At 63.1% G+C, this 52,966-nt stretch carries 56 protein-coding genes; 24 read left to right on the forward strand and 32 right to left on the reverse strand.

What is annotated here, in order from left to right; all coding sequences use genetic code 11:
* Nucleotides 1–138: 138 nt before the first annotated feature.
* On the forward strand, nucleotides 139–789 hold the full coding sequence (locus C7I87_RS25260; RefSeq protein WP_149906776.1) for a dihydrofolate reductase family protein: 651 nt from the start codon (nucleotides 139–141) through the stop codon (nucleotides 787–789).
* Nucleotides 790–1,031: 242 nt separating this feature from the next.
* On the opposite strand, the gene C7I87_RS25265 is transcribed toward C7I87_RS25260, so the two are convergent.
* Entirely contained in the window at nucleotides 1,032–1,940 is a 909-nt protein-coding gene (locus C7I87_RS25265) for a LysR family transcriptional regulator (RefSeq protein WP_188393991.1), read from the reverse strand.
* A gap of 56 nt (nucleotides 1,941–1,996) precedes the next feature.
* Between C7I87_RS25265 and C7I87_RS25270 the strand changes: the two genes are divergently transcribed.
* A complete protein-coding gene (locus C7I87_RS25270; RefSeq protein WP_149906777.1) occupies nucleotides 1,997–2,596 on the forward strand; it encodes a LysE family translocator in 600 nt (199 codons plus the stop codon).
* A gap of 392 nt (nucleotides 2,597–2,988) precedes the next feature.
* On the opposite strand, the gene C7I87_RS25275 is transcribed toward C7I87_RS25270, so the two are convergent.
* On the reverse strand, nucleotides 2,989–3,783 hold the full coding sequence (locus C7I87_RS25275; protein WP_149906778.1) for an SDR family NAD(P)-dependent oxidoreductase: 795 nt from the start codon (nucleotides 3,781–3,783) through the stop codon (nucleotides 2,989–2,991).
* Nucleotides 3,784–3,997: 214 nt separating this feature from the next.
* Here C7I87_RS25275 and C7I87_RS25280 point away from each other — a divergent pair, with 214 nt between their 5' ends.
* Nucleotides 3,998–4,453, forward strand: a complete 456-nt coding sequence (locus C7I87_RS25280; protein ID WP_149906779.1) for a MarR family winged helix-turn-helix transcriptional regulator — start codon at nucleotides 3,998–4,000, stop codon at nucleotides 4,451–4,453.
* A 24-nt stretch (nucleotides 4,454–4,477) separates the two neighbouring features.
* On the opposite strand, the gene C7I87_RS25285 is transcribed toward C7I87_RS25280, so the two are convergent.
* On the reverse strand, nucleotides 4,478–5,656 hold the full coding sequence (locus C7I87_RS25285) for an MFS transporter (RefSeq protein WP_149906780.1): 1,179 nt from the start codon (nucleotides 5,654–5,656) through the stop codon (nucleotides 4,478–4,480).
* 195 nt (nucleotides 5,657–5,851) lie between these two features.
* On the opposite strand from C7I87_RS25285, the gene C7I87_RS25290 reads away from it, so the two are divergent.
* The 3 genes from C7I87_RS25290 to carB all read left to right on the forward strand — a co-directional run bounded on the left by C7I87_RS25290 (nucleotide 5,852) and on the right by carB (nucleotide 11,033).
* Entirely contained in the window at nucleotides 5,852–6,208 is a 357-nt protein-coding gene (locus tag C7I87_RS25290; protein ID WP_149906781.1) for an ArsR/SmtB family transcription factor, read from the forward strand.
* Nucleotides 6,209–6,383: 175 nt separating this feature from the next.
* A complete protein-coding gene (locus tag C7I87_RS25295) occupies nucleotides 6,384–7,166 on the forward strand; it encodes an SH3 domain-containing protein (RefSeq protein WP_149906782.1) in 783 nt (260 codons plus the stop codon).
* 363 nt (nucleotides 7,167–7,529) lie between these two features.
* Nucleotides 7,530–11,033, forward strand: a complete 3,504-nt coding sequence (carB, locus tag C7I87_RS25305; protein ID WP_149906783.1) for a carbamoyl-phosphate synthase large subunit — start codon at nucleotides 7,530–7,532, stop codon at nucleotides 11,031–11,033.
* A gap of 84 nt (nucleotides 11,034–11,117) precedes the next feature.
* Here carB and C7I87_RS25310 read toward each other — a convergent pair whose 3' ends face one another.
* From C7I87_RS25310 to C7I87_RS25370, 12 genes are all read right to left on the reverse strand, one after another.
* Nucleotides 11,118–12,041: a hypothetical protein gene (locus C7I87_RS25310; protein WP_149906784.1), complete on the reverse strand. Its 924-nt coding sequence runs from the start codon at nucleotides 12,039–12,041 to the stop codon at nucleotides 11,118–11,120.
* A 34-nt stretch (nucleotides 12,042–12,075) separates the two neighbouring features.
* Nucleotides 12,076–12,789: an ATP-binding protein gene (locus tag C7I87_RS25315; protein ID WP_149906785.1), complete on the reverse strand. Its 714-nt coding sequence runs from the start codon at nucleotides 12,787–12,789 to the stop codon at nucleotides 12,076–12,078.
* Nucleotides 12,790–12,999: 210 nt separating this feature from the next.
* The gene (locus tag C7I87_RS25320) at nucleotides 13,000–13,392 is read right to left on the reverse strand and encodes a RidA family protein (RefSeq protein ID WP_149906786.1); all 393 of its coding nucleotides are present in this window, start codon (nucleotides 13,390–13,392) and stop codon (nucleotides 13,000–13,002) included.
* A 296-nt stretch (nucleotides 13,393–13,688) separates the two neighbouring features.
* The gene (locus C7I87_RS25325; protein ID WP_149906787.1) at nucleotides 13,689–14,153 is read right to left on the reverse strand and encodes a cupin domain-containing protein; all 465 of its coding nucleotides are present in this window, start codon (nucleotides 14,151–14,153) and stop codon (nucleotides 13,689–13,691) included.
* 299 nt (nucleotides 14,154–14,452) lie between these two features.
* Nucleotides 14,453–15,001 (reverse strand): DUF4142 domain-containing protein, encoded by a 549-nt coding sequence (locus C7I87_RS25335; RefSeq protein WP_149906788.1) that lies wholly within the window; start codon nucleotides 14,999–15,001, stop codon nucleotides 14,453–14,455.
* Nucleotides 15,002–15,121: 120 nt separating this feature from the next.
* Nucleotides 15,122–16,075: a YihY/virulence factor BrkB family protein gene (locus tag C7I87_RS25340; protein WP_246696405.1), complete on the reverse strand. Its 954-nt coding sequence runs from the start codon at nucleotides 16,073–16,075 to the stop codon at nucleotides 15,122–15,124.
* A 147-nt stretch (nucleotides 16,076–16,222) separates the two neighbouring features.
* Nucleotides 16,223–16,966 carry a DUF899 family protein gene (locus C7I87_RS25345; protein WP_149906790.1) on the reverse strand — a complete coding sequence of 248 codons (744 nt, stop codon included), beginning with the start codon at nucleotides 16,964–16,966 and terminating at the stop codon, nucleotides 16,223–16,225.
* A gap of 147 nt (nucleotides 16,967–17,113) precedes the next feature.
* The gene (locus C7I87_RS25350) at nucleotides 17,114–17,938 is read right to left on the reverse strand and encodes a carbohydrate ABC transporter permease (protein ID WP_149906791.1); all 825 of its coding nucleotides are present in this window, start codon (nucleotides 17,936–17,938) and stop codon (nucleotides 17,114–17,116) included.
* 1 nt (nucleotide 17,939) lies between these two features.
* Nucleotides 17,940–18,854 (reverse strand): carbohydrate ABC transporter permease, encoded by a 915-nt coding sequence (locus C7I87_RS25355; RefSeq protein WP_149906825.1) that lies wholly within the window; start codon nucleotides 18,852–18,854, stop codon nucleotides 17,940–17,942.
* 47 nt (nucleotides 18,855–18,901) lie between these two features.
* Nucleotides 18,902–20,170: an ABC transporter substrate-binding protein gene (locus tag C7I87_RS25360; protein WP_149906792.1), complete on the reverse strand. Its 1,269-nt coding sequence runs from the start codon at nucleotides 20,168–20,170 to the stop codon at nucleotides 18,902–18,904.
* Between the two features lie 114 nt (nucleotides 20,171–20,284).
* Entirely contained in the window at nucleotides 20,285–20,773 is a 489-nt protein-coding gene (locus C7I87_RS25365) for a GNAT family N-acetyltransferase (protein WP_149906793.1), read from the reverse strand.
* A gap of 5 nt (nucleotides 20,774–20,778) precedes the next feature.
* Entirely contained in the window at nucleotides 20,779–21,711 is a 933-nt protein-coding gene (locus tag C7I87_RS25370) for a lytic transglycosylase domain-containing protein (protein WP_149906794.1), read from the reverse strand.
* Between the two features lie 182 nt (nucleotides 21,712–21,893).
* Between C7I87_RS25370 and C7I87_RS25375 the strand changes: the two genes are divergently transcribed.
* Entirely contained in the window at nucleotides 21,894–22,463 is a 570-nt protein-coding gene (locus tag C7I87_RS25375; RefSeq protein WP_149906795.1) for a methylated-DNA--[protein]-cysteine S-methyltransferase, read from the forward strand.
* A gap of 163 nt (nucleotides 22,464–22,626) precedes the next feature.
* On the opposite strand, the gene C7I87_RS25380 is transcribed toward C7I87_RS25375, so the two are convergent.
* Nucleotides 22,627–22,953 carry a hypothetical protein gene (locus C7I87_RS25380; protein WP_149906796.1) on the reverse strand — a complete coding sequence of 109 codons (327 nt, stop codon included), beginning with the start codon at nucleotides 22,951–22,953 and terminating at the stop codon, nucleotides 22,627–22,629.
* A 274-nt stretch (nucleotides 22,954–23,227) separates the two neighbouring features.
* Here C7I87_RS25380 and C7I87_RS25385 point away from each other — a divergent pair, with 274 nt between their 5' ends.
* The 3 genes from C7I87_RS25385 to C7I87_RS25395 all read left to right on the forward strand — a co-directional run bounded on the left by C7I87_RS25385 (nucleotide 23,228) and on the right by C7I87_RS25395 (nucleotide 24,163).
* On the forward strand, nucleotides 23,228–23,440 hold the full coding sequence (locus C7I87_RS25385; RefSeq protein ID WP_015316174.1) for a cold-shock protein: 213 nt from the start codon (nucleotides 23,228–23,230) through the stop codon (nucleotides 23,438–23,440).
* A gap of 271 nt (nucleotides 23,441–23,711) precedes the next feature.
* The gene (locus tag C7I87_RS25390; protein WP_149906797.1) at nucleotides 23,712–23,912 is read left to right on the forward strand and encodes a hypothetical protein; all 201 of its coding nucleotides are present in this window, start codon (nucleotides 23,712–23,714) and stop codon (nucleotides 23,910–23,912) included.
* Entirely contained in the window at nucleotides 23,909–24,163 is a 255-nt protein-coding gene (locus C7I87_RS25395) for a ParE family toxin-like protein (RefSeq protein WP_149906798.1), read from the forward strand. The genes C7I87_RS25390 and C7I87_RS25395 overlap by 4 nt, the downstream gene beginning before the upstream one ends.
* A gap of 75 nt (nucleotides 24,164–24,238) precedes the next feature.
* Here C7I87_RS25395 and C7I87_RS25400 read toward each other — a convergent pair whose 3' ends face one another.
* The 3 genes from C7I87_RS25400 to C7I87_RS25410 form a co-directional block, all read right to left on the reverse strand.
* Nucleotides 24,239–24,847 (reverse strand): glutathione S-transferase family protein, encoded by a 609-nt coding sequence (locus C7I87_RS25400; RefSeq protein ID WP_149906799.1) that lies wholly within the window; start codon nucleotides 24,845–24,847, stop codon nucleotides 24,239–24,241.
* Between the two features lie 84 nt (nucleotides 24,848–24,931).
* Nucleotides 24,932–25,786, reverse strand: coding sequence for an EAL domain-containing protein (locus tag C7I87_RS25405; RefSeq protein ID WP_149906800.1), 855 nt, complete (start codon nucleotides 25,784–25,786; stop codon nucleotides 24,932–24,934).
* Nucleotides 25,783–26,679, reverse strand: coding sequence for an EAL domain-containing protein (locus tag C7I87_RS25410; RefSeq protein WP_149906801.1), 897 nt, complete (start codon nucleotides 26,677–26,679; stop codon nucleotides 25,783–25,785). The genes C7I87_RS25405 and C7I87_RS25410 overlap by 4 nt, the downstream gene beginning before the upstream one ends.
* 216 nt (nucleotides 26,680–26,895) lie before the next feature.
* Here C7I87_RS25410 and C7I87_RS25415 point away from each other — a divergent pair, with 216 nt between their 5' ends.
* Nucleotides 26,896–28,098 carry a pyridoxal phosphate-dependent aminotransferase gene (locus C7I87_RS25415; protein ID WP_149906802.1) on the forward strand — a complete coding sequence of 401 codons (1,203 nt, stop codon included), beginning with the start codon at nucleotides 26,896–26,898 and terminating at the stop codon, nucleotides 28,096–28,098.
* Nucleotides 28,099–28,278: 180 nt separating this feature from the next.
* Here the strand turns inward: C7I87_RS25415 and C7I87_RS25420 are convergent, their stop codons facing one another.
* On the reverse strand, nucleotides 28,279–28,674 hold the full coding sequence (locus tag C7I87_RS25420; protein ID WP_149906803.1) for a (R)-mandelonitrile lyase: 396 nt from the start codon (nucleotides 28,672–28,674) through the stop codon (nucleotides 28,279–28,281).
* A 238-nt stretch (nucleotides 28,675–28,912) separates the two neighbouring features.
* Here C7I87_RS25420 and C7I87_RS25425 point away from each other — a divergent pair, with 238 nt between their 5' ends.
* From C7I87_RS25425 to C7I87_RS25435, 3 genes are all read left to right on the forward strand, one after another.
* Nucleotides 28,913–30,442 carry a putative bifunctional diguanylate cyclase/phosphodiesterase gene (locus C7I87_RS25425; RefSeq protein WP_149906804.1) on the forward strand — a complete coding sequence of 510 codons (1,530 nt, stop codon included), beginning with the start codon at nucleotides 28,913–28,915 and terminating at the stop codon, nucleotides 30,440–30,442.
* Nucleotides 30,443–30,633: 191 nt separating this feature from the next.
* Nucleotides 30,634–32,685, forward strand: coding sequence for an elongation factor G (locus C7I87_RS25430; RefSeq protein WP_149906805.1), 2,052 nt, complete (start codon nucleotides 30,634–30,636; stop codon nucleotides 32,683–32,685).
* A gap of 725 nt (nucleotides 32,686–33,410) precedes the next feature.
* Nucleotides 33,411–33,908: a methyltransferase family protein gene (locus tag C7I87_RS25435; protein WP_149906806.1), complete on the forward strand. Its 498-nt coding sequence runs from the start codon at nucleotides 33,411–33,413 to the stop codon at nucleotides 33,906–33,908.
* Between the two features lies 1 nt (nucleotide 33,909).
* Here the strand turns inward: C7I87_RS25435 and C7I87_RS25440 are convergent, their stop codons facing one another.
* Entirely contained in the window at nucleotides 33,910–34,806 is an 897-nt protein-coding gene (locus tag C7I87_RS25440) for a LysR family transcriptional regulator (protein WP_149906807.1), read from the reverse strand.
* A 91-nt stretch (nucleotides 34,807–34,897) separates the two neighbouring features.
* Nucleotides 34,898–35,872 carry a thioredoxin-disulfide reductase gene (gene trxB, locus C7I87_RS25445; RefSeq protein WP_127873462.1) on the reverse strand — a complete coding sequence of 325 codons (975 nt, stop codon included), beginning with the start codon at nucleotides 35,870–35,872 and terminating at the stop codon, nucleotides 34,898–34,900.
* 252 nt (nucleotides 35,873–36,124) lie between these two features.
* Here trxB and C7I87_RS25450 point away from each other — a divergent pair, with 252 nt between their 5' ends.
* A complete protein-coding gene (locus C7I87_RS25450; RefSeq protein WP_027143279.1) occupies nucleotides 36,125–36,604 on the forward strand; it encodes an Lrp/AsnC family transcriptional regulator in 480 nt (159 codons plus the stop codon).
* Between the two features lie 246 nt (nucleotides 36,605–36,850).
* Nucleotides 36,851–37,645 (forward strand): glycosyltransferase family 2 protein, encoded by a 795-nt coding sequence (locus C7I87_RS25455; RefSeq protein WP_149906808.1) that lies wholly within the window; start codon nucleotides 36,851–36,853, stop codon nucleotides 37,643–37,645.
* A 4-nt stretch (nucleotides 37,646–37,649) separates the two neighbouring features.
* Here the strand turns inward: C7I87_RS25455 and gmhB are convergent, their stop codons facing one another.
* From gmhB to C7I87_RS25485, 6 genes are all read right to left on the reverse strand, one after another.
* Entirely contained in the window at nucleotides 37,650–38,303 is a 654-nt protein-coding gene (gmhB, locus tag C7I87_RS25460) for a D-glycero-beta-D-manno-heptose 1,7-bisphosphate 7-phosphatase (protein WP_149906809.1), read from the reverse strand.
* Nucleotides 38,296–38,868 carry a D-sedoheptulose-7-phosphate isomerase gene (locus C7I87_RS25465; RefSeq protein WP_149906810.1) on the reverse strand — a complete coding sequence of 191 codons (573 nt, stop codon included), beginning with the start codon at nucleotides 38,866–38,868 and terminating at the stop codon, nucleotides 38,296–38,298. The genes gmhB and C7I87_RS25465 overlap by 8 nt, the downstream gene beginning before the upstream one ends.
* A gap of 7 nt (nucleotides 38,869–38,875) precedes the next feature.
* Nucleotides 38,876–40,369, reverse strand: coding sequence for a D-glycero-beta-D-manno-heptose-7-phosphate kinase (rfaE1, locus tag C7I87_RS25470; protein WP_149906811.1), 1,494 nt, complete (start codon nucleotides 40,367–40,369; stop codon nucleotides 38,876–38,878).
* 136 nt (nucleotides 40,370–40,505) lie between these two features.
* Nucleotides 40,506–41,138, reverse strand: a complete 633-nt coding sequence (locus C7I87_RS25475) for a LysE family translocator (protein ID WP_149906812.1) — start codon at nucleotides 41,136–41,138, stop codon at nucleotides 40,506–40,508.
* Between the two features lie 42 nt (nucleotides 41,139–41,180).
* Nucleotides 41,181–41,594 (reverse strand): hypothetical protein, encoded by a 414-nt coding sequence (locus C7I87_RS25480; RefSeq protein WP_246696406.1) that lies wholly within the window; start codon nucleotides 41,592–41,594, stop codon nucleotides 41,181–41,183.
* Nucleotides 41,587–41,823: a type II toxin-antitoxin system Phd/YefM family antitoxin gene (locus tag C7I87_RS25485; RefSeq protein WP_149906813.1), complete on the reverse strand. Its 237-nt coding sequence runs from the start codon at nucleotides 41,821–41,823 to the stop codon at nucleotides 41,587–41,589. The genes C7I87_RS25480 and C7I87_RS25485 overlap by 8 nt, the downstream gene beginning before the upstream one ends.
* 143 nt (nucleotides 41,824–41,966) lie before the next feature.
* Here C7I87_RS25485 and rfaD point away from each other — a divergent pair, with 143 nt between their 5' ends.
* Genes rfaD through waaC form a run of 3 tightly spaced genes read left to right on the forward strand, consistent with a single transcriptional unit; the run spans nucleotide 41,967 to nucleotide 44,874 of the window.
* Nucleotides 41,967–42,917, forward strand: coding sequence for an ADP-glyceromanno-heptose 6-epimerase (gene rfaD / locus C7I87_RS25490; RefSeq protein ID WP_149906814.1), 951 nt, complete (start codon nucleotides 41,967–41,969; stop codon nucleotides 42,915–42,917).
* Complete coding sequence (gene waaF, locus C7I87_RS25495) at nucleotides 42,890–43,897, forward strand: lipopolysaccharide heptosyltransferase II (RefSeq protein WP_149906815.1); 1,008 nt, start codon at nucleotides 42,890–42,892, stop codon at nucleotides 43,895–43,897. Before rfaD ends, waaF begins: the two co-directional genes overlap by 28 nt.
* A complete protein-coding gene (gene waaC / locus C7I87_RS25500) occupies nucleotides 43,894–44,874 on the forward strand; it encodes a lipopolysaccharide heptosyltransferase I (protein WP_149906816.1) in 981 nt (326 codons plus the stop codon). Before waaF ends, waaC begins: the two co-directional genes overlap by 4 nt.
* 254 nt (nucleotides 44,875–45,128) lie before the next feature.
* On the opposite strand, the gene greA is transcribed toward waaC, so the two are convergent.
* From greA to C7I87_RS25515, 3 genes are all read right to left on the reverse strand, one after another.
* The gene (greA, locus tag C7I87_RS25510) at nucleotides 45,129–45,602 is read right to left on the reverse strand and encodes a transcription elongation factor GreA (RefSeq protein ID WP_008877613.1); all 474 of its coding nucleotides are present in this window, start codon (nucleotides 45,600–45,602) and stop codon (nucleotides 45,129–45,131) included.
* Between the two features lie 88 nt (nucleotides 45,603–45,690).
* Entirely contained in the window at nucleotides 45,691–45,861 is a 171-nt protein-coding gene (locus C7I87_RS35380; RefSeq protein WP_188393993.1) for a hypothetical protein, read from the reverse strand.
* Between the two features lie 10 nt (nucleotides 45,862–45,871).
* Entirely contained in the window at nucleotides 45,872–46,423 is a 552-nt protein-coding gene (locus C7I87_RS25515; RefSeq protein WP_149906817.1) for a tetratricopeptide repeat protein, read from the reverse strand.
* 151 nt (nucleotides 46,424–46,574) lie between these two features.
* Between C7I87_RS25515 and C7I87_RS25520 the strand changes: the two genes are divergently transcribed.
* From C7I87_RS25520 to C7I87_RS25540, 5 genes are all read left to right on the forward strand, one after another.
* Nucleotides 46,575–47,000, forward strand: coding sequence for a DUF3775 domain-containing protein (locus C7I87_RS25520; protein ID WP_149906818.1), 426 nt, complete (start codon nucleotides 46,575–46,577; stop codon nucleotides 46,998–47,000).
* Between the two features lie 121 nt (nucleotides 47,001–47,121).
* A complete protein-coding gene (locus C7I87_RS25525; RefSeq protein ID WP_373424767.1) occupies nucleotides 47,122–48,225 on the forward strand; it encodes an extensin family protein in 1,104 nt (367 codons plus the stop codon).
* A gap of 109 nt (nucleotides 48,226–48,334) precedes the next feature.
* Nucleotides 48,335–49,141: an extensin-like domain-containing protein gene (locus C7I87_RS25530; protein ID WP_149906820.1), complete on the forward strand. Its 807-nt coding sequence runs from the start codon at nucleotides 48,335–48,337 to the stop codon at nucleotides 49,139–49,141.
* A gap of 160 nt (nucleotides 49,142–49,301) precedes the next feature.
* Nucleotides 49,302–50,006 carry an LssY C-terminal domain-containing protein gene (locus C7I87_RS25535; protein WP_149906821.1) on the forward strand — a complete coding sequence of 235 codons (705 nt, stop codon included), beginning with the start codon at nucleotides 49,302–49,304 and terminating at the stop codon, nucleotides 50,004–50,006.
* Between the two features lie 115 nt (nucleotides 50,007–50,121).
* Nucleotides 50,122–51,432 carry a hemolysin family protein gene (locus tag C7I87_RS25540; RefSeq protein ID WP_149906822.1) on the forward strand — a complete coding sequence of 437 codons (1,311 nt, stop codon included), beginning with the start codon at nucleotides 50,122–50,124 and terminating at the stop codon, nucleotides 51,430–51,432.
* Between the two features lie 65 nt (nucleotides 51,433–51,497).
* On the opposite strand, the gene C7I87_RS25545 is transcribed toward C7I87_RS25540, so the two are convergent.
* Entirely contained in the window at nucleotides 51,498–52,817 is a 1,320-nt protein-coding gene (locus tag C7I87_RS25545) for an HlyD family type I secretion periplasmic adaptor subunit (protein ID WP_149906823.1), read from the reverse strand.
* Nucleotides 52,818–52,966 lie beyond the last annotated feature (149 nt).

The following is a 52,966-nucleotide window of genomic DNA, read 5'->3' on the forward strand; positions in this document are numbered from 1 at the left end:
TTACAGCAGGTCGGGCGAATCCTATTCGCCGCGACATGCTGTAAAAATTTGTCGTCGCCTGTCGAAAAGGAAGCCTGCCGTTCGTCCTAAGGTGGAATCCGGCCGTGACGGCGCGGATCGCAAAAAAGGAGAAGACGGATGAGAAAGATCATCGCCGCGACCTTCGTCAGCCTCGATGGCGTCATGCAGGCGCCGGGCGGACCGGAAGAAGATCCGGTCGGCGGCTTCAAATTCGGCGGCTGGACGTTCCACTACTTTGACGAGGTGGCGGGCGCGGCAATGGATGAACTGTTCTCCAAACCGTTCGCCCTGCTGCTCGGCCGCAGAACCTACGACATCTTCGCCGCGTACTGGCCTTATCAGAAGGATCCGATCGCGGATGCCTTCAACCCCGCGACCAAATATGTGGCGACGCATCGGCCGGATACTCTGACCTGGCAGAACACGCACTCGCTTGGGCCTGATATCATCGCGACTTTGCGCCGCCTCAAGCAGGAAGATGGACCTGACCTGCTCATCCAGGGATCTGGCGATCTGATTCAGACCTTGCTCGCCAACGGGCTGATCGACGAGATCCGGCTGATGATCTTCCCGCTGCTGCTGGGCAAGGGCAAGCGGCTGTTCGGCGATGCCGCGATGCCGGCCGCCTTCAGGCTTGTCAAATCGCAGGCTTCCACCACCGGCGTCATCATGGCGACTTACGAGCGCGCGGGCGAAATCGAGGTCGGCTCCTTTGTCACGGGCAAGCCCTCCGACGCCGAACTCGAGCGGCGCAAGAACTGGAAGTAGCGGGACCCGGCCTTGGCACCTTTCCTCTCCCTCCGGAGGGGGGAGGTGGCGCTGCGAAACCAGCGACGGAGTGGGGGAAGCCATTCGCCAAACGCACCGCCGTAAGGCGGGCGCGAAAAGGCGGCAAGAAGACTGAGGTCAGCGATAATCAGGCGGGAAAAGATCGACCCCCACTCCGTCGAGCTGCGCTCGACACCTCTCCCCCGATCGACGGGGGAGAGGAAACCAAGTTCTGCTTGGTCTCAAGCAGCCTGTAATCGCCGTCCCAGCCCCTCACGGATATGCCGTGCGAACTCCTGCGCCGCCGTACCCACGCCATGCCTGGGCAGGTGCAGGTTGATGGAAAAATTGGGCAGCGGCGGCAGCCCGGCGTCGAACGGCAATATGTCGAGATCCGGAGGCACGGTGGAGGCCAGCCAGGTGGTGACGGCGAGATCGGAACGCACCGTCGCCGTGGTCGCGTCGATATTGCCGTTCTCGAACACGCTGCGCCATTCCAGCCCATGCTCGTTGAGCGCCGACAGCACCGCCGGCCGGAAGGCGCAGGTGTCGGCGACGATCGAGACTGGCAATGGCCGCTTGGCGCGGGCCGCCCCGCCCCTTGCGCCGACCCAGACCAGCCGGTCGATGGCCAGGCACTCTCCTGATGTCGGGCCGACCCGCTCCTCGATCACCGCGAGGTCGATGGTTCCGGCCGCGAGTGCCGCCGCCAGTTCCGGCGAGGAGGCGCAGACCAGCGATATCTCGACCTGCGGATAGGCCTCGGCATAGGCTTTAAGGACAGGCGCCAGCAAGGTGCCGACAAGGTCGTAGGGCACGCCGAGCCGCACCTGGCCGGCGATAGCGCTCCCCACCATCTCGGTCCAGATCTCATCATTCAGGCTGAGCAGGCGCCTTGCCTTGTCGAACAGCCGCTCGCCGGAAGGCGTCAGGCGCAGGCCGCGCCGGTCGCGCTCGAACAGGCTGCAACCGAGCGTCTCTTCCAGGCGCTTGACCTGCTGGCTGACCGCGCCCTGTGTCAGGTGCAGCGTGTTCGCCGCGGCCGTCATGCTTGCCTTGTCGGCGACGGTGACGAAAGTGCGAACCAGCGCCGTATCGAGATTGCGGATCATTCCAGTATTATAGATGCTAATGCCTGCCATCGCAAACATTGCATTTACTGATGCAAGCCCACGTCTACCATGGAGCTTCCGACAAAGGATGCCTCATGCTCCAGCCTATCCTGCCGCTGATCCTGTTTGCCTTCGTGGCCACCGCCACGCCAGGCATCGCCACCACCTTGTCGACAGCTTCGGGCGCGCAATTCGGCTTTCGCCGCTCGGTCCCCCTGATGGCGGGAAGCGCGGCCGGCCTCGCAACGGTGACGGCGGCGGCCGCCGCCGGGCTTGCCGGGCTGCTGCTTGCCATGCCGTCGCTACAGCTCGCCATGAAGATCGCCGGCTCGCTCTATCTTCTCTGGCTGGCAATCAAGATCGGCCGCGCCGGGCCGCCCAATCTCGACGTGACCATGGCCCGGCCCAACAGCTTCTTGGGCGGCGCCGGCATCCAGTGGATGAACCCCAAGGGCTGGGCGATGGGACTGGGCGCGGCAGCTTCGTTTGCCGCATTGGCCGACGGACCAGGACAACTGGCGCTGCTGCTCGGCTCGACCTTCGGCCTCACAGCGGCCATCTCGCTGTCCGTCTGGTGCGTGGCCGGCATGGTGCTGGCACGGCTGCTCAAGACCGACTGGCAATGGCGTGCGCTCAACATCGTGCTGGCGCTGGTGCTCGCCGCCTCGATCATCCCGATGTGGCAGACGCATTAGAAGCGTCGGCCTTGCAGAACCAGGGTTCCTTGCCCCCGCCACAGCGCTACGGTACGCACACATTTCCAGGCGGCAGGGTCTTTGGCGATAGTGCATAACGGCTTGGCGCATGCATCGTCTTGTGCTGCGCTGATCGACCCCCACTCCGTCTCGGCTTCGCCGAGCCACCTCTCCCCCGATCGACGGGGTAGAGGAAAGGCGCCAAGCTTTTTTTGCCGTCAACGCTCGTCCAGCAACGCCCCTTCCTTTCCCTCCGGAGGGGGGAAAGGTGGCGCTGCGAAGCAGCGACGGATTGGGGATCCACGTGGCAATCAAGCCTCAGGCCGAACATTCACGCCAGTCACAGAAGATGCGCGCATAGCGTAGCGCCAGAGCGGGGGACCGAGGTGGCCTCAAGCTTCATAGCGGGCTGCCGGCTTGTCGGCGTGCAGGCTGCCATAGAAGGCCTGCCGCGCGCCGAGGAACGTATCCAGCTTTCCCGTATCGGCAAGCGCCGGCACGGTGACGGCTTCGCCCCGCGCCAGGCCGACAAGAGCGGCATCGACCATATCGTCGGCGGTCATGACGATCTCCTTCGGAAGCGTATCGATATCGCTGCCGGAAAGCTCCCAGAAATCGGTCCGGGTCGCGCCCGGCAGCACCGCCTGTACCGTCACCCCGGTGCCCGCGACCTCGCGATGCAGCGCTTCGGTGAAGTTGACGACATAGGCCTTGGTGCCGCTGTAGATGCCGCCGAACGAGGTGTCATAGGCGAGCACAGAGGCGATGTTGACGATGGCGCCACGGTTGCGCGCCAAGAGCCCCGGCAGCACGGCACGGGTCAGCCGGGTCAGCGCCACGACATTGACCTTGATCATGCGCTCGGCGGCATCCGCGTCGGCGGTTGCCACCACCGCCTGACCGCCAAGGCCGGCATTGTTGACCAGCAGCGTTACGGATTCATTGGCCGATATCGCCTGCTCGACACGGCGCACATCGTCGTCGTCCGACAGATCGGCGCTGATCACGCTGACCTTGCGGTCGTAAGCGTAACGCAGCTTTTCAGCCAGCTCTTGCAGCCGGTCGGCACGCCGAGCCACCAGAATGAGGTCGTAGCCCTGCCCCGCCAGCCGGTCCGCATAGACCGCGCCGATACCCGACGAAGCGCCGGTGACGACCGCCGTGCCCTTGTTTGCCTGTCCGCTCATTGTCCTGTTCCTTCTATCTCGAATGTTTGCTTCGACCTGCCCGAGGCATCGTAGGCATTCGCCCCTCGGCTCACCGGCAAGCCGCCTGATTGATTTAGTGGTATATGCCACCTTTGACGAAATAGGCATATGCCACTATCTTGTCAATGAGCGCATCGGGGATTATTTATCAGGCAGCAGCCGGTCAGAACGTCGTCGCTGCCAAGGAACCATCATGTCGAAAGACACCCTGCCCGGCCTGACGGCCTGCAACAACGCCATGCTGCGTCGCGCGACGCGCAAGATCGGCCAGTATTATGACGATGTGCTGGCGCCGTCCGGCCTCAAGGCCACGCAGCAGGGCCTGCTCTACCAGATCCACGTCGGCAACGAGCCGGCGATGGGCGTCATAGCGGCTTCCCTGATCATGGACCTGTCGGCGCTCGGCCACACGCTGAAGCCGCTGATCCGCGACAGCTATGTCGAGACCTTCGCCGATCCGGCCGATCGTCGCATCAAACGGGTGCGACTGACCCCGCAAGGGCGGGCCAAGCTTGATGAGGCGATGAAGCTGTGGCAGGTCGCCCAACAGCGCTTCGAGGACATGGTGGGCAAGGAAAAAGCGGCGAGGCTGCGCGCGGTGCTGGATGAGATCGCCGCGGTGGATTTCAACGAAACGCCGGCCAGTTGAACCGGCCGGCGTTTCGAGGATCGTTCATTCTGCCGGCATCGCCACCGGTCTGGCAAACATCCGCCCGGCCAGCACGATGCCGAGCCCGATGACCGGGAAGGTCGCGGCAATCAGGCCGAGATCGGCTGGCGCGCCGTAGCGCAACACCGCCCCGCCGACCACAGCCCCCAGCGCTACCCCGAGATAGAGCGCCGAGGCATTGAGCGACAGCACGATCGGGGCCGCGTCCGGCGCCAGCTTGATGATGCGGCTGGCCTGCGCCGGCGGGAAAGCCCAGCCGACGATGCCCCAAGGCACCATCATGCCCATCAGCGCCGGTCCGGCCAGGTGATGCGGCAGGAAGGTCGGGATCAGCGAGAAGGTGACGAGCATGGCCGCGCTCAGCGCCAGCGACCAGGCGACGGTGCGCGTCGCGCCGAAACGATCGGCGGCCTGGCCGCCGGCAATGTTGCCGATGACGGCGCCGGCGCCGAAGGCGAGCAGCATGCCCGGCAACGCGATCGGCGACAGCCCGGCGCCTTCGATGGCCAGCGGCGCGATGAAGCTGAACACGGTGAACGCGCCGATAAGGGCAAGCGCCGTCGTCACCAGGATCGGCATCACGCCGGGACGCATGGCCGCCGCCAGCCGGCGCTTCAGCGGCAGCCTGGTGCCGATGATGCCGCGCGGCAGCCGATACCACAGGATGGCGCCGGCCAGCGCGCCAAGGCCGGCAATGGCGTAGAAGGTGCCGCGCCAGCCGGCGATGGCCGCGACCAGCGCGCCGAGCGGCGCGCCGACAGCGACGGCCACCGTGGTGCCGCCGACGACGACGGCGATGGCGCGGGCCCGGTGATGGTCATCGACCAGCGCCACCGCCGTGCCTTGCGCGGTTGCCGCGAACAGGCCCGACGACAGCGCCATGATGATGCGTGCGACGAGCAGCACTTCGAAGGAGGAACTCAGGGCGGCGACGACATTGCCGATGACGAAGAACACCAGCGTCCACAAGATGACGCGGCGCCGGTCCCATTCGCCGGTCAGCGTTGCCAGGATCGGCGTGCCGATCGCATAGGCGAGCGCGAAGGCGGTGATCAGCGAGCCGGCGAGCGGCACCGAGATGCCGGCATCCCTGGCGATATCGGGCAGAAGGCTGGAGATGACGAAGCCTTCGGTCGAGATCGCAAACGATCCGAGTGCAAGCCAGAAGATTCTCTTGTCCATGGGAAGGCGTCCTTAGTTCAAAAGTTATTGAACAATTGGACATAAAAGGGCATGATGTCAATGAAGCCAGGCAAAAATAGCAGAACCATGCTGACAACCCTGTGTCAGGACGGTCATGAAAAGGAGAAACAGTGTGTATGGGCCGAGCAGCATGGACGCGTTGAAATCGGCCCGAACTGTGCTTAGGTTCCAGCCATGACGTTACCGCATCCCAATACGGACCAGATCAGCCTGCCCATCGTGCTCGGCGTGCTCGGTGACCCGACGCGGCTCGCTATCGTGCGCTATCTCGCCAGCAAGGAAGGCGTGCCGCTGAACTGCAGCCGTTTCCTCGACCTCGCCTCCAAGACCAATCTCAGCTACCACCTCGCCAAGCTGCGCGAGGCCGGCGTCACCCGCGCCGAAGTGGTCGGCACCAACCGCATGATCACGCTGCGCCGCGCCGACCTCGATGCCCGCTTCCCCGGCCTGCTCGACAGCGTCATCGCCGCGGCGGTGGATGACCCCGCACTGCCGGCGGTCGGCGGTCATGATTTGGAAGTGCCGGCCTGAAATCATTTCCCCTCACTCGCGAAGCGGTAAGAGGCGGCCACCCAGCACCATGGTTTGCCGCCATGGCTAGCTTGAATTTTCCGGCTTACATGGCGGCGCGCCGTCCCTTATAAAACCGTCCGGGCGTGCGGCGAGACCGCCGCGACAGAGTGATTTGAGTACGGCGCACGGCCAAATGATGAGGCGCACAGTTACGCTCCGAAAAAGTTTGCATGCGCTGATTGCCGCTCCACTGCTGATGGCGGCGTGGCCGGCTGCCCATGCCGAAGAAGCGCCGTTCATCTCCGTGGTCACCGGGCTCGCCCCCGACGACCTGCTCAATGTCCGCGCCAAGCCATCGGCGATCGGCAAGACCGAGGCCCGCCTGGCCGCTGGTGCGAGCGTACGAAACCTCGGCTGCAACTACATTGACGGGCACCCCTGGTGCAAGGTCGAGTCTGACAATCCCAAGGCCACCGGCTGGGCCCCCGCGCGCTATCTCGTGCCCCTCAATCCGGCGACGGTGCCCGACGAGGCGGCGGATGTGCCCGCCGTGGGCACCGACGCAGGCGCGACGCCCGATGCACCGCCGCCCGACCTGACCGCTCGGCTGGGTAGCGCGAGCCAACCGGCCAGCCCCGAAACTGCGCCCAAATCCGCGGCGGAGATCGCCATGCAGGATGCCTATGGCCTGGCGCTGGCGGCGAATGGATCCCTGCAAATTCCCTGCGCCCGCTACGTTGGACAGCCCATGGCGTCTTGCGCGGCGAGCGTGACGCACAAGGGCACTGACAAGGCCGATGTGACCGTGACCTGGCCCGATGGCGGCAGCCGCGTCATCTCCTTCGATGCCGGCCTGCCGGCAAGTTCGGACGCCGGCAGCGACTTCCGCTTCACCAGGGAAGGCAAACTCAACCTGATCCGCATCGGCGTGTCGGAGCGGTTCGAGATTGCCGATACGGTGGTGCTGGGGGATTAGGCACGCTCCAAAGGTCGGCGGGACAGCGCCCCCCTCTGTCCTGCCGGACATCTCCCCCACATGGGGGGAGATCAGCAGTCCCGGCCGCCGGCGCTTTATCACCGAGGTTGAAAATTGGCGAAAGCAGGCGCTTCATCCAATCTCCCCCCTCGTGGGGAAGATGTCCGGCAGGACAGAGGGGGGCGCGAAGGAATGAGGCGCTTGTTGCTGAGGGCCACACAACCCGCATTTTCGGGGTTACATCGGGCAAAACTCTTCCCTATAAGGCCCTCCTAGCCTGATACCAGAATCGCGAGCACAACCGGCCGGGTCTTCCCGTCCCGGTTTTTTGTGCAAGCCCGCTGCCGAACGGAATTCACAGACATGCCCAGACGCACCGACATCAAGTCGATCCTGATCATCGGGGCCGGCCCCATCGTCATCGGCCAGGCCTGCGAGTTCGACTATTCCGGTACCCAAGCCTGCAAGGCGCTCAAGGAAGAAGGTTTCCGCGTCATCCTGGTCAATTCCAACCCGGCCACCATCATGACCGACCCGGAACTGGCCGACGCCACCTATATCGAGCCGATCACCCCTGAAGTCGTCGCCAAGATCATCGCCAAGGAACGGCCCGACGCGCTGCTGCCGACCATGGGCGGCCAGACCGCGCTCAACACTGCCCTGTCGCTGCGCCGCATGGGCGTGCTCGAGCGCTACAATGTCGAGATGATCGGCGCCGACGCGCATGCCATCGACAAGGCCGAGGACCGCGCGCTGTTTCGCGAGGCGATGAAGACGATTGGCCTGGAAACGCCGAAGTCGATGCTGGCCAACGCCACCGACGTCAAGAACGCCGACCGCAAGACGCACGAGGCCGAGCGCGCCGCGCTGAAGGCCGAAAAGCCGGAGAATCTCGACGCGGCGCTCGACGCGCTGGAAACGCGCTGGAACCTCGGCGAAGGCGACCGCAAGCAGCGCTACATCAGCCATGGCATGGCGATCGCAGCCCAGGCGCTCGACCATGTCGGCCTGCCGGCAATCATCCGCCCGTCCTTCACCATGGGCGGCACCGGCGGCGGCATCGCCTATAACAGGGCCGAGTTCTACGACATCGTGCAGTCCGGCCTCGACGCCTCGCCGACCACCGAAGTGCTGATCGAGGAAAGCGTGCTCGGCTGGAAGGAATACGAGATGGAGGTCGTCCGCGACAAGGCGGACAATTGCATCATCGTCTGCTCGATCGAGAACATCGATCCGATGGGCGTGCATACAGGCGATAGCATCACCGTCGCCCCGGCGCTGACCTTGACTGACAAGGAATACCAGATGATGCGCAACGCCTCGATCGCGGTGCTGCGCGAGATCGGCGTCGAGACCGGCGGCTCCAACGTCCAGTTCGCCGTCAACCCGGCCGATGGCCGCCTCGTCGTCATCGAGATGAACCCGCGCGTCTCACGCTCGTCCGCGCTCGCTTCAAAGGCGACAGGCTTCCCGATCGCCAAGATCGCGGCCAAACTCGCCGTCGGATACACGCTGGACGAGCTCGAGAACGACATCACCGGCGGCGCCACGCCCGCCTCGTTCGAGCCGTCGATCGATTATGTCGTGACCAAGATCCCGCGCTTTGCCTTCGAGAAATTCCCCGGCGCCGAGCCGGTGCTGACCACCGCCATGAAGTCGGTCGGCGAAGTCATGGCCATCGGCCGCACCTTCCAGGAATCGCTGCAGAAGGCGCTGCGCGGACTGGAGACCGGCCTCACCGGCCTCGACGAGATCGAGATCCCCGGCCTGGGCCACGGCGCCGTGGCGGCCAACCACGCCGACGACCGCAACGCCATCCGCGCCGCCTTGGGCACGCCGACGCCCGACCGGCTGCGCATGGTGGCGCAGGCGATCCGCATGGGCACCTCGCTGGAAGACGTGCACGCCATGTGCAAGATCGACCCGTGGTTCCTCGAACAGATATCAGGCATCGTCGCCATGGAAGCCCGCATCCGCGAGCACGGCATTCCTCAGGACGCGGTCAATCTGCGCATGCTGAAGGCCATGGGCTTCTCCGATGCCCGCCTCGCCTCGCTGACGAAGACCGACGTGGAAGTGATTCAGAAGATTCGCGAAAAGCTCGACGTTCATCCGGTTTACAAGCGCATCGACACCTGCGCCGCCGAGTTCGCCTCGCCGACAGCCTACATGTACTCGACCTACGAAGTGCCCTTCGCCGGCGCGCTCGCCAACGAAGCGCAGGTCTCGTCGCGGAAAAAGGTCGTCATCCTCGGCGGCGGGCCGAACCGCATCGGCCAGGGCATCGAGTTCGACTATTGCTGCTGCCACGCGGCATTTGCGCTGCGCGATGCCGGCTATGAAGCGATCATGATCAACTGCAACCCCGAAACGGTGTCCACCGACTACGACACCTCGGACCGGCTCTATTTCGAGCCGCTGACGGCGGAGGACGTGCTGGAGATCCTGCGCGCCGAGCAGGCCTCGGGCGAGCTGGTCGGCGTCATCGTCCAGTTCGGCGGCCAGACGCCGCTGAAGCTGGCGGACGCTTTGGAAAAGGCCGGCATCCCGATCCTCGGCACCTCGCCCGACATGATCGATCTCGCCGAAGACCGCGACCGCTTCCAGAAGCTGCTGCACAAGCTCAACCTCAGCCAGCCGAAGAACGGCATCGCCTATTCGGTCGAGCAGGCCCGCCTCGTCGCCGGCGAGCTCGGCTTCCCCCTGGTGGTGCGCCCTTCCTATGTGCTCGGTGGCCGCGCCATGCAGATCATCCATGACGAGGGCATGCTGCAGAACTACCTGCTCGACACCGTGCCCGGCCTGGTGCCCGAGGACATCAAGCAGAAATACCCCAACGACAAGACCGGCCAGATCAACACGCTCCTGGGCAAGAACCCGCTGCTGTTCGACACTTATCTCTCGGGCGCCATCGAGGTCGATGTCGACTGCCTCTGCGACGGCAAGGAAACCTTCGTCTCGGGCATTCTCGAACACATCGAGGAGGCCGGCATCCATTCGGGCGACTCGGCCTGCTCGCTCCCTGTTCACTCGCTGCCTTCGGAATTGGTCGACGAGTTGGAGCGCCAGACGGCCGCGCTGGCCCGCGCGCTCAATGTCGGCGGCCTGATGAACGTGCAATACGCGATCAAGGACGGCACGGTCTACGTGCTGGAAGTCAACCCGCGCGCATCGCGCACCGTGCCCTTCGTCGCCAAGACCATTGGGCGCCCCATCGCGAAAATCGCCGCCCGCATCATGGCCGGCGAGACGCTGGAAGACGCCTTCTCCCATTACGGTGCCATGCCCGACCCGCGCAATCCCGGCCACATCGCGGTCAAGGAAGCCGTCTTCCCCTTCGCCCGCTTCCCCGGCGTCGACATCCTGCTCGGCCCGGAAATGCGCTCGACCGGCGAGGTCATGGGCCTTGACCGCGATTTTGCGCTCGCCTTCGCCAAGAGCCAGCTCGGCGCCGGCGTCGACCTGCCACGCTCCGGCACGCTGTTCGTCTCGGTGCGCGACGAGGACAAGAAGGGCATCCTGCCGGCCGTCAAGCGCCTCGCCGGCCTCGGCTTCAAGGTGCTGGCCACCTCGGGCACGCAGCGCTTCCTCGCCGAAAACGGCGTCGTGGCCGAGAAAATAAACAAGGTCCTGGAAGGCCGCCCCCACATCGAAGACGCCATCCGCAACCGCCAGGTGCAGATCGTCTTCAACACGACGGACGGCCAGAAGGCGGTGTCGGACTCGAAATCGCTGCGGCGGGCAACGCTGATGCAGAAAGTGCCGTATTACACGACGCTGTCGGGGGCGGCGGCGGTGGCGGAAGCGATCGCGGCGCTGAAGGCGGGGAGTTTGGAAGTCAGGCCACTGCAGGAGTATTTTGCTTAAAGATTAGCTCCCTTCTCCCCGTCACTATACGGGGAGAAGATGCCGGCAGGCAGATGAGAGGCAGCGCTGGCTCTGCCCGAATGGCTACCTAGCTATTATACCTTCAACATTTTCGAATAGAGCTTCGAATCCTATAAAGGCTTCCTTCGGCAATTTGGGCACAACAAACTGAGCGAATCCAACTTTAGAACTATCCTGTATCTGCTGAAAGGCCGTGCCATCTCCAATTTTAACTCGAAAATTTTCTTCGCCTAATTTTCTCGTTGCCATAATCGGTTTGAGTTCCAAGCGCTTACCATCCACCTCCCTAGTTAGGTATTCATCCGGAAATAGGAATTCTATCGGGAGATTTTGGTTTTTAGCACAATCATATCTAAAATCCGGCACAGGAATTAGTAAAGCAAACGATTTGCCATTTTTTGACGTCTTTACGTCTGAAAAAAAATCGTCAGCAACAAATGTCCCGTCGAGTCGCCACTCCTTGGTACCGGCGTCGTCACGGTCGAACAACCCAATCACTATGTTGTTGCTATCGTACGGAACTGCACGCAACGAAAGCGCCAATCTCGACGCGCCGGCCGACCCTCCGTCTGCGCCGTCTGTTATATCGCAACACTTAATCTTGAACGGCGGTTTACCTCCACGAATTTTTCTCCAAGCCTCCAGAAGAATAACTTCGTCGGTTTTTCCCTCTGTTAAAACTACCGGCTGAGTAAATGCCTTAACCTGCTCTTGAAACTCCTCAGCTTGAGCTCTAAAGTTCGCCGCATCAGCCTCCCTGATCGAATATTCCTCTAGAGCCTTCGCAACAGCAGGCAAATAGAATCCCTCGCCAACCGCGCTTACAATATCTAATTTTTCAAGATTTCGGCCTTGAACGATTGTAGCTTGCTGATCCTCATCCCTTGTGACGTAAAATTTCTTCACTCCATCGTCGCTTAGATTGTAGAAGGACGGACTATGGGTCGTTACAAAAACCTGTATATGACCTGCCAGCGCAAGCTTCAAAAATCTAGAAGCCTCAGCTTCAGCCGAAACAAAATCAAGCGAGTTTTCCGGCTCCTCGAACCCCCAGATGTGGAACTGATAAGAATCTCGGTCGCATATGAAATTTAGAATTTCCGGAATGTGACGAGCTTTTATCCCGTCCCCTCTCTGGAGCGTAAGCGACTTCTTTCGGCATCGAGGAAAAGAGTTCGCTGGTTGATGATTGAACCCTACTCGCAAAATCTTCAACTGTCTTCAAGAATTCTTCTGAATTAGATAGTATCTCATAGATATTTCCGAGCAATGTACGAAACGTAGCTGTGTCCTTTATAGCCGGTATATGGATAAACCTTATTAGATTTAGAAACCTAGTAACAATATGCCTTTGATTTGCTTTTATATGGGAGGAAACTTCCTCGACATATTCGTCATCTCTCGATACGGTCCACTGACGTTTGACATAGAATTCCTCTCCAAGCGACTTCCTATAGTTGCTGGGGGTCGAGAAAGTTATTTTGACATAAATGAACTTTCTGATACCTTCGGAATTCTCGGACTCCAAACGCCTCTTGTCACTAAAATCGATATCAAAGTTGAAGTCCGTCGCGTCGTCCGTAGAATTATTAAAGAATAAGTTTAACGCCCTTATTATATTTGACTTACCTACATCGTTCTTTCCAAATATAACATTTAAATCACTGCATCTGTAGATCGTCTCCTTATAGAAGCTTCGGAAATACGCTATCTCTACTTCCTTAATAAACCTCATACCCCCTCCATTGCGCTGCGGCTTCTCCTAATTCAGCCGAATTCAACGCGGTTGAATTCGGCCCTCACCTATCCCCAAAGGTGAGCGAGGTGTTTATCTACTAATTAGTCTCGGTTATATTTTTTTTGCAAGCAAGACAGATAAATAAGGATCGCCGTAGGTTGAGTGGGATTCAGGTCAAAGGTGCTTGCCGACAGCCGACGTCGTCCCTCACGCCACCGCCACGCACTCAATCTCGATATCAAACTCCATCGGCCACGAAGCCACCGGCACAAAACTCCGCGCCGGCGGGTTGGTCGAAAAGTACCGGGCATACACCCGGTTGATTGCATTGTAGAAACCGGAATTGACGGCGTAGATGCGCACCATCACCACGTTTTCCAGCGAGGTGCCGGCCGCTTCCAGGCAATGTTTCAGCGCCTTCAGCGACGCGTCGGTCTGGACCTCGATGTCGCCGCGCACCATCTCGCCGGTCACCATGTCCACCGGCGGCGTCGCCGAGATGAATACGAAGCCGTTGGCCTTCACCGCCGTCGAACAGGGCAAGCCGAGCGCCCGCACCTTGTCCGACATGACGGGCACTTCGATGACTTGTTTTTTCATGGTGTCCTCCCTTGGGGTTTGCGGGGAGCTTATCGCGGCGGCGCCGGAACGCCAGCGCTGATCCACAGTTCAGAGCCGAGGCTCGTCACCGCCTAGAGAAATCGCATAGGGCGCTCCCCCGCTCCGTCCCGGCTTCGCCGGGCCACCTCTCCCCCATTTCATGGGGGCGAGGAAAAGCCAATCGCCAATGTCGCGACGCCGGAAGGCTTGGTTTCCTCGCCCCCACAACGTGGGGGAGAGGTGGCCCGGCGAAGCCGGGACGGAGCGGGGGCTGGCGCCGCCCTGCGCGATTGGGTTCACCCCTGCCCCGGATACGGCGTGCCATCCTTGTGCAAAAACCGCTCGTCCGAACTCGGGCTCATCATGTCGATATCCGAGCAGGTAATCACATCATCGGGATTGCGCGAGCCGACTTCCAGGTAGCGCGCCGTGACCGGCGAGCGGTTGATCATGTGGTGGCCGTTGCGGCTGTTCTTGGCGAAGGCAGCACTATCGCCGGCCTTGAGCAGCGTCTCGCCGCCGTCCTCGACCAGCACCAGTTCGCCTTCCAGCACATAGACAAGTTCGTCCTCATGGCTGTGCCAGTGGCGCTGGCTCGACCAGCCGCCGGGCGGCAATGTCATCAGGTTGACGCCGAAATCGGTGAGCCCGCCGGCATCGCCAAGGCGGCGGCGCGTGCGGTCGGCGCAAGGGGCGTCGAAGGGTGCGGGATAGCCGGAGCCCTTGCGGACGGGCACGGATGCGAGGTCGATCTTGGGCATGGGGTGCTCCCGAGGGTGTGATGGGCAGTGTAGTTCATGGCGGGTGGAGGCACAGGGGCTTCTTGCGGGTGGGGTTTGCTACGGGGCTCATTCAATGTAGCGCTCTACGGCGCCCCCCTCTGTCCTGCCGGACATCTCCCCCACGGGTGGGGAGATTGGCCGCTTTGGCGCCGGCTCTCTTCTTGCAACGTTGGAAATTGGCGAAGGCGATGATGACAGCCAATCTCCCCCCTCGTGGGGGAGATGTCCGGCAGGACAGAGGGGGGCGCCGTAGAGTGCCGACCTTGAACGCCCAGCCCCTAATGCACCGCCGCCACATCCCTGAGATGCATCTCGTGCATCTTCAGCATCTCCAGGGTCTTCTTGGCGAATTCCTTCAGCGCCGGGTCGTCGCCGGACCGGGCGTAGGTGGAAAACATCGCCACCGCCTGCTTGTGCGCCTCGGTCTGCAAGGTGATGTACTTGGCCTGGAAAGCATCGCCATCCAGCGCCTTGAGCTGGTCCAGCATGGCCTGGTCCTTCGGCAGCAGCGGCGGCGGGCCTTCGGGCTTGATGGATGCAGTGGTCTGGCTCTTTTCCAGCGCCGCCTTGAAATCCTGGCCGGCCTTGGTGTGGTCCTTGACCATCAGCGCGGCGAAATCCCCGACATCGGCCGCGACATGCTTCTGCCCGGCGAGCTTGCTGCTCTCGATCTCGAAACGGTTGGCGCTGACGAAGGTCTTCGAGAACGTGTCGGTGTCGACCTTGTTCTCCGACACCGCCGGCAAGGTGCTGACCGCCTGCTGGGCAAAGGCTGAAGGCGCGCCGGCCAGAAGGGCCAGAATGGCAATGGCGAGATGCGGTTTCATCGAAACGCTCCGTGAAGGTATCCTCGCAGACCCAACGCGGCAGATGCAGCGAGGTTGCGAAGCCGCGTCCCTTCTCCTCGCGGGGGAGAAGGGGAAGCACCCTTACGACTGCGGCGTGATCTACGGGCGACGTGGCCCCAGCAGAAAGGCTGTCATCGTTGCGCTCACGCACGCCATCGCCAACAACGCAACGACGCCCGAAGATCTAGGCCTTCGGCGAATTGAAACAACGTTTTGTGAAGCGGGAGTATTTTGAACCAACCCGTCCAGGTCGGACCTGCTCCCATGTCGAACGGAATAGGCGCGGGTCAACTCTGCGCCGAGCAGAAAGATTTCCGATGAATAATAGACCCAGAGCAGTATGACGAGCAGCCCTCCGGCCGCACCATATGATGATGCGATCGCACTTGTGCCGATATACCAACCGATAAGCGACTTCCCCAATGTGAACAGAGCGGCGGTCACGACAGCACCGATCCCGACATCCCGCCATTCCAAGGCACGGTCCGGCAGGACTTTGTAGATCGCGGCAAACATCACGGAGATCAATGAAAAGGAAATCAGGGTGTTGATCGCGCTCAGAACAAATTCGCCGAACGGCAAATGAGCGCTGATCACGTTGCCCAGAGCAGAGATCGCCGCGCTCGCCACCAAGGATACCAGCAACATAAAGCCGAGGGCGGCGACCAGGCCGAGACTTGCCGCACGCGCGCGCAAGAGACGCGACAGCGAACTCCCTTTCGCTTCAACCTTCCATATTGCATTCAGTGCCTGCTGCATCTCGCCGAACACCGCGGAGGCGGTGACGAGCAAAGTGACCACGCCGATGATGGCCGCCACGGTACCCGATGATTTGCTGGATGCCCCTTCGAGCGCTGCCTGAAGGAGAGCAGCACTTTCTGAACCCATCAGCCCCGATATCTGGGCAGACAAAGCCACCTGTGCCGCGTCATGACCAAATGCGATGCCAACTATCGCGACGACGATGATCAGAACCGGGGCCAGCGACGTGGCGGCATAAAAGGCCATCGCCGCGCCATGACTAAGGGCATTGTCGTCGACAAAGCCAACCACGCTTTCTCGCACCAAGTCCCATAGGTTTTTAAGTGTGGGTCGCACTTCGAATCCGTGAAGGGGTCGCAAACCGTCCACTATCAATGCAGCCGGTCTTCCGATGTTCCGGCCGACCTGGGCGAGAGTTTCAGCAAGAGCGCGCCTACCTCAGTGGCAGCACGCCTCGCCATATTGCAGCTGCTCGTTCCAGTCCGGCCGGCCCTCCGGGGTAAAATCCATCAGGTTCCACAGGATCTCGCAGGTGCCGATGGCGCGCGGGTCCTGGCCGGGCTCGGTGGGGGCGAAGCCGAGTTCCGACGACCAGAAATGCCTGATGCCGTCACCGTCGCGGTGGAACACCGACAGCAGCGGGATCTGCGCGCCGTCCGCGTCCTCGGCATTGTAGTCGCGCTTGAAGCTGTTGTTGGCCGACGACACCAGCCGCATGTTGCGCCAGCCGCGGTCGCGGCCGAGCGTGACCAGGTTCTCCAGCGCCGTCTTGGCCACGACGGCGAAGTTGAAGCCGGCCGCCTGGAGATGGCCGACCGCGCCGTCGAACTGGTCGAGCAGCGCCGTGCAGGACGGGCATGGCTGGTCGGGCCGGGCGAGCTTCGCCGTGCCACCGCTGGTCGCAACATCGCGCGTCTCCCGCGGATGGCGCGGAAACATCATCTGGTAGAGGATCAGCGTGTCCTTGCCGGGTGCGAACAGCTCCGACAGCTTTATCTTCGCGGTCTTGCCGGCGATATCCAGCCCATCGAACACATAGTCCTGCGGCACCAGCCCGCCCGGCGGCAGCGCGCGCCGCGCCTCGGCCACGGCTTCCATGGCGCGGCGCAGTTCGATTTCCTTTTGCAGCAGCTTTTCGCGCGCGGTGCGGTATTTGGCGGATTCGTTGGGAAAGGTGATCATGATCGGCTCCTTCAAGTCGTCGCCGGCGTCCCGGCCCCGGTGCTCTGCGACCCAAGGACGTTTCACCGCGGTCGGTTCCGACATTTTTACGCGCTGGAATCCAGCGTAACTCCAGGAAAAGCATGAAACGGCTTTCCGTCCGGCTTCTCACCCCTTGACCCCGCCGGCGGTGAGGCCGGAGACGATCTTGCGCTGGAAGATCAGCACCAGCATCACCAGCGGCACGGTGACGATCACCGATGCGGCCATGATGTTGCCCCACGGGATTTCGAATTGCGAATTGCCCGAGAGCAGCGCGATCGCCACCGGCACGGTCCGCCGCGCATCGTTGGAGGTGAAGGTCAGGGCGAACAGGAACTCGTTCCACGCGCCGATGAAGGCGAGCAGCCCGGTGGTCGCCAGCGCCGGCCACATCAGCGGCAGGAAGATGCGGGTGATGATGATCCACGGCGTCGCGCCATCGAGGATCGCCGCCTCCTCGACTTCGACCGGCAGGTCGCGGACGAACGCGGTGAGCACCCAGACCGTGAACGGCAGCGTGAAGATCATGTAGGAGAAGATCAGCGCGAACAGCGAATTGTAGAGGCCGAACATCCGCACCAGTTCGAACAGCCCGGCCAGAACCGCCACCGGCGGGAACATCGAGACCGACAGGATGGCGAACAGCAACGCCGAGCGGCCGCGAAAACGGATGCGCGCCAGGGCGTAGGCGGCAGTGACGCCGAGGAACAGCGAGAGCGCCACGACCGCACCCGAGACGACCAGCGAGTTCAGGAGGTTGCGCGCGAAGGCGCCTTCGGCCAGCACGTTGCGATAATTGCCGAGGCCGGGCGCCTTCGGCCAAAGATCGGCCTGGAATAGTTCGGTCCCCGATTTCAGGCTGGTGACGATGGCGTAGTAGAACGGGAAGACCGCGATGAGCACGATTGCCCCGACCAGCAGATAGAAGGCCGCGCGCTTCAAGAGCCACATCTCAGCGGCCTCCTTCCAGGCTTATCCGGCCGATGCGGATGGTCAGGATGGTAAGCAAGGCGAGGATGAGGAAGAGCAGGGTCGAGGCGGCCGAGCCATAGGCGAACTTGTCGAATTCGAACAGGTTCTCGCGCGCGAACACCGACATCGACTTGGTGTGCGCATTGTTGGGCGTCAGCACGTAGATCAGGTCGAAGATGCGCAGCGCGTCGAGCGCCCGGAAGATCACCGCCACCATCACCGCCGGGCGGATCAGCGGCAAGGTCACCCGCCAGAAGATCTGCCATGGATTGGCGCCGTCGAGCTTGGCGACCTCGATGATCTCGCGCGGCAGCATCTGCAGCGCGGCCAGGATCAGCAGCGCCATGAACGGCGTCGTCTTCCAGATATCGACGATCAGCACCGCGGCCATCGCCGTGTCGGCGCTGGCGGTCCAGGCGATCTTGTGGTCGATCAGCCCCAGGTTGATCAGCACGACATTGATGATGCCGAACTGGTCGTTCAGCATCCACTGCCACATCTTGGCCGAGACGATGGTCGGGATCGCCCAGGGGATGAGGATCGCCGCCCTGACGATGCCGCGGCCGGGGAATTCGGCGTTGAGCACCAGGGCGACGACCATGCCGAGGATCGTCTCGCAGGTCACCGAAACCACCGCGAAGCGCACGGTATTCCACACGGCGCTCCACCAGACCGGGTCGAGAAGCAGCCCGTCATGGATGACCCGCCCGCTCGGCATGCGCAGAACCGAGACATAATTGGCAAAGCCGACCCATTGGCGGGCGTCGAGATCGGACAGCGAGGCATCGGTGAAGCTGAAATAGACCGTGCGGGAAAGCGGCCAGCCGGCAGCGGCGGCGAGCACCAGAAGCATCGGCGCCAGGAACAGCCATGCCGAGCGCACACGCTGGCGCATCAGGCGCAAGCCTGGCCGCCGGGTGGCGGCATCAACCGGTCCCGCGCTCACCAGCCCTTGCCTTTCAGCCGGGTCAGCGTCGCCTCGAGGTCGGCCAGATTGTCGGCGGCGCTGCCTTCGCCGGACAAGGTCTTGTGCACCGCGTTCCAGAACTGGCTCGACGCCTCGTTGTACTTGTTCCTGGTCACCGCCGAGGGCCGTGGCCCGGCATTGAGAAAGACCTCTTTCCACTGTGGAATGATCGGCTGTTGCGCGGCGATGTCGGCATCGTCATAGAGCGCCTGGATGGTCGGCAGGTTGGCGGTCCTGAGCGTGCGGTATTTCTGCATCGCCGGCGAGGCGATGAACTTGACCAGTTCGATCGCCGCGTCCGGGTGCTTGGAATATTTCGAGACCGCAAGGTTCCAGCCGCCAAGCGTCGCCGCCGGTCGGGCGCCTTCGCCCGTGCCCGCCGGCAGCGGCGCGACGTCGAACTTGCCCTTGATCGGCGACCCCTCGCTGTTGCCCAGCGCATAGGCATAGGGCCAGTTGCGCATGAAGACCGCATTGCCGGTCTGCCACACGCCGCGCGATTCCTCTTCCTGGTAGGCGAGCACGCCGGGCGGCGCGATGGTGCCGATCCAGGCCTTGGCCATGTCGAGCGCGGCCGCCGCCCGGGCGTTGTTGATGGAAATGTCGCCATCCGGCTCGACGATATGGCCGCCGCCATTCGACACCACCCATTCGAACGCGTCGCAGGTCAGCCCCTCATAGGCGTTGCCCTGGAAGACGAAGCCCCAGATATCCCTGTTGCCCGCGGCCCGCTCCTTGTCCATCACCAGCCTGGCTGTGTCGCCCAGCTCCTTCCAGGTGGCCGGCACCTTGGCGCCGTATTTGTCGAGCAGATCCTTGCGGTAATAGAGCGCCGGCGCATCGGTGAAGATCGGCAGCGCCACCAACCTGCCGTCGACGGTCTGCGACTGGATGATCGACGGGAAATGCTTGGCCACGACATCCCTGGTCGCTTGGGTCAGGTCGACGAACTGGCTGGCAAGCTGCGGCGCCCAGATGACGTCGGTCTGGTAGACGTCGACGTCGCTGTTGCCCGCGGCGAGCCACAGCCTGTACTGGCCGAACTGGTCGGTCCCGGACGACGGCATGGCGACGATGGTGACCTTGTCGCCGCTCGCTTTCTCATAGCGGTCGAGGATCTCGCGCAGCACCTTGAGGCCATTGCCGGTGTCGCCCGACACGATCGACAGCTCGACCGCGCGCGCCGAACCCGCCGCGAGCATGGCAGCGACGCTTAACGCCAGCAATGCGTGGAAAACCTTCATCGCGGTGGATCTCCCTTGGCAGCCGGCGGCGCACAGCACCGGCAGCCGGTCAGACCCCACCGTTCATTGAATGCGGAGCAGCGCCTTGGGTTCCCGAACAGCCATTGCCGGCGGTCAGCCTTCCCAAGCGACGGGCCTCATGCCCAGCCGCTCGTAGAGCCGCACGGCGGCGGCATTCTTGAGCGTATTGGTCTTGAGATCGACATGGGTGGCGCCCCGGTCGCGAAAAATGGCGAAGGCATGCCACATCAGCGCTTCGCCGACGCCCTTGCCGCGCGCGTCGGGATGAACGGCGAGATCCTTGACGAAGGCCGAGCTCCAGCACAGTGCAGCCGCCGCCAGCCGGCCCTTGGCATCGATGACGAGGAAGCACAGCGCCGGGTCGAATTCGGGGTCTTCGGATATGCGCGGCCACCATTCGTCGAAGGGGCCATCGGTGCCGTCGTCGAACACATCGCTCAGCAACGCATGCAGGGGCAGCGCGTCGCCATGTCCGAAGGCGCGCATGACAAAGCCGTCCGGCCAGTGCGGTGGAACCAGCGTCTCGTCGAGGATCTTGCGCAGCCGGATGTCGTTTGGAGCCGGCGGATGCGGTTCTGGCATCGCGCTCAGGCGTCGGGCTGAAGACGCCCGCGCTTGCGGTCGACGCCGAGGCCGGTCGCCTCCAGCAGGCCCTTGCGTTTGGCGTCGAAATAGTAGCCGGTCTGGTAGAGCCAGTCGGCCTTCTTGGCGTTGCCGTTCGACACCAGCCAGGCGCCGCGCAGATATTTGACGGCGTATTTCAGATTGGTCTCGGCGTCGAACAGGCCCTTGGCCGGCCCGTCATAGCCCATGCCGCGCGCCGTCGCGTGCTTGATCTGCATCAGCCCCCAATGACCATTGTTGTAGGCCTTGGGATTGTAGGTGCTTTCGCGGTTGACGACATGGCGCACCAGGTCCACCGGCACCTGGTAGAAGGCGGCGTATTTGACGATCAGCCGGTCGACGTCGCCGCGCATGCCGGTCGCAGGCTGCTCGGGCTCGACGGGCGCCGACGGGAACTGTACCAGGGCAGCCGGGTTCTGCGGCACGACATAGGCCACCTGCTGCACGCCAGGCAGTTTCTGGCCGCCCTTGGCAACCGCCGGCACGATGAGCCCGGCAGTCGTATAGGTTGCTGCCGACTGGATCGGCTGGCCGGCTTTTGCCGGGGCCGGCGCCTGCCAGGCATTGGCGGTCATCACGGCGGGCATGGCCGGCGCCGTGGGCGTTGCCCCGGCAAAGGCGGCGGTCGCCGCAGCCGGCCGGACGGCGGGATCGAGCGCCGGCGCGGCCGGGCTCGGGGTCGACTCAGCCGTCTGAACGGGCGCGATTCCGGAGGATTGCGGCAGCACCGAAACCGTCTCCGGCAGCGGCACGGTGAAGCCGGCATCGCTGCCGGCCGTGGTCGCGGTTTCGGTCAGCGACGGCGCGGCTTTCATCTGCGAGGTCGAGGTGCAGCCGCTCATGCCGGCGGCCGCCACGATCACGCCGATGGCTATAAGGGTTTGTTTTGCTGGCAAGCCGCGTTCGGAGTCCGGTTTGTCGGGTCGTTAAGATTTCCCTTACACCAGCGATTCCTGGGTAGCAATCGGGGCCATCTGGTGGTTTTCGGGTGGCGGGACGCAGGCAGCGATGCCATATTGTTCCTGATATGTACTGACGGGAATCCCGAATTCCGCCGCTTTGCGGAAAGGAGCGCATCATGGAAACGACATCTTCGATCACAGCCGGCCACGCAGTGTTAGAAACAGTGATCGGTTTCATGGGCATCGCCTGGAGCGAAAAGGGCCTGATCCGGCTCTGCCTGCCCGAACGCAGCCGCGAAGCGGTGGAGCGGCGGCTGATGCGCCACGCCGGCGTTTCCGCCTCCACGGCCCAGCCGTCATGGGTGGTCGAGCTGATCGCCTCGATCAAGGCTTATGCCGCGGGCGAGGACGTCGACTTCACCGGCTTTCCCGTCGATCTCGACGGCGTCGACGATTTCCGCCTCGCCATCTACGACGCCGCAAGAAAACTGAGCTATGGCGAAACCACCACCTATGGCGAACTCGCCAAGCGCGCCGGCCATGCCGGCCTGCCACGCGAAACCGGTGCGGCCCTTGGCGCCAATCCGGTGCCGCTGGTCATCCCCTGCCATCGCATCCTTGCCGCCGGCGGCAAGATCGGCGGCTTCTCGGCGCCCGGCGGCTCGGTCACCAAGGAAAAGATGCTGGCCATGGAAGGCGTACGCGTCGGCCCGCCACCGCCGGCGCAGGTGTCCTTCGGCTTCTGAGAGCAGTTCCAGGAATCGCTCCCGGGTGTGTTGAGATTCAGGTCAGGCCGAGCCGAAAACAATGACTTTCGAGAACCGGAGCGGAGCGTACTTAAGTACGTGAGCACCGGAAGCGCAGAAAGCCGCTGTTTGCAGGCCGGCATCACCTGAATATCAATACACCCTAATGGCGCCGGATGAATCGGTGCCTGAAACGCTCGTTGTCCGGCCGCTTGCAGATATAGACCGGGCAGGACTTGGTGTCGGCGCTGGGCACATAGGCGCGCGTCCTCACCTCGCCCATGGTGCAGAACTGCTGGCTCTGCACATAGCGGTCGTAGAGCGGCAGTCCCGGCACCCGCGCCGACTTGTAGCGCAGGATGACCGCACCTTGGCGCGCGATCGTCGACTGGACCTTGCCGCAGCTCATACGGCTCGGGTCGTAGCGCGAGATCGCGTGCGCCTGGGCGGCCACCAGCGTGAGGCAGGCGGCAAGCAGGATGGTCTTCATGGCCCTCTCCCCTCGATCCGCCGCCAGGAACGGCGCGATCTTGCGCCACGGTTTCACCAGATTGGGGCGGCCGTTGGGCCGCCCCCGATCACGGCTTTCTCACGCAGTCTTGTTTTTTGCGCGAAAGCAGCCTATATCAGCCCCATTGATATTTCGGCCGATCGATCCGGGCCTCGCGATCTTCGCGTTTGCTGACGTCTATCTCCAAAATCTCGATGCACACCGGCTGGACCTCGGTCCGGTCATACCAAAGCAAATGTGAAGGACTATTTATATGGCAACTGGAACGGTCAAGTGGTTCAACGCCACCAAGGGTTTCGGCTTCATCCAGCCTGACAGCGGCGGCGCGGACGTTTTCGTCCACATCTCGGCTGTCGAGCGCGCTGGCCTGTCGACCCTGGTCGAAGGCCAGAAGATCAACTTCGAGATCGAGCAGGACCGCCGCACTGGCAAGTCGTCCGCTGGTTCTCTGAGCAAGGCAGCCTGATTTTGAAAATGGCGCGCGCCGGACGAGAGTTCGGGGCGCGCGGCAAGTCACGGATGTACTGACGGTCGCGCGAGAAGCGCGCCAGAGTGGTAAGACCCGACAAGCTGGAACAGCAGATAGCTGCCAGCCCGGACCGGACGCTCCCAATCAGGCTACCGAAATGGGAAGGCGGGATTTATCCCGCCTTTTTATTTGTCTGGATTTTGGCCATCCAGGCCTAGCTTATGTCCCACCGGTGGTACCATATGGCCAATAGTGGTACTATCCAGTCATGACCAAGCTTGAACAAATCGAAAAATCCATCATCGAGTTGAGCCCGGAAGAACTGAAGGCGTTTGCCGCCTGGTTCGAGGCGCTGCGGGCCGCTCAATGGGACAAGCAGATTGAAGCTGATGCCAAGGCAGGCCGGCTGGACAAGCTTGCCGCACAAGCATTGGCCGATCATCGCGCTGGTCGGACCCGGCCTCTTTGAATCACTTTGCCGCACCCTCTTTCTGGGAGGCATATGGCAAATTATCCCCGGCAATTCAGGCGAAGGCAGACACCAGCTTTGCCAAACTCCGCGCCGATCCGTTTTACCCATCGCTGCATTTCAAACAGGTCGGTCGTTATTGGTCGGCGCGAATTGACCTCAACCACCGTGCAGTCGCTATCCGCGACCAGGACGATTTCGTCTGGTTCTGGATCGGCACCCACTCCGAATATGACCGCCTTCTCAAGTAGTTGCGGGCAGTCACTCACTGCGTGGCAAGGCCGCGAAACCCGCACACCGCATGTATTGGCGATCCGTCCGGGAAACTACCCCACCCAGCCGATCGGCACATGCCCCTGGTCCGCTTCCACGCGGGCGAGCCAGGCGACCACCGCCGGATAGGCGTCGAGCTGGAAGCCGCCCTGCTCTGCCGTATGCGTGTAGGCATAGAGCGCGATGTCGGCGACGCTGAACGCACCGCCGGCGAAGAAGTCGTTGTTTTCCAGATAGGTGTTCATGACGCCAAGCGCCTTATTGCCGCGCTCCAGCGTCACCGCCAGCCGCTCGGGCGTGGCATCCGCGGCCCGTTCGGGAAAAGTCAGCAGCGCCTTGCGCACGGCGATATAGGGCTCGTGGCTGTACTGCTCGAAGAACAGCCACTGATAGGCGAGCCCGCGCTCGTATCTGTCCGCCGGCAGGAAGCGCGTGCCTTCGGCGAGATAGAGCAGGATGGCGTTGGATTCGGCCAGCCGCCGGCCGTCGTCCAGTTCCAGCAGCGGCACCATGGCGTTCGGATTCTTGGCGACGAAATCGGCCTTGCGCGTATCGCCGGCATGTGAACTCACCTCGACGGTCGTGAAAGCCAGGCCGAGCTTGGCCATCAGCAGGCGCGGCTTATAGCAATTGCCGCTGTCGATCATGCTGTAAAGTATCATTGTGGTTCCCCGGAGCGCTGCTTCTGCGGGCGCGATTATCGCAGCGGCGGCATTCTCAACCAGTGATTTGTTTTGGCGCGACCATCAACGCCGCTTATGCAACGGCACGACCTTGTTGTCGAAGCCCAGCAGCGCCTCGATGGCAAGCGGCTCTTCGTTGAAGATGGTGCCGGCCAGCGCCGGACGCCCGAGAAGAAAACCCTGCAGCAAATCGACCCCGCCTTCGAGTGCGACGCGCAGGTGTATGGGCTGCTCGATGCCCTCGACCAGCACCTTGGCGCCGCGGTCGTGCAGGCTTGAGACCAGCGGGCGGAAGAACCGTTCCGCGGCGGCATGGCGGCAGAATTCGGCGAACCAGCCGCCATCGATCTTGACGATGTCGGGCTGAAGCAGGCTCACCCGCTCCTCGGTCGAATGGCCGGTCCCGAAATCGTCGATGGCGATGCGGATGCCGTCGCGCCGCATTTCGCGCACCAGCCTGGCCAGCAGCGCATCGTCGGCCGCCTGTTCGGTGATTTCACAGACCAGCATGGCGGGCGCGAGGCCGAGTTCGTCGAGATGCCGGCTCATCAGCCGGATCTCGGCCAGCGCCCGGGCAGGATGGTCGTTGACCAGCGGATTGTAGTTGAAGAACAGGTCGAGCCCATCGACCCCGATATTCTGGAAGTTCCTGAGATGCAGCACCCGGCACATGGTTTCGACGAACAGCCGGTCCGAAGCCGCGACGCTGTCGAAGAACATCCGCGGCGACCCCGTCCGGCCGGCGCGGTGCGGCTCGATCAGGCCTTCGACGGCAACCGGGTACAAGCTGCTGTCGCGCGGGGCGTAGATCGGCTGGTAGGCGCTGCGCAGGCGGAAGTCGCCATGGATGCCATATTCGATGCCGACCTCGTCGACGAAGATCGCATCGCCGACATTGCGCCGCCGCTCAACGCTCATGGCGCGATCCTGCGGCCGAACGCTTTTGCGGGCCGCCCCGTGCGCGGCGCCACGGCGGCGGGAGCGGACGCATGGCTTGCGGCGGGAGCAGGTTCCGGACCGCCCTTTGCGAAAACACGAAAACTTGTCGGGGCCAGTTCGGGACGGGCCAGCACGTAACCCTGGACCATCGTGGCGCCCGACCGCTCGGCCAGCTCCAGTTGCCAGCCTTCCTCGATACCCTCGAACACGGTGCGGATGCCCTGGTCCTCGAAGCTCCTCACCATGGATGTCAGCAGCGCGAAACCGGCGCCCGATTCCATCAGTTGCGTAATCCATTGCGCATCGAACTTGACGATGTCGGGCTTCAGCTCCTTGATGCGGTTGATGTCGGAATCGTCGGCGCCATAGTCGTCGACGGCGATCCGGAAGCCATTGGCCTTCAGCGCTGCGACAAAGCTGTGCAGGGTCTCCTGCGATGCCGATCTCTGCTCCGTCACCTCACACACGACACGGCCCGGATCGATGCCGGCCTCGTGCAGCACCAGCCGCATTTCGCGCAAGGCACTGTCGGCGACAGCGCGCTCGGTGAACACCGACGGGTCGAAATTGACGAAGATCGACGCCTCCTGCGGCAGGCAGGCGCCGGCATTGAGCAGGTGGAGTGTCCTTGTCAGCGCTTCGACATGCAGGCGGTCGGCCGCCGGGCACGTCGAGAAGAAGCTCATCGGCGATTGCGGCTCGCCATCGCGAAATGGGCGGATCAGCCCTTCGAAAGCGGCAACCGACAGCTTGCCCTCCTTGAAGGCAAAGATCGGCTGGAAGGCGCTTTGCAGCGTATAAATGCCCCAGACACCAGTCGAGGTGCCGTCATCATGACGGACGATATGGGCAAGTCCGATGCTGCGCGACAAGGGTTCCTCGCTCCGCGATCTGGCGGAATTGAACGGCGATCCTGCCATGCAAGCCTCTACCGCCCGTTAATGAATTTAGTGTTGCCGTTCACGCCTCATTGACCGCGCCGCGTCACCTGGCCCAGCCGACAAGGCTTGCGCTAGGGGGAATGATGCGACATGAGAAGCGCCGCGGCCGCTCCTGGCCGCGCCGATCCTTTGGAGAGACAAAAGGTCATGGCCTTCCTTGCCGACACCCTTTCCCGCGTAAAGCCTTCCGCCACCATCGCCGTGACGCAGAAAGCCCGCGAGCTGAAAAATGCCGGCCGCGATATCATTGGCCTTGGCGCCGGCGAACCGGATTTCGACACGCCCGACAATATCAAGAATGCGGCGATCGAGGCCATTCGCCGTGGCGAGACCAAATATCCGCCGGTTTCGGGCATCGTGCCGCTGCGCGAGGCGATCGCGAAGAAGTTCAAGCGCGAGAACAATCTCGACTACAAGCCCGAGCAGACCATCGTCGGCACCGGCGGCAAGCAGATCCTGTTCAACGCCTTCATGGCGACGCTGAACCCCGGCGACGAGGTCATCATCCCCCGCCCCTACTGGGTCAGCTATCCCGAAATGGTGGCGATCTGCGGCGGCACGTCGGTGTTTGCCGACACCTCGATCGACAACGGCTTCAAGCTGACGCCGGCGGTGCTGGAAAAGGCGATCACGCCGAAGACCAAATGGCTCTTGATGAACTCGCCGTCGAACCCGTCGGGCGCGGCCTACACGGAGGCCGAACTGCGGGCGCTCGCCGACGTGCTGTTGAAGCATCCGCAGGTCTGGACGCTGACCGACGACATGTACGAGCATCTCACCTATGGCGGCTTCGTCTTCAAGACCATCGCCGAGGTCGAGCCAAAGCTCTACGAGCGCACGCTGACCATGAACGGCGTCTCGAAAGCCTATGCCATGACCGGCTGGCGCATCGGCTACGCGGCCGGTCCCGTTCAGCTGATCAAGGCGATGGACATGATCCAGGGCCAGCAGACCTCGGGCGCCTGCACCATCGCGCAATGGGCTTCCGTCGAGGCGCTCAACGGCCCGCAGGACTTCATCGGCAGGAACAAGGCGATCTTCCAGGGGAGGCGCGACCTCGTCGTCTCGATGCTCAACCAGGCGCGCGGCATCACATGCCCGTCGCCGGAAGGCGCCTTCTATGTCTATCCGTCCTGCGCCCAGCTGATCGGCAGGAAGACCAAGGCCGGCAAGGTGATCGACACCGACGAGACCTTCTGCTCGGAACTGCTCGATGCCGAGGGCGTCGCGGTGGTGTTCGGCTCGGCCTTCGGCCTTGGCCCCAACTTCCGCATCTCCTACGCCACCTCGGAGACGCTGCTGGAGGAAGCCTGCACCCGCATCCAGCGCTTCACGGCATCGCTGACCTGATCAGATAAGTCCGAAACAGAACCCGGCGTCACTGCTATCAGGCGTTACCGCCGGGTTTTGTGAATACAGGGCCAGCACTTAGAGCAATTCCAGGAAAAGTGCGTAGCGGTTTTCCGTCCGGAATTGAGTGAAAACAAAGAGTTAGAGCGGTTCAGCAATTCTATCAAACGCTGAACCGCTCTAGCCGCTATATTGCGCTGGCGTCACCGCTTCCAGCCACTCGGCATGGACGCCGTCGAGCGCCTCCTGCATGGCGATGTGCGTCATCGCCGTTTTCGATCCGGCACCGTGCCAGTGCTTCTCGCCGGGTGCGAACGAAATGGTGTCCCCGGCCCTGATCTCCTGGACCGGGCCGCCCCACGTCTGGACCAGGCCTGCGCCGGAGGTGACATAGAGTGTCTGGCCGAGCGGATGCGTGTGCCAATGGGTGCGCGCGCCCGGCTCGAAGGCGACCAGCAAGGCCCTGAGCCGGGCCGGCGCCTCCGTCTCGATGATCGGCGTCTGCAGAACCCGGCCGGTGAAATACTTTTCCGGCGCTATGACGGTCGGCACGCTGCCGCAAGCAATGATCTTCATCGTCTGTCCCTGGAACTGGCGGGAGCCGGCGAGACGCCGTCCCTTTGAAGTGACCCGCATTCTCGGCCCGGATTGGCCCCGACGCAACCGGCCGCGTCGGCCCGCTCGGACGAAGATCTGATTTTTCTCTTAACCATGAACCTTGCCCGCTTGGGATTGCCGAACGAAATGCCGGCGAATTCAATGTCTTCTTAACGGCTGCCCACTAGCCGTGAGCCTGCATTGCGAGGGCTGTCCGATGAGCATACTGGCGACGATCAAGGACCACAGCGGCCGGATCTATCGCGGTATCCAGTCGCTGCTTGTGATCAGCATCGGCGCGGCCGTGCTTGGCGCTTTCGACGTCTTGCAAAGCCTGTCCGCCGGCAGTGCCTTCGCCATCTCTATCCTGGCCACGAGCCTGGCCTTGCTGGCATTGATGTATATGCGCAGCAGCGTCGTCCATCGCCTCCAGTCGGCCGAAGCCGCCGAGGCCGAGAAACATCATTTCCTCACCAGGGACGCGATGACCGGCGCGATGACGAGACGCTATTTCCTCGAAGCGCTGCGCGAAAGCCTGGGCACCATGCGCGACAGGCGCGAGGCGGCCTTGCTCTTGATCGACCTCGACCATTTCAAGCAGTTGAACGACACGTTCGGGCACCAGTTCGGCGACCTCACGCTGACGCACCTGGTCAAGACCTCGGAGCGCATCTTCGCCGGCAGCATGGTCGGACGCCTCGGCGGCGACGAATTCGGCGTCATCATTCCGCACGGTGACCTGGCCGCCATCAACAAGGATGTCAGGCGATTGCTGGATGCCATGCGCGCCGGCAAATCGCATGAAGGCAAGACCATTCCGCTCTCCATCTCGGTCGGCGTGGCACTGGCGCCGGCCCATGCCTCGAACACGACGGAGCTGATGCTGGTTGCCGATCTGGCGCTTTATGAAAGCAAGGCGGCGGGCCGAGGCCGCGTCACCGTCTTCGACGAGGAGATGCTGTCCGACAAGCGCTACCGGCGTCTGGTCGAACGGGAATTGCGCGCCGCGGTCTATCTGGGCGAACTCGAATTGCATTATCAGCCGATCGTCAACCCGGATGGTTCCACTCATGCGCTCGAGGGACTGATCCGCTGGCGCCATCCGGTTCGCGGATTGATTGCGCCGGCCGAGTTCATTGCGATCGCCGAACGCTCGACGCTGATCGACATGCTCGGCGAATGGGTGTTCAAGCGGGCCTGTGCCGACATCGGCCAGTTCCCGGGCCACCGCATCTCGATCAACGTCTCCGGCGAGCAGCTCAAGCGCGACGAGATCGTCACCATGTGCGACCGCGTGCTCAGGGAAGCCGGCCAGTCGGCGTCCCAATTCATCATCGAGATCACCGAGACGGTGGCGACCGCAGCCACGCCCGAGATCCTGCGACGCCTCGAAGCGTTGCGCGGTCTCGGCTTTCATATCGCCCTCGACGATTTCGGCACGGGCCATTGCGGCTTCAACTATCTCAAGACCTTGCCCATCGATATCATCAAGATCGATCGCTCCTACATCCGCAGCCTCGCCCATGACCAGGTGGCGCAGATCTTCGTCTCGGCGCTGGCGCAGATCGCGCGCATCCAAGACGTCACCATCGTTGCGGAAGGGGTGGAGACCGCGGAGGAATTCGCTCTCGCCAAGGCGGCCGGCTGCAACCGGTTCCAGGGCTATTTCTTCGGCAGGCCAGCGCCGCGCGACAAGCTCGCCCTGCTTGCCGGGCGCTCGGCCGAACCGCTCGCACTCCGCGCCTGACCCGGCCAGCCGCGCCGGCTTCCTATTTTTCTTGCCCTCCAGGCAAACAAGTGGGACGATAATCGCGGCAGGTCGAAACAGGCCCGCCCGCGACGGTCGAACAGGCCGGCCGCCGCTCAGGACCGATTGACCTTGGCCTGAACCATGAATGCCAGTCGGTCCCCAGGAAAACGCCTGAGTGGAGGTCACTCATGGGTAATCGCGCCGGAGGACGACGCACGGGACCGAAATGCATTGCCATAGTCGGTCCCTTCGCCAGCGGTAAGACGACACTTCTCGAAGCCATATTGGCCCGTACGGGCGCCATTCCCCGACAAAATCCCGTTTCATCGGGCAGCACTGTCTCGGATCATTCGCCCGAGGCTCGCGCCCACGCCATGAGCGTCGAGGCGTCGATCGCCACCACTGAATTCATGGGTGAGCAGTTCACCTTCATCGACTGCCCCGGGTCGATCGAATTCTCCTTCGAGGCCGAACCGGTGCTCGCCGCCTGCGATGTCGCGGTGGTCGTGGCCGAGGCCGACGAAAAGAAGATCCCCGCTTTGCAGCTCATCATGCGCAAGCTCGACGATCTCGGCGTGCCGCGCATCCTGTTCCTCAACAAGGTCGACAAGGCGATCGCGGGCGTGCGCGACACGCTGAAGATGTTGCAGCCGACAAGCACGGCGCCGCTGCTTCTGCGCCAGATTCCACTGCGTAAGGACGGCGTCGTCATCGGCTCGATCGATCTGGCGCTGGAACGCGCCTACGTCTACCGCGAATATGCCGAGAGCGAGGTGGCTGAAATACCGGGCGACGACAAGGCGCGCGAACTGGAGGCGCGGTTCTCCATGCTGGAGACGCTGGCCGACCATGACGACCAGTTGATGGAACAGTTGCTCGAGGAGATCGAACCGCCCAAGGACGCGGTCTTCGACGACCTCGCCGCCGATCTGCGCGACGGCGCTGTGACGCCGGTTCTGATCGGCACCGCCGAGAAAGGCAATGGCGTGCTGCGCCTCTTGAAGACGATCCGCCACGACGCGCCCGACATCGAGGCGACCCGCAAGCGGCTTGGCGCCCCGGAGGGCAACGCGACGGTGGTCCAGGTCATGAAGACCATCCACACGCCGCATGGCGGCAAGCTGTCGGTGTCGCGCGTCCTGTCCGGCCAGGTCGCCGACGGCTCGGAACTGTGGCTACCCGGCGGCGACACTGCCAAGGTTTCCGGAATCTACAGGATGCTGGGCAAGGATCAGGTCAAGCTGACCACCGCCAGGACCGGCGACACCGTGGCGCTCGGCAAACTCGACGCGGTCAAGACCGGCCAGACGCTCACCTCGGCCAAGGGTGGAGCCAAGCAGCTCTTCGATGTCGAGCCGCCGCAGCCGGTCTTCGCCTTCGCGCTGCGTCCCAAGGAGCGCAAGGACGAGGTCAAGATGTCGGCGGCCATCCAGCGCCTGGCCGAGGAAGATCCCTCGCTCAGCCTGCGCCACAACCAGGACTCGGCCGAGACCGTGCTGTCTGGCCATGGCGAGATGCATCTGCGCGTCGTGCGCGAGCGGCTGGAGGGCAAGAACCAGATTCCGGTCGAGGGTCATGCGCCGGCGGTGCCCTATCGCGAGACGATCCGCAAATCGGTGCAGCAGCGCGGCCGGCACAAGAAACAGTCAGGCGGCCACGGCCAGTTCGGCGACGTGGTGATCGAAATCAAGCCGCTGCCGCGCGGCTCCGGCTTCCAGTTCACCGACACCATCACCGGCGGTGTCGTGCCCAAGACCTACATACAGTCGGTCGAGACAGGCATACGCGATTATCTGAAGACCGGCCCGCTCGGCTTCCCGGTGGTCGACGTCGCGGTCAATCTCTCGGATGGCTCGTACCATGCGGTCGATTCCTCCGACATGGCCTTCCAGATGGCTGCCAAGCTCGCCATGAAGGAAGGCATGGCCGCCTGCTCGCCGGTGCTTCTGGAGCCGGTGATGAAGGTCGAGATCGTCACGCCGTCGGACGCGACGTCGAAGATCATCGCGCTGATCCCGCAGCGGCGCGGCCAAATCCTCGGCTATGACGCCCGGCCGGATTGGCCGGGATGGGATGTCGTCGAGGCGACCATGCCGCAGGCAGAGATCGGCGATCTGATCATCGAGCTGCGCTCGGCCACGTCAGGCGTTGCCAGCTACCGCGCCGCTTTCGACCATATGGCCGAGTTGACTGGCCGTCTCGCCGACGAGGCGATGAACGCCAACGGCAAGGCCGCCTGATTTCGCTCGATTCATGAGAAGCGCCCTCGAACGATCGAGGGGCAAAAACCAAAAACGACGCCCGGGGACCGGACGCCGTTTTGTTTGCGGACCGCTTTCTTGGGAGGAAAAACGGCAGGTCCGCCGCATGTAGCGTCGCCGCGCTTCAAAGGAAAAGGTTCGGACGCGGTAGCCGCCTGAGCCCGGGTCGTCCGAGTGATGCCCCCATCCCCCGTCCGAACCACACCGCGTCCTATGCTCCACTTAGCAGACGGAGGGTGTCCTTGTCATGTTACCAGAGGTTACATGACACTGTTACGCGGCAATTCTGGTGAATTTTTCAGCCATCCCAGTGGCATGCAGGCAACAAAAAAGCCGGATCAACGAAGATCCGGCTGAGTTTGATTGGAAGTGCCTGTTAAGGCTAACCTCCAGAGGGGAACACTCGAGGGCGCTAATGGGAGGAGAACGCGCCCAGGAGATGATCTATATATCTGCTCTTCATGCCCAAGAAACAAGCATCTATTTTGCAACACACGCATGCAAAAAGGCACAGGCTGTGGTCCAACCCATTCCGGAAGCCAATAGGACCAGCAGAATCGTGGAAAGGACGCGCGATTTCGGGTCATTGTCATCTCGAAAACGCCAATTGCGACCGATTTTGTTCCCAAATGCCGAAAAACACTGATGATGTGGAATGAGGCAGCGGCGGTTCAATTCCAAGGCAGTCGAGCGGAGATCAACCAATGCGTAGGTTTTCGGCGATTGCCGGCAGCGGCATTTTCCTGATTGCGGCCCCCGGCGTGGTCGCCGGGCTGGTTCCCTGGCTGCTCAGCGATCGCTGGGGCCTGCCATGGTCGCCCCTGCCCGGCCTTGCCCTCGCCGGCGGCGCGCTCGTCATTGCCGCGGCCGCCGTGCTGCTGCATGCCTTCGCCCGCTTCGCACTGGAGGGGCTGGGCACGCCCGCCCCGGTCGCACCAACCGAAAGGCTGGTGATCGGCGGCATCTACCGCCATGTCCGCAATCCGATGTATGTCGCCGTGCTGACGATCATTCTCGGCCAGGCGCTGCTGTTCTCGAGCTGGCCGATCGCCGCCTACGCGGCAATCGCGGCGGCTGCCATGGTCAGCTTCGTCAAGCTCTATGAAGAGCCGACGCTCGCCGGCCGCTATGGCGCCGAATACGAAACCTACCGCCGCAACGTTCCGGGCTGGCTGCCGCGGATTATGCCCTGGAAGGGATAGGCTAGAACGACCAGCTCCTGGCCTTGGCGATGATGAAGTCACGGAACACGTGCAGCTTGGCCTGGTTCTTCATCGCATCGGGATAGGCGAAATAGGTGTCGAAGGACGGCACCTCGGTTTCCGGCAGCAGCTGCACCAGGCCGGAATCCTTGCTGATCACATAGTCCGGCAGCATGGCGATGCCAGCGCCGCCCTGCACGGCGCGCTTGATCGACAGGATGTCGTTGATCTGCAGCGATGGCACGCGCCGGCCGTTCTCGAAATCACCGACCGTCTCCAGCCAGTTCAGCTCCGACAGATGCGACGGTACGGGCAGGCCGAAGGTCACGATGCGATGGTTTCTCAACTCTGCGATCGAGCCCGGCTTGCCGTATTTGGCGACATAGGATGGCGCCGCGTAGAGATGGAAATGCACGGTGAACAGGCGGCGCTGGATCAGGTCCGGCTGTTGCGGCTGGCGCAGCCGGATGGCGCAATCGGCCTGGCGCATGGTGAGGTCGAGCTCCTCGTTGGCGAGGATCAGCTGCAGGCTGATTTCGGGGTAGAGTTCGATGAACTCCTGCACCCGCTCGGTCAGCCAGCCGGCGCCAAGGCCGACGGTCGTCGTCACCCTGAGCACGCCGGACGGCCGGTCCTTGGTCTCGGTCAGCCGCGACTTGATGGTTTCCAGCTTCATCAGCACGTCATGCGCCGTGCGGAACAGCATCTCGCCCTGTTCGGTCAGCACCAGGCCGCGTGCATGGCGGTTGAACAGCGGCACGCCGACATCATGTTCCAGCGCGCTGACCTGCCTCGATATCGCCGATTGCGACAGGTGCAGCGTCTCGGCCGCGTGCGTGAACGACCCCGCTTCCGCCGCAGCGTGAAACACGCGTAGCTTGTCCCAGTCCAACGCCATGATTTCCCCTCGTTACGGTTGGCGTCTGAATGAAAAATCAGGCTTTTACACGGCGTTTCTAAGCCGTTTTTTTAACAGTTTTGCGAGCGGCCTATTCCGCTGCCTCGCGATGCACCTCGATGCCGGCCAGATACTTTTCCGCCTCGAGCGCGGCCATGCAGCCCAGCCCCGCCGCCGTCACCGCCTGGCGGTAGATATCGTCGGTCACGTCGCCGGCGGCGAACACGCCAGGCACGTCGGTGCGCGTCGAATCCGGCGCCGTCCACAGATAGCCGTTCGGCTTCTGCTTCAACTTGCCGGCGAACAGCTCGACCGCGGGCGCATGGCCGATGGCCACGAAGACGCCGTCGATCTTGAGATGGCTCTCGGCGCCGGTCACGGCATGCCTGAGCTTCAGCCCTTCGACCGAAGGCGGCAGCGGTGCCTTGCCGGGGCGGCCGGTGATCTCGTCGACGATCGTGTCCCAGATGACGCGGACATTGTCCTTCTTCAACAGCCGCTCGCGCAGGATGCGCTCGGCACGGAAGTCCGAGCGCCTGTGGATGACGGTGACACTCTTGGCGAGGTTGGACAGATAGAGCGCCTCCTCCACCGCCGAATTGCCGCCGCCGACCACCGCGACATCCTTGCCGCGATAGAAGAAGCCGTCGCATGTGGCGCAGGCGGAAACGCCGAAGCCCATGAAGTCCTGCTCGGTGGGAATGCCCAGCCACTTGGCTTGCGCGCCGGTGGCAATGATCAGCGCATCGGCCGTGTAGGTAGTGCCGGAATCGCCCTTGGCGCGGAACGGCCGCACATTGAGGTCGACCTCGGTGATGATGTCGTTGATGATGTCGGTGCCGACATGCTCGGCCTGCTTGAGCATCTGTTCCATCAGCCACGGCCCCTGGATCGGATCGGCGAAGCCGGGATAGTTTTCCACATCGGTGGTGATCATCAGCTGGCCGCCCTGCTGCAGGCCGGCGACCAGCATCGGCTTCAGCATGGCGCGTGCGGCATAGACCGCCGCCGTATAGCCGGCCGGACCGGAACCGATGATGAGAACGGGCGCATGCTTGGTGGTCATTTGGAGCCTCTGCGGGGCAGACAACGGGTGTGCCTGGAGAAAGACGTGGAATTCCCGATCAATGTAAGGGTTGCCAACCACGCCAGCAAGACGGACGGGCCGTCGTCCCCGGAAAGCTTCGGCCCAAGCGGTTATTCGTGCGGTGGCGGCTTTCGTTACCGTTCTGAAATCGCGTTGATGAGGGCTGGCGCCAACACAAAAGTCGTTTAATTACAAAATTGCGAAAGATTCTTGCGCCGAGCTGAGACAGCCATGCCCCTGAAAGCCGACCTCGACGCCATCGACTGGAAGATCCTGCGTGAGCTTCAGTCGGACGGGCGCATGACCAATGTCGAGCTCTCGAACCGCGTCGGCATTTCGGCACCGCCCTGCCTGCGCCGGGTCAAGCGGCTGGAGGAAGCCGGCATCATCCGTGGCTACCGCGCGTTGCTCAATGCGCCTGCGCTCGGCCTCGATGTCGTTGCCTTTTGCCTGGTCGGGCTGCATCACCAGGCCGATGCCGAACTGCGCATCTTCGCCGAGCGCACGCGCGGCTGGCCGATCGTGCGCGATGCCTGGATGGTGTCGGGCGAGTCCGATTTCCTGCTGCATTGCGTGGCAAGCGACCTCGGCAGCTTCCAGACCTTCGTCATCGAGGAACTGACCTCGACGCCGAATGTCGACACCGTGCGCACCGCGCTCACCATTCGCCGCGTCAAGGATGAGGGTCTGGTGTCTTTCGAGCGCCCCTGAGTCTGGGCGAGCGCACTTGCGCCGACGAATTCCTGATCTTCGCCACACCGGCGCCGCGTTGGTATTCGAAAGACGCTGATATACAAGGCTGAACGGCTCTGCCGGACTTAACTGCTTGACTGGGCGCTTGACTGGTTTCTCAAGCAATTCCAGGAAAAATGTGTAACGGTTTTCGCCCGGAATTGCTTGGGAACAAATGGCGCGAGCAGCGTGAATTCCGGGAGAATCCGCCATGGGAAGGGGACCATGACCCGTTTTGCAAGCCCGGTCTCGGCGCTCATCATCTGCGTGAACGAGGCCGATATGATCGGCCCGTGCCTGGAAAGCATCGATTTCTGCGCCGAGATCATCATCGTCGATTCCGGTTCGACGGACGGCACCGTCGAATGCGTGAAAAGCTATATCGCCAAGGGCTATCCGATAACGCTGCTGCACAATGACTGGCCAGGCTTCCCACGCCAGCGGCAATTCGCCCTCGACCACGCCAACCAGCCCTGGTGCCTTTCGATCGACCCGGACGAGCGCGTCGACGACCGGTTGCGGCAGTCGATCATGGCCATCACCCAGGCTACCGGCGGCAAGGCCAGCGGATGGTATATACGCCGCCGCGACTGGCTGAAGGGCTACGGCTATGCCCACCGCTGGGTGCTGCACAACAGGCTGCTCAGGCTTTTCCGCAGGGAAGGCGCCACCATGGATCTCACCGCGCGGGTGCATGAATCCGTTCGCGTGCCGGGCGAGACCGACACGATCGAGGAGGGTGTCTTGCTGCATCGCCGCGAAATATCGGTCGAGGAGGATCTTGCCCGGGCCAACGCCTATTCCAGCCTCAAGGCCGTGACGCTGGTCGAGAAGGGCAAGCAGCCCGGCCTGGTGCGGCTGGTGCTGTCGCCGTTCGGCAATTTCCTCAAATTCTACCTGGCCAAGCGTTACTTCCTGTGCGGCCGGCACGGCTTCGTCTACTCGATGTCGGTGATGATCTATTCCTTCGCCACCGAGGCCAAGCTCTACGAAGCCTCGCAGCGCGACGACCAGGCGTAGGCCATCAGGCGCCGCGTTCCCGGCCGAGCGTCTCGATAGCGGCGAGCAGGCCGCCGACGTCGTGGTCGTCATGCAAGCGCCTGATGGCGAAGCGGGGCTGAACCGCCGCCTCGCCGTCCACCAGCCAGCCTTGCGACAGTCCGGCGCGCTGTCCCGCCTGCATGTCGGCCAGCTTGTCGCCGACGATCAGGGAGCGCTGAAGATCGAGATCAAGGCGCCTGCCCCCCTCGGTCAGCATGCCCGGATTGGGCTTGCGCATCGGATGATCCGCAACAGCGAGAGGCCCAACGCCAGCTTCGTGATAGGCGCAGGCCAGCACCATGTCGACGAACACACCCTGCCCGTCCAGCAACTCGAGCACGCGGGCATTCACCTTGGCGAAAACGTCCCAGCCGAAATAGCCGCGTGCGATGCCGGACTGGTTGGTGACCACGACGACCGGGATTCCCGCCCGGTTGGCGGCGGCGATCACCGGCAGCATCTGCGGCCTGAGCTCGATCTCGGCCGGATCGCTGGGATAGTCGGTATCGACATTGACGGTGCCGTCGCGGTCCAGGAACAGCGCCGGTGAGCGCGGGGGAAAGACCCTGCCGCCGGTCTGTTCCACCCACAGGCCCGGTTCGCTCAGCGGGTGCGGCGTCCCGATCCTGTCAGCCATTCGACAGGCGCGCTTCCACCACCTCGCACAAATAGTGGTAGAGGCACAAATGGCCCTGCTGGATGATCGGCGTCGAGGTCGAGGGTACGTTGAGCAGGATGTCGGTGAGCGGCTTCAGCTTGCCGCCGGTATCGCCGGTCAGGCTGATCACCGTCATGTCCATCATGCGCGCCTGTTCGGCAGCGGCGAGAATGCTCGGCGAATTGCCGCTGGTCGAGATCGCCAAAAGCACGCCGCCTGCAGCGCCATGCGCTTCGACCTGGCGCGAAAACACCGTGTCGAAACCATAATCATTGCCCCAGGCGGTCAGCATCCCGGCGTTGGCCGGCAGCGCAATCACATTGTAGGCCTTGCGCTCCTTGAGGAAGCGGCCGACCAGTTCGGTGGCGATATGGATGGCGTCGCTGGCCGAGCCGCCATTGCCGCAGACCAGCAAGGCCTTTCCAGAGGAAAGCGCCGACACGACAGCACTCACCGCACGTTCCATCTCGCTGGTCAGATCTCGCTCGACCGTGGCAGTGATGGCGGCCGCGGAGCGGACCAGATAGTCGTTCAGTTCAGACATGAAACCCTCAATTGGTGCTGCCGCCCGCGCGCATTTTGCCGATCGTGCCGGTGGTGCTCTTGCCGGCGACGAGATCGACCAGCACGACGCGCCCGCCCGCCTTCTGCACCACATCGGCGCCGACCACGGTGTTGATCGTGTAGTCGGCGCCCTTGACCAGTATGTCGGGCAGAAGCGCTTCGATTAGCGCCAGCGGCGTATCCTCCTCGAACACCACCACGGCATCGACCGAGGCGAGCGCGGCGAGCACGCAGGCGCGGTCATGCTGGTCGTTGACCGGGCGGCCCGGCCCTTTCAGTCGGCGCACGGAGGCATCGCTGTTGAGCCCGAGCACCAGCCGGTCGCACTGGCTGCGCGCCGCGTGCAGCAGGCTGACATGGCCGGCATGCAGGATGTCGAAGCAGCCATTGGTGAAGCCGACGCTCAGGCCCTCCGCCTTCCATGCCGCCACCATGCGCGCGGCCGAGGTAGCGTCCAGGATGGCATCCTTGTGCGCGGTCGGACCATGCGAGCGAAACAGCGCCCCGATGAGTTCCTCGACGCTCAGCCGCGCGGTGCCGCGTTTTCCCACCACGACGCCGCCGGCGGCGTTGGCGATCGAAGCCGCTGCGACAGGATCGGCGCCGGCGGCAAGCGCCAGCGCGAAGGTCGCGATCACCGTATCGCCGGCGCCCGAGACGTCGAACACCTCGCGCGCCTGGGTGGCGATGTGGCGTGCCTCGTCTGGGCCGACCACGCTCATGCCTTTTTCGCTGCGGGTGGCGACGACGAAGTCGAAGCCGTGCGCCGAAATCAGCTCGCGTGCCGCCGCAACGATCTCGTCATCGGCGAACACCGCATGGCCGACGGCCTCGCCAAGCTCCTTGCGGTTGGGCGTGACGGCAGTCGCGCCGGCATAGCGCGCATAGTCGCGGCCCTTCGGGTCGACCAGCACCGGCTTGCCCGCCTCGCGGCAGATGGCGATCAGTTCGGCGGCGACGCCGTCCAGCAATATGCCCTTGCCGTAATCGGACAGGATGACGATGTCCGCCTGTTGCAATGCGTCCCGGAAACAGCGGATCAGCTCAGCCCGCTCCGCCTCGCCAAGCGGCTTGATCTCTTCCTCGTCGAAACGCAGCACCTGCTGGTTGAGCGCGCTGAAGCGGCTCTTCGACGAGGTCATGCGGCCGTGCTGCTGCACAAGCCCCGCCGTGTCGGCGCCAAGCTCGCCCAGCATCCGCGCCAGGCTGTCGCCAGCGGGATCAGTGCCCATCACCGAGACCGGAATGGCGCGCGCGCCAAGCGAGACGATGTTGGCCACGACGTTGCCGGCGCCACCCATAGCCGAGCTTTCGCCACGCCCATGCAGAACCGGGATCGGCGCTTCCGGTGAAATCCGCTCGATGACGCCGTTGACGAAACGGTCGAGGATGAGGTCGCCAACCACCAGCACAACGATGTCGCCGAAGCGCGCGATGGCGCGGTGCAGGGGCTCGGGAGAAGGCGGATTGTGCTTGATCATGTCATCTGCCACGCGCGGGAAACGTCGATCTCAGATAGGTCGAAACACCAAATTTGCGAGGCCGGTCGGTCATGCCTGCCGATATACCGCAATTTGGCACAGCGCAACGTCGGGGGCGGAGGCAAACCCTGACGGGTTAGGTTTTCTGCAGGGCAACGTGAACGCCGAGCCCGACCAGCACCGCGCCGCCGGCCCGCTGCATCAGGCGCTGCGCCCGGCTCGAACGCCGTAGCCGGCCGATCACGAGGCCGGCCAGGAACACGCAAGCGATGTCGGCGGAAGAGAACATCAGGTTGACTGTCGTGCCCAGCACCACGAATTGCAGCCAGACCGGCAAGGCGGCCGAAGCATCGATGAACTGCGGCAGGAACGCCATGAAGAAAATCGCGGTCTTGGGGTTGAGCACCTCGACGGTGATGCTCTCGAAAAACGCCCGCCGCGCCGATTTGCGCTCGATCACCGGCAGCGCCACGTCGCCCTCCACGCGCTTGCGAAACAGCGAGACACCGAGCCAGATCAGGTAAAGCGCGCCGACCAGCTTGACCGCCATGTAGAGCGGCGGCACGGCGTGGAACAACACGGACAGGCCGGCGGCGGCGGCAAAGACATGCACATAGCCGCCGAGATGGATGCCGAGTGCCGCCGTCAGCCCCGACCAGCGCCCGCGCGCCATCGTTTGTGCGGCGGCGTAGAGCATGGCAGGGCCTGGAATGTAAGCGAAGATCGCCGTGGTGGCGAAAAACGCGATGAGCAGTTCGGTCGACGGCATTTCTTGTCCCTCATGATCCCGCGCTGCCCACATACAGGTCGTTCAGTCAACCCGTGGGATGGCTTTGGATTGGCCTGTGCGAACCGCCGCAATGAAAGCCGACATGACTTTCTTGTGGAATGACGGGCTGAAGGCACCGATGCGTGCACCCGGTTCGAAATAGGCCGACGATTCCAGGATATCGTGGTTGTACTCGTCGACTATGACCCAAAGGGGGATAGGGTCAAGGCTGGCGCGGCGGCGTTCAATTTCCGGAACGCCAACGGCTACGCGATCACGGCCCGGCTGCGTGGAGGTGATCGCAAGGATGAAAAGGTTCGTGCCTCCGGCTTTTCCGGGAACGACGGCGACGAAAGCGACAGGCCTCATCTTGCGGCCTTCGGTCTCGCCGTCTCCATGTTGGCGATGCCATAGATATGGATATCGCCAGACGTCCGCGCCGACAGGTTTAATCACGGTCCAATTCCGCAGCGTACTCCTCCAGCATCTCGACATGTTCTAGCGGTGCATTCTCCGCCGCGTAGGCGCGACGGCTATCGTTGCCGAAGCGCGCTTCGTAGGTCTCGATGCTCATCAGGACGTATCTCGGCTTGTTGTGACGAGTGATGGAGACCGGCTGCTGGCTGGCAGCCGCGAGCACGTCACCGAGATTCTGTTTCAGATCAGTCGATGGATAGTGTTTCATTGGACACTCCTTTTTGCCCATAATAGACAAAATGGACAAAACAGACAAGCTTGAAGGGGTGAGACGGGGCGACAACCTGCTTTGTCGACAGCCCGGCCAGCCTCCCTTATAAGGACCGGAATCGCACGCAACCAGAGGCCTTCATGATCATCGTCACGGGCGGCGCCGGCATGATCGGCTCCAACATCGTCGCCGCGCTCAATGCGGAAGGCCATGACGACATCCTGGTCGTCGACGACCTCACCGATGGCCACAAGATCGCCAATCTGGCCGATTTGACGGTTGCCGACTATCTCGACAAGGACGATTTCCTGACCCGCCTCGACGCGGGCGGGCTCGGCCGCATCGAGGCCGTCTTCCATCAGGGCGCCTGCTCGACCACCACCGAGTGGAACGGCAAGTTCATGATGGAGGTGAACTACGCCTATTCCAAACGGCTGCTGCATGCGTGCCTGGCGCTGCGTGTGCCCTTCCTCTACGCCTCCTCGGCGTCAGTTTATGGCGGTGGCTCCGAGTTTCGCGAGGAGCCGGCGCTTGAACGGCCGCTCAACGTCTATGCCTATTCCAAGAAGCTGTTCGATGACTATGTCAGGCGCAATGTCTTCGATACCGATCATTCGCAGGTGGCAGGCTTGCGCTACTTCAACGTCTATGGGCCGCGCGAGGCACACAAGGGCGCCATGGCCTCTGTCGCTTTCCACCTGTTCAATCAGGTCGAGCAGGGCCAGAACCCGAAACTGTTCGGCGCTTATGACGGCTTCGGACCCGGCGAACAGAGTCGTGACTTCATCCATGTCGGCGATGTCGCCGACGTCAACCTGTGGCTGTGGAAGCGCGGCGGGAGCGGCATCTTCAACTGCGGCACCGGCCGCGCTCAGCCCTTTCGCGCCATCGCCGAAACTGTCATCGACACGCTGGGCAAGGGCGAGATCGAATTCATCCCCTTCCCCGATCACCTCAAGGGCAGCTACCAGAGCTTTACGCAAGCTGATATGTCCCGTTTGCGCGCGGCCGGTTATAACGGTCAATTCCGGAGCGTCGAAACTGGCGTCAGAGACTATGTCGAATGGCTGAAAGCCCAACGATCCTCGTGATCGGCCCACGCTGGGTGGGCGATATGGTGATGGCGCAGTGCCTGTTCTCGGCGCTGAAGGAACTCCATCCCAACGCCGCGATCGACGTGCTGGCGCCGGCCTGGGCGGCACCTCTGGTCAAGCGCATGCCTGAAATCCGCCAGCAGATCGACTTTCCGCTGAAGCCCGGCGCGCTCGAATTCAGCCATCGCCGCCGCTTCGGCCGCCTGCTGCGCGGCCGCTACGACATGGCCTATGTCCTGCCGGGCAGCTGGAAGTCGGCGCTGATCCCGTTCTTTGCCCGCATTCCGCGCCGTTTCGGCAATCTGCGCGAAATGCGCTATGGTCTGCTGACTGACATCGTGGCATTGCCCGATGCCGTGAAACGGCGCACCGCGCAGGCTTATTTCGGCCTCGCCCAAGGCGGCAGTTTCCGCGCCCCACGGCTGACTGTGGACGCGAAAAACCAGGCCATGCTGCTCGACCGTTTCGGCCTGGCGCCGCAGGAATTCGTGGCGCTGATGCCTGGTGCCGAGTTCGGCCCGGCCAAGCGCTGGCCAAGCGAGAGCTATGCCGGCCTTGCCCGCGACTTCATGGGCAAGGGGCTGAAGGTCGCGCTGTTCGGTTCGAAGAACGACCGCGACGTGACGGCGGAGATCGCCGCACTGGCCCCCGGCGTCGTCGATCTCGCCGGACAGACACGGCTGGAGGACGCCATCGACCTGATCGCGGCGGCAAGGCTCGCGATCTCCAACGACAGCGGGCTGATGCATGTCGCGGCCGCCGTCGGGGCGCCGATCGTTGCCGTCTACGGCTCGACCTCGCCTGAAAATACGCCGCCTTTGGCGGAGCGGCGCGAACTGGTCTGGCTCGGCCTGTCCTGCTCGCCCTGCCACAAGAAGGTCTGCCCGCTCGGCCACCTCAACTGTCTGAAGACATTGGAAGTCGGGCAGGTCGCCGCGGCGGCCGACCGTCTGCTGGAAGTTCCGGCCGCGGCATGAAGGTGCTGATAGTCAAGACCTCGTCGATGGGCGATGTCATACACACCTTTCCTGCACTCGAGGATGCCTGCCGCGCACGGCCGGATATCGCTTTCGACTGGTGCGTGGAGGAGGCGTTTGCCGGCATCGTCGCGCTGCATCCGGCGATCGGTACCATCCACACGGTGGCGATAAGGCGCTGGCGAAAGAACCTTTTCGACACGAAGACCTGGCGCGAGGCGGCGGCCTTGCGCCGTGCTTTGCGCGCCTGCCGCTACGATCTCGTCATAGATGCGCAAGGCCTGCTGAAATCAGCCCTGGTGGCACGGCAGGCGCGCGCACCGATTGCCGGCTTCAACCGATCGGGTGCGCGCGAGCCCTCGGCAACGCTGTTCTACGACATCACCTACGCCGTGCCGCGCCACCTGCACGCCATCGAGCGGACACGGCGGCTGTTCGGACTTGCTCTCGGCTATCGGCCCGATCTTTCGACGCTCGACTCCGGCATCGTCGCACCGACGGGCACGATCGCCGGCATCGACGGCAACACCGCCTTCTTGCTCCACGGCACCAGCCGCGAGGACAAGAAATGGCCGGTCGAGAACTGGATCGGAACCGCCCGCCTGCTGGCCGAGCGCGGCATGACGCCGGTCACCACCTGGTCTAACGAACTGGAGAAGGCAGTGGCCGAAGCGATCGCCAAGGCGGTTCCCTCAACGGTCGTGCTGCCCAAATCGCCGCTGGCCGACATCGCCGCCATCCTCGGCCGCTCGACGCTGGTCGTCGGCGCCGATACGGGATTGACCCATCTCGCCAGCGCCTTCAGCCTGCCGACGGTGGCGGTGTTTTTGGCGACGGAGCCGGGTTTGACCGGGCCGCGTGGGCCTTATGCGTCGACTTTGCTGGCGCCAGCCGGCGGGCGCGTGATGCCTGCGGAGGTGGTTGCGGAAGCGGAACGACTTTTAGAGCTTAGCCGGGCAAATACCGGGAAAGACTGAATTTTCGATCGAACGATTGGCAGGGCTGGCGCTGCCCCTCATCTGCCTGCCGGCATCTTCTCCCCGTATAGTGACGGGGAGAAGGGGCTGAAACACACGGTCAGCGCCATCGATGACAATTGGCGAAATCATCGGCGGCAGCCTCTTTCTCCCCGTCTCTATACGGGGAGAAATGCCCGGCAGGGCAATGAGGGGCGGCGCCAACCTAGCGCGAATAGCGCCTGTCAGCGCGGAGCCGCGCCCAGCCGAAGCCCTCAGATAAACTGCACCTGGACGATCTCATACCCCCTGGCACCGCCAGGCGCATTGACCTCGATGGCGTCGCCGACTTCCTTGCCGATCAGCGCACGGGCGATGGGCGAGGAGATCGAGATGCGGCCGGACTTCACGTCGGCTTCCTGGTCGCCGACGATCTGGTAGGTCTTCTTCTCCTCGGTGTCCTCGTCGACCAGCACTACGGTGGCGCCGAACTTGACCTTGTCGCCGCTGAGCTTGGTGACATCGATCACCTCGGCGCGCGCGATCAGGTCCTCGAGCTCGTTGACACGGCCCTCATTGAGGCTCTGCGCTTCTTTCGCGGCATGGTATTCGGCGTTTTCGGACAGGTCGCCATGCGAGCGCGCCTCGGAGATCGCCTCGATGATGCGCGGCCGCTCTTCCTGCTGGCGCCAGCGCAGTTCTTCCTTCAATGACGCGAACCCTTCGCCTGTCATCGGGACCTTGTTCATAGTGCCTGACCTTTCCTGCCGCCGCCCCCGCGTTTCGGGGGAAGCCTTGTCGTTGGGTACAAAAAGAAAACGGTCCGACAGCCTCGGGCTAACGGAACCGTTTCACCGCAATTTCCCTGAATATAGCAATCTTTGCGGGCTTTTCACGCTCAAAAATCGGTTTTGCAAAAATCATCCCTTCTTTTGTCAGCGAAGGCGGCTGTGGAATGAAGCGAACAAAAAACGGCCGCGATTGCTCGCGGCCGCCTTGAGAAACCATGGAAGCCCGATCAGCTTCTCATGAAATGTTCGATCTGCTCGGCCAGCATGCCGTATTCGCGCGAACCCTTGCCGGTGCGCTTTTCGATCTCCGTCAGTTGCTGCTGGGCGCCGGCCAGGTCGCCGATCTGCAGATGCGCCTCGCCGAGATATTCTCGCACCAGCGTGTAATTCGGGTCGATGCGCAGCGCTTCCTCGTAATAGCCGAGGCCGACGGTGACGCGGCCAGAGTGGCGGTGCGAGTAGCCGAGATAGTTGAGGATGCGCGGATCCTGCTTGTTGGCGGCAAGAACGAGAACCGAGATCGCCTCGTCATAACGCCCGGCCATCGCCAGGTCATGACCGGCCTCGTAGATGCTGTCATCGTCCAGCATGCCTTCCTTGGGCGGCACGCATTTCTGCTTCTTCTTGTCCCATACCTCGCCCTTCTTGCACTGGCTGACGGTCTGCCCACCGCCGCCACCGCCGCCAGAACTATCGCCGCCGGCGGCGAACGCCGGAACGGCAAGAAACTGCAGAGCGACCAGCGCGGTTGCAGCCTGAAGCAGCACTCTTTTATGCATCGAAGCCTCCTTGAGGGGTGTGACAATGCAACACTAACGCCGAGCGGTCCGCGTTTCATCCCGAAAAGACCGGTCTGGAGAACATGAGGTGACGGATGCCGCAAATCCGGTATCATCGCAGGCGAATGAGACTGAGCCACGGAGAGGGCCCGTGCAGCGGCGACTTGAAAAGGACTGGGATCTCACGATCGGCCCCGACACCGTGCGGCTGTTCATTCTCAAGGCCAAGGCGCTGAGTGCGGCCGTCAACGAGGACTATACCGACGGCGCCGAACACGAGGTCGAGTTCGATGGCGACAGGCATGACAATCACCACCATGACGGCCTTGCCGAGGAAAGCTCGGAAAACCTCACCGAGGAAGAGCTGCGCGAGCTGATCAACGACCTGAATGTCGACGAGGCCGCCGAGCTGATCGCGCTGGCCTGGGTCGGCCGCGGCGACTACGACGCTTCGGAATGGTCGGACGCCGTGACCGCAGCGCGCGAGCGCGCCAACAGGCGAACGGCGAAATACCTGCTCGGCATGCCGCTGCTCGCCGACTGGCTGGAAGAGGGGCTGGAAGCGATCGGCGCGTAACGCTGAGGTAACCGATTGTGATCGCGTCGAAGCGTCTATCCAGGCAACTTCAGCGGGCCGCCGCCGTTTGTGGGTGATGGCAAAGCTGAGCTTTCCCCGTAATTGCAGGATTGCATTGGCCATGGCCTTCACGGCTCTGCTGGTCATGCCGGCCGACGCCAGACATCGTTACAAACACCACAAGCCGCTGACCTCGCGCGTGGAGCAGCCGCTGACGCAGCGGGCCGATCAACCGCTGAAGCAGCGAGGCAAGCGACAGCCGAGAGCGCGCGCCGGGCAGCAGCTGACGCCAAATCCGGCACCGCAGAAAACGCAGGATGCTCCGCCATCCGCCGATGTTCCGGTGCCCCAGCCACGTCCGGTGGACACTCCAAAGGCGGACACTCCGCAGAAGCAAGACCAGAACGCTGAAAATCCAAAGAGCGGCGGAGCGCCCGATCTGCTCAAGGACGAGAGGTCCGGTCAGAAAAGCCAGATGCCGTCCGAACCGCCAGCCGATATGGAAAGCGAGCCGGAGCCGCCAGACGTGGCGCCGACGCCGACACCAAGGCCGGATGTCCAGGAGGCCGAGCCTCAGCCGCCTGCCGTCGCCCCGCAGCCCACGTCAAAGCCGGCGGACGCGGGCGATGAGGAAAAGATGCTGCCTGATCCACGCTCGGCCGATGTTCCCGCCGACAAGATGCCGGCCGAGGAAGTCGCCTGCCGCGAGCGCCTGAAGACGCTCGGGGTCGAATTCGAGGAGCACAAAGCCGAAAGCAACCCCGAAATCGGCTGCTCGATTCCCTACCCCATCATGCTGAAGACGCTTGGCAAGTCGATCGCCATCGCACCTGGCGCCGAGCTCAATTGCCCGATGGCCGAGGCGGTGGCGCGTTTTGCCACCGACGTCATCCAGCCGGCGGCGAAAGCCGAATTCGATGCCGACCTGAAATCGATCGGCCAGGCATCGGCCTTCGTCTGCCGACCGCGCAACGGCACCCGCAAACTATCCGAACATGCTTTCGGCAACGCACTCGACATTGCCAGCTTTACGCTGTCCGACGGCAAGACAATCGAGGTCGGGCTGGCGCCACCGGAAAAGGACGCCAAATTCCTCGATGCCGTGCGCAAGGCCGCCTGCGGCCCGTTCAAGACCGTGCTCGGCCCCGGCGCCGACGCCGACCACGCGATGCATTTTCATTTCGACCTGGAGGCTCGCCGGCATGGCGGCACGTTCTGCCAGTGAGCGGACTGATCGCTAGCCACATTTCAGCCGCAGGCGTGAACGCGGGCGCTGAGTTTTCCTTTACCCTTGATCGTTAAAATGCCGGATATCCAGAATTGGGATTCCGCCAATGGCCGGCAAATTTCGCGCCGTTTTCCTCGCCGCCACGCGCAATTTGAAACCTGCTGCGTTGCTGGCCACAGGCCTTGCACTGGCCACGGTTTCGGCCTGCAACACCGGCAGCGTGCTGTCCTTGCAGCCTGCTGTCGATGTCGGTTCGCAGACCGCGGCCGTGCCGCAATATACGGGCTTGCAGAGGCTTGTTCCATCCAATCCCTACATGACGCAGGCCGCCTATCCGCGCATGGATGAGCCGATGTCGCCGCTGGAGCAGATTCCGGCCAGCGAAACGGATTGCCGCCAGCAGCTGAAGCGCCTCGACGTCGCCTACACCGACCTGGCGCCGATCCACGAAGGCCAGTGCGGCATCGACTATCCGGTCAAGGTCACGGCCATCGGCAGCGTCCAGATGAAACCCGCCGCGACGCTGACGTGCGACATGGCGGCCACATTCGCCGCCTGGACGGAGAACGAACTCGTTCCCTCCGCCCGCTGGCGCTACTTCTCCGGCGTCAAGACCATCCACCAGGGCTCCAGCTACTCCTGCCGCAACATCGCCGGTGAAGGCGTGCTATCCGAGCACGGCAAGGGCAACGCCCTCGACGTCATGAGCATCGAACTCAACAATGGCGACGACATCGACGTGCGCAAGCCCGGCCTGTTCGCCTTCCGCACCCGGGGCTTCCTCAACAATGTGCGCGCCGACGGCTGCCAGTATTTCACCACCGTGCTCGGCCCCGGTTACAATTACGATCACCGCAACCATTTCCACTTCGACATCAAGAACCGCAAGAACGGTTATCGCGCCTGCCGCTGATCGCACAGCCGAACTTCGTCATCCCAGGTCTTCGCCGCGTCGCTTCGCTGCATGATGACGAAGACATGATCACCGGCCATGAGAAAGACACCTGCCTGCACCCATAGGGCTCTGGCCCCACCGGCGAAATCTGCTTAGACCCTGACGACATGGGGAGCAAATGAGCCAACGAAGCCTTCGACGCCTGATGATATGGCTTGCCGCGCTATTGGTCGCCTATGTAGCGCTCGCCTATGTCGCCGCGCCGGAATTCTGGACATTCCGTGATCGCGGCTTTCGCAACCAGCGCTTCGAGATGGTCACCCACACGCCGCAAGGCATTCCTGGCGACCCCATCAATGTCGGCCTGGTCGGCACCGAGAAGGAACTGGTGCACGCTTTCGCCGTCGCCGGATGGGACACCGCCGACGCCGTCACCTTGAGAACCGCCATCGATATCGGCGAGAGTGTCCTGTTTGCCCGCCCCTATCCCGATGCGCCGATGAGCCGCCTGCTGTTCGAGGGCCGCGTCCAGGAATTGGCTTTCGAAAAGCCGGTCGGCGATAGTGCCGACCGGCGCCACCACGTCCGTTTCTGGCGGACGGATACGGTCGGCGACGATGGAAGGCCGCTCTGGCTGGGTGCCGCCAGCTTCGATCGCGGCGTCGGCTTGAGCCACGACACGGGCGCCATCACCCATCATATCGGTCCCGACCTCGATGCCGAACGCGACTTCATGATCGGCGACCTGAGTGCCTCTGGCCTGTTGCTCTCAACCAGCGACCTGGCAGGCATCGGCCCCACCAGGACCGGCCGCAATGGCGGCGGCGACCCTTATTTCACCGATGGCAAGGCAATCGTCGGCGTGCTGAAGCAGTCGCCGTGACGCATTTCTCGTCGCCGGCCTGGGACGCCGCCTGATCGACGCGCGTTTGCCGTCATCTTTCTAAAATGGTCTCCGACTATTTTCGAAAGCCGTGCGGCAATGCTATTGAGCCCTCATGCTATACGTTGAAATCGCCACCGTGGTCGTCCTCATCTGCGTGAACGGCCTTCTTTCGATGTCCGAACTCGCTATCGTCTCGTCGCGGCCGGCTCGCCTGAAGGCGATGATCGACCGCAACATCAAGGGTGCCGGCCGCGCGTTGGCGCTTGGCTCCAATCCCGGCAAGTTCCTGTCGTCCGTCCAGATCGGGATCACGCTGGTCGGCGTGCTCTCGGGCGCCTTTTCCGGCGCCACACTCGGCCAGAGGCTGGCGCAATATCTGGCTTCGACAGGCATCCGCGAGAACATCGCCGATCCGCTCGGTGTCGGCATCGTCGTGGCCATCATCACTTATGCCTCGCTGATCATCGGCGAGCTGGTGCCCAAGCAGATCGCGCTGCGCGATCCCGAACGGGTCGCGGTGCGCGCGGCGCCGGCAATGACGATCCTCGCCACCGTCTCGGCCCCTCTGGTCTTCCTGCTCGATATTTCAGGCCGTGCCGTGCTCTGGCTGCTCGGCCAGCGCGGCGAGAGCGAGGAAAAGGTCACCGACGAGGAGATCAAGATGCTGGTCGCCGAGGCCGAACATCACGGCACCATCGAATCCGACGAGCGGCGCATGATCGCCGGTGTCATGCGGCTTGGCGACCGCGCCGTGCGCGCCGTGATGTCGCCGCGTACCGACGTCGACTGGATCAACCTGCAGTCCGATGAAACCACGATCCGCAAGCTTCTGATGGACACCCAGCATTCCCGCCTGCCCGCTGGCGACGGCGGCGTGGATGCCATGATCGGCGTCATCCAGACTCGCGACGTGCTGGCCGCGCTGCTCGGCGGCCGCGCGCTCGACCCGCGCAAATATGTGCGTGCGGCACCCATCGTGCACGACCAGGCCGATGCGCTTGACGTGCTGCAGAAGCTGAAGGAGAGCAACGTGCCGATGGCGCTGGTGCATGACGAATACGGCCACTTCGAAGGCATCGTCACCCCCGCCGACATTCTGGAAGCCATCACCGGCGTCTTCCGCTCGGACCTCGAGGCCGGCGAGGAAGAAAACGCCGTCCAGCGCGACGACGGCTCATGGCTGCTCGCCGGCTACATGCAGGCCGACGAGATGGCCGAGGTGCTGGGCATCGACCTGCCGGAGAACCGCGACTACGAGACCGTCGCCGGCTATGTGCTGTCGCACATGCACCATCTGCCGGCGACCGGTGAATGCGTCGATGCGCAGGGCTGGCGCTTCGAGGTGGTCGACCTCGATGGCCGCCGCATCGACAAGCTGATCGCCACCCGCCTGCCCAGCGGCCACCGCGAGATGGCGCGCTGACGGTTCAAATGTCCAGGGACGATGGCGGTCATTGGCATGGTGCCGGCTGATTGCCGGCCCGCGATCTACTGCTCCGCGAAAGCCCGCGAGAATGAATCGAGCATCGGCCGCGCAAGATACTCTAGGAATGTCCGATCGCCGGTGCTGATGAATGCCTCGACCGGCGTCCCGGGATAGAGCTGCTCGCGCCGCACGCCGGGCGGCAGGTCGGCGGCAATCGTCAGTTTGGCGCGGAAATAGGGTTCACGCGTGGTCTGGTCGATGAGCCGATCCGCCGAAATCTGTGTCACGGTGGCTGAAACCTCTGGCGTGAGCCGCGCGTTCAAGGCGGACAATCGCAGTTTCACCGTCTGACCGACCCTGACCTGGTCGATGTCCTTCGGCCGCAGCTTTGCATCGACGACCAGGCCCGACGCGGTGGGCAGGATCTCCATGATCTTTTCGCCCGGAGCAATCACGCTGCCCTTGGAATTGTAGGTCGACGACACCACGATGCCTGCCGCCGGCGCCTTGATCGTCGTTCGTCGCAGCACCGCCTCTGCCGCCCTGGTCTGTTCCTCGACGTCGGCCAAATTGGAGCGAACGTCGTCGAGTTTCGTCAGCGCCTCCTCGACGCGTTGCGTGGTCAGGCGCTCGGTCTGCTCCTGGGCTTCGACGATCTGGGTGTTAGCCGCCGCGAGATTGGCCTCCAGCGCCCCGGCCTGCCCGACGAGATCGGCCTCGCTGCGCAAAAGCTGGGAGTATTCGGTACGATTGGTGAGGCCCCTGTCCAGCAGATTGGTCTTGATGCCGAGTTCTTTCTTGACGACTTCGGCTTGTTGCTGAATGGCCTGTTTTTGGGCCTGCAATCCCACCACCGACTGCCGGTGCATGGCGACCCGCTGCGCCAGGATCGATTGCTCCGACCGGAACCGGGCGAGCCTGGCGTCGAATTCTTTCTGCTGTTCTCGAATCAGGATCTCGAAATCGTGCTGGAAAGGTGCCGGCGCCGCTTCTGCGATTGGCGCCAGCCTGTCCAGCCCGTCGCGTTCCGCCTCCAGCCGCGCCGCACTTGCCTTGAGCGCGATCGACTGTCTCGTCAGCCGGTTGAGATCGGCCTGCGCGGCCGTTGGGTCCAGCACGATCAGATCCTGGGCCAGTTGCACGCGATCGCCTTCATGGACCAGCAGCGCCTGGACGATACCGCCTTCACGATGCTGGATCTGGATGTTTCCGCCCGTCGCCGAGATCGTGCCTTGCGTGATCACCGCTCCCGACAAGGGGGCGCTGACGGCCCAATAGCCGAAACCGCCCGCCAGCAGCGCTATGGCGGCATAACCGGTAAGGGCCACGCGTCTTATGTCGGTGCGTGGCTGACTATCCCAGGCGAGGCTCTGTATCGTCATCGTCAGGATCCGAAACTGCCACCCGCACGGATCGTCGGGGCGAACGACCCGGTCACCACCGTGCTCTGCTGGGGGCCCTTGATGAGCGACCGCCGCAGCATCTCGCCGCTTGGCCCGAAGGCTTCGATCATGCCGCCGCGCAAAAGCAT

The sequence above is a fragment of the Mesorhizobium sp. SARCC-RB16n genome (assembly GCF_008520305.1).
Lineage (GTDB): Bacteria > Pseudomonadota > Alphaproteobacteria > Rhizobiales > Rhizobiaceae > Mesorhizobium.

Coding starts and splice junctions, on each gene's coding strand:
- C7I87_RS25260 (WP_149906776.1), top strand. CDS start 139: ATGAGAAAGATCATCGCCGCGACCTTCGTCAGCCTCGATGGCGTCATG.
- C7I87_RS25265 (WP_188393991.1), bottom strand. CDS start 1,940: ATGTTTGCGATGGCAGGCATTAGCATCTATAATACTGGAATGATCCGC.
- C7I87_RS25270 (WP_149906777.1), top strand. CDS start 1,997: ATGCTCCAGCCTATCCTGCCGCTGATCCTGTTTGCCTTCGTGGCCACC.
- C7I87_RS25275 (WP_149906778.1), bottom strand. CDS start 3,783: ATGAGCGGACAGGCAAACAAGGGCACGGCGGTCGTCACCGGCGCTTCG.
- C7I87_RS25280 (WP_149906779.1), top strand. CDS start 3,998: ATGTCGAAAGACACCCTGCCCGGCCTGACGGCCTGCAACAACGCCATG.
- C7I87_RS25285 (WP_149906780.1), bottom strand. CDS start 5,656: ATGGACAAGAGAATCTTCTGGCTTGCACTCGGATCGTTTGCGATCTCG.
- C7I87_RS25290 (WP_149906781.1), top strand. CDS start 5,852: ATGACGTTACCGCATCCCAATACGGACCAGATCAGCCTGCCCATCGTG.
- C7I87_RS25295 (WP_149906782.1), top strand. CDS start 6,384: ATGATGAGGCGCACAGTTACGCTCCGAAAAAGTTTGCATGCGCTGATT.
- carB (WP_149906783.1), top strand. CDS start 7,530: ATGCCCAGACGCACCGACATCAAGTCGATCCTGATCATCGGGGCCGGC.
- C7I87_RS25315 (WP_149906785.1), bottom strand. CDS start 12,789: ATGAGGTTTATTAAGGAAGTAGAGATAGCGTATTTCCGAAGCTTCTAT.
- C7I87_RS25320 (WP_149906786.1), bottom strand. CDS start 13,392: ATGAAAAAACAAGTCATCGAAGTGCCCGTCATGTCGGACAAGGTGCGG.
- C7I87_RS25325 (WP_149906787.1), bottom strand. CDS start 14,153: ATGCCCAAGATCGACCTCGCATCCGTGCCCGTCCGCAAGGGCTCCGGC.
- C7I87_RS25335 (WP_149906788.1), bottom strand. CDS start 15,001: ATGAAACCGCATCTCGCCATTGCCATTCTGGCCCTTCTGGCCGGCGCG.
- C7I87_RS25345 (WP_149906790.1), bottom strand. CDS start 16,966: ATGATCACCTTTCCCAACGAATCCGCCAAATACCGCACCGCGCGCGAA.
- C7I87_RS25350 (WP_149906791.1), bottom strand. CDS start 17,938: ATGTGGCTCTTGAAGCGCGCGGCCTTCTATCTGCTGGTCGGGGCAATC.
- C7I87_RS25355 (WP_149906825.1), bottom strand. CDS start 18,854: ATGCGCCAGCGTGTGCGCTCGGCATGGCTGTTCCTGGCGCCGATGCTT.
- C7I87_RS25360 (WP_149906792.1), bottom strand. CDS start 20,170: ATGAAGGTTTTCCACGCATTGCTGGCGTTAAGCGTCGCTGCCATGCTC.
- C7I87_RS25365 (WP_149906793.1), bottom strand. CDS start 20,773: ATGCCAGAACCGCATCCGCCGGCTCCAAACGACATCCGGCTGCGCAAG.
- C7I87_RS25375 (WP_149906795.1), top strand. CDS start 21,894: ATGGAAACGACATCTTCGATCACAGCCGGCCACGCAGTGTTAGAAACA.
- C7I87_RS25380 (WP_149906796.1), bottom strand. CDS start 22,953: ATGAAGACCATCCTGCTTGCCGCCTGCCTCACGCTGGTGGCCGCCCAG.
- C7I87_RS25385 (WP_015316174.1), top strand. CDS start 23,228: ATGGCAACTGGAACGGTCAAGTGGTTCAACGCCACCAAGGGTTTCGGC.
- C7I87_RS25390 (WP_149906797.1), top strand. CDS start 23,712: ATGACCAAGCTTGAACAAATCGAAAAATCCATCATCGAGTTGAGCCCG.
- C7I87_RS25400 (WP_149906799.1), bottom strand. CDS start 24,847: ATGATACTTTACAGCATGATCGACAGCGGCAATTGCTATAAGCCGCGC.
- C7I87_RS25405 (WP_149906800.1), bottom strand. CDS start 25,786: ATGAGCGTTGAGCGGCGGCGCAATGTCGGCGATGCGATCTTCGTCGAC.
- C7I87_RS25415 (WP_149906802.1), top strand. CDS start 26,896: ATGGCCTTCCTTGCCGACACCCTTTCCCGCGTAAAGCCTTCCGCCACC.
- C7I87_RS25420 (WP_149906803.1), bottom strand. CDS start 28,674: ATGAAGATCATTGCTTGCGGCAGCGTGCCGACCGTCATAGCGCCGGAA.
- C7I87_RS25425 (WP_149906804.1), top strand. CDS start 28,913: ATGAGCATACTGGCGACGATCAAGGACCACAGCGGCCGGATCTATCGC.
- C7I87_RS25430 (WP_149906805.1), top strand. CDS start 30,634: ATGGGTAATCGCGCCGGAGGACGACGCACGGGACCGAAATGCATTGCC.
- C7I87_RS25435 (WP_149906806.1), top strand. CDS start 33,411: ATGCGTAGGTTTTCGGCGATTGCCGGCAGCGGCATTTTCCTGATTGCG.
- C7I87_RS25440 (WP_149906807.1), bottom strand. CDS start 34,806: ATGGCGTTGGACTGGGACAAGCTACGCGTGTTTCACGCTGCGGCGGAA.
- trxB (WP_127873462.1), bottom strand. CDS start 35,872: ATGACCACCAAGCATGCGCCCGTTCTCATCATCGGTTCCGGTCCGGCC.
- C7I87_RS25450 (WP_027143279.1), top strand. CDS start 36,125: ATGCCCCTGAAAGCCGACCTCGACGCCATCGACTGGAAGATCCTGCGT.
- C7I87_RS25455 (WP_149906808.1), top strand. CDS start 36,851: ATGACCCGTTTTGCAAGCCCGGTCTCGGCGCTCATCATCTGCGTGAAC.
- gmhB (WP_149906809.1), bottom strand. CDS start 38,303: ATGGCTGACAGGATCGGGACGCCGCACCCGCTGAGCGAACCGGGCCTG.
- C7I87_RS25465 (WP_149906810.1), bottom strand. CDS start 38,868: ATGTCTGAACTGAACGACTATCTGGTCCGCTCCGCGGCCGCCATCACT.
- rfaE1 (WP_149906811.1), bottom strand. CDS start 40,369: ATGATCAAGCACAATCCGCCTTCTCCCGAGCCCCTGCACCGCGCCATC.
- C7I87_RS25475 (WP_149906812.1), bottom strand. CDS start 41,138: ATGCCGTCGACCGAACTGCTCATCGCGTTTTTCGCCACCACGGCGATC.
- C7I87_RS25485 (WP_149906813.1), bottom strand. CDS start 41,823: ATGAAACACTATCCATCGACTGATCTGAAACAGAATCTCGGTGACGTG.
- rfaD (WP_149906814.1), top strand. CDS start 41,967: ATGATCATCGTCACGGGCGGCGCCGGCATGATCGGCTCCAACATCGTC.
- waaF (WP_149906815.1), top strand. CDS start 42,890: ATGGCTGAAAGCCCAACGATCCTCGTGATCGGCCCACGCTGGGTGGGC.
- waaC (WP_149906816.1), top strand. CDS start 43,894: ATGAAGGTGCTGATAGTCAAGACCTCGTCGATGGGCGATGTCATACAC.
- greA (WP_008877613.1), bottom strand. CDS start 45,602: ATGAACAAGGTCCCGATGACAGGCGAAGGGTTCGCGTCATTGAAGGAA.
- C7I87_RS35380 (WP_188393993.1), bottom strand. CDS start 45,861: ATGGTTTCTCAAGGCGGCCGCGAGCAATCGCGGCCGTTTTTTGTTCGC.
- C7I87_RS25515 (WP_149906817.1), bottom strand. CDS start 46,423: ATGCATAAAAGAGTGCTGCTTCAGGCTGCAACCGCGCTGGTCGCTCTG.
- C7I87_RS25525 (WP_373424767.1), top strand. CDS start 47,122: ATGGCCTTCACGGCTCTGCTGGTCATGCCGGCCGACGCCAGACATCGT.
- C7I87_RS25530 (WP_149906820.1), top strand. CDS start 48,335: ATGGCCGGCAAATTTCGCGCCGTTTTCCTCGCCGCCACGCGCAATTTG.
- C7I87_RS25535 (WP_149906821.1), top strand. CDS start 49,302: ATGAGCCAACGAAGCCTTCGACGCCTGATGATATGGCTTGCCGCGCTA.
- C7I87_RS25540 (WP_149906822.1), top strand. CDS start 50,122: ATGCTATACGTTGAAATCGCCACCGTGGTCGTCCTCATCTGCGTGAAC.
- C7I87_RS25545 (WP_149906823.1), bottom strand. CDS start 52,817: ATGACGATACAGAGCCTCGCCTGGGATAGTCAGCCACGCACCGACATA.